Genomic DNA, 54,893 nt, shown 5'->3' with positions numbered 1-54,893 from the left:
GTCGGCGGCCTGTTCTTCCGGCAGCAGCTCGGCGCGCGTTTCCGTGCGGTCGGGGATCTTGTCGTCCATGGCGGGGTGGTACCCGCTGATGCCCGGACTCAGACACTCAGCCAGCCGACGGCGAGCGAGAGAACCAGGCCGGCGACCATCAGCACGAGGACGCCGGTAAGGATCAGCCACAGCACGGGCATGGCCTTCGACGGCATGGGCTGCGGGTGCGAGAGCCCGGAGGTCTGCGCGGAGTCGGGCGGCGTGCTGCCGGGTGGCACGCCACCGCCGGCTTCGAGGTCCGGGGTCCGGTTCGGGTCCGGATCCGGGGGCAGGGCGGTCATGGGTGGTCCTTCCGTCGCGGTCGGGTTGTGCGACGGGTGCCCGGAGGGGAAGCGGACAAACTCGGTGCGGGTCGGCTGGGTGGTCAGGCGGGACGGGACGCTGTGACTCGGCCCGCGCCGAGGCGGCGGGTCGCTCCCGGCCAAGGACTGTCGGGTTGGATGTGCCGAGCGGGCGGCCGACGCGGCGCACTCCCACTCGCCCGCGCCGAGGCGGCGGGTCCCTCCCCCGGCGGACCGCTGCCGGGTTGGACGTGCCGAGCGGGCGGCCGACGCGGCGCACTCCCACTCACGCGCACCGAGGTGGCAGGTCCCTCCCCCGGCGAACCGCTGCCGGGTTGGACGTGCCGAGCGGGCGGCCGGCGCGGCACGCTCCCACTCGCCCGCGCCGAGGCGGCGGGTCCCTCCCCCGGCGGACCGCTGCCGGTCTGGACCGCCCGAGCGATGGGCTGGCGGCTCATCCGACAGTGCGCTCCGGCTCGGCTTGCGCCAGGGACGGCGGGCCGGTCCGGCCGGCTGACGCACGGGCGCGACACCTGCGCAGGCGAGCTGACTCAGCCCGCCTGGGACGGCTGCCGGTCCTGGCCGCGGCTGCCTGAACAGCTCGACTCACCTCGGCAACAAGCACCGCCGCACCTTTGCGGCAACCGAAGTCTCAGTCCTTCGCCCGCCGATTCCCAGCCGCATCACGGCGAAGGCGGTTCGCCTCCTCCGAGATCTCCCCGAGCTGCTCCGCCAACCCGGCGTGATCATCGGCCAGGTGGGGCCGCGCCGCGGCCAACGGCGGCAGCAGCGTCGCCGGGTCGTCGTCGCCCAGTGCCTTTCCCAGGCGGTCCGCGCTCTCCTGGGCCGCCGGGCCGAGGCCGTCCAAGGCGCTCACCCGGCCGGCCAGCTGGCGCAGGATCACCGAGTTGCGGCGCGCCCAGTCGGCGACCGCTCGGTCGCCCGCCCGGCGGTCGCGTTCCGCGTCGACCCGGGCCTCGCCCGTCTTCTCCCCCGTGTTCGACGGCTGCAGCCGCAGGTAACGCCGTTCCGCGGCCTGGCGGCTCGCCACGCCCAGCGCCGGCGCCAGCGCCACCCAGCTGGCGCCCGCCGCGCGGGCCGCGGTGATCAGCTCCGGCTCCCAGCCGGCCAGCTCCTCACGCAGCACGCGCAGGCCGGACAGCGCGGACAGCAGCCGATCCTGGTCCGCCGAGCCGGCGCGGGCGGCCGCGACCGCCTCGTGGACCCGGCGCAGCGCGTCGGCGGGGTCGCTTGCGTCCATTCGTCATCCTCCCGACGACCCACATCTTGTCATCCTTTTGACGACATGCTAGAACGAAAGGGCGTGTTGACGCCAGAGTCGTCGAGCTCCGGAGGTGGATGCCGATGTTGATGCGCAGCGATCCCGACCGGTTCAGCCGGCAGGCGTTCGTTCGGTCCTTCCGCTCCGTCGCCGGTTCCGGCGAACGCCGGGCCTGACCTCCTCACGACGCCGAGGAGAAGCACGTGACCACCCAAAGACTCGTGACGGACGAGCGCGCGCCCGTGACCGCCCTGCTCGAGGAGCTGTTGGAGCGGATCGCCGCCGACGTGCCGGGCGCCGTCGGCGCGGCAGTCTCCGTGCACCACCACGGAAAGCCGCTGCACGTGGCCGCCGCCCACGGGCTCGCTTCCACCTTCGTCGCGGCCCAACTGGAGGGGCTCGGCGGCCCGGTCCCGACCGCCGGCCGCACGGGCGAGCCGGTCGTCACCGCCGACGTCTTCACCGACGAACGCTGGCCGTGGCTCACCCTGTGCGGCCTGATCGAGCGTCACCCTGAGCTGGCAGCGGGCTGGGCGCGCGTCCGCGGCGTCGCGGCGCTGCCCGCCCCCTGGGACGCCGAGGACAGCCTGGTGCTGTCGGTGACGCTCGATCGGCCCGCCACCGAAGAGACCCTGGAAGTATTGCGGCGCAACGAAAGGCTCACGGCGATGGCGCTGGTCGTCGCCGAAGCGGCCCGGCCCGACCGGACCGAGCAGATGCTCGACCTCCTGCAGTCACGGGCCGCACTGGAAGAGGCGAAGGGCATCGTCATCGCGCTGCGCCGCTGCGACCCCGACGAGGCCTGGGAGACGCTGAGACGAGCGAGCCAGCAGTTCAACGTCAAGGTGCGAGAACTCGCCGTGGCGCTGGTGGAACTGCTGGCCGGAGCCCCGGCGCCGCAGCCCGGCGGCGAACGCACGATCCGTCCGAGTCCCGCTGCCCGGGTCGCCGCCGAGCGGGTGGTGCAAGCGTTCGAGGGCGCGCTCGAGCTGACCGGCATGTAGCGCCGAGCCGCGAGCTCACCCCCGGCCGGCTCAGATCGGCTCGATGCGGAACACCGCGATGCGCTCCGCCGCCGCGGCGGCCGCGTCCGGGGTCGCCGCCTCCGCGAGGCCCGTCGTCACCAGCCGCTTTCCCACGCTGGCCGGGCTTTTCGCCACCAGCTCGCGCAGGAGCGGGCGCCGCTCCTCCACCGGGACCTCCGCCAGCCGGGCCGCCGACGTGCGGCGGCCACGGGTGAGCGTCACCTCGGCCGCCGCACGGGCGTTCGCGACCCAGGCCGCCTTCGGGTAGGCCTGGAAGATGTAGCGGTCGCCGTCGATCGGGATGACCGCGATCGGGAACGTGCGCGGCAACCCCGTGCGCCGTCCGGGCACGGTGAGCAGCTGCATCGGGCCGAACGCGACCCCCAGCCGTTGGAGTCCCACGACGATCTTGTTCCCGGCGTTGACCATCCGCCGGTAGTTCTGCGCTGTTGTCATGCCACGACCGTACACGAGATCGTATGAAACTCATATGATCTCTGATTCGTACTCAGTGGCGCTCCGGGCCCGGCTGCGATTCCGGCGGCAGCGGGTCCGGCACCGGCGTGCCGGGGTCGGGGGCCGGCAGGTCCGGATCCGGGCCGGGCAGCGACGGGTCCGGCACGGTGGGACCGGGATCGGGCGGGGTCGCCTCGGGCGGCGCCGGGGGTGCGGTCATACCTGCTGCGGTCGGCATCGGATTTCCCTCCGCCACTGCGCCGTCCGCGACTCGGACGACGATCACTGGTGGCTACCACCGCCGCGCGAAGCGGAAACACCGACCGGCGCCCACGCCCGGCGGCCGAGGAAGGCCAGCATCCGCGTCTGCTCGTCGACGCCGGCGGGCGGGACGAGCTCCGGTCCGAAGAACCCCGGTCGGCGCACGACGTTCGCCCGCGCCCAGTCGAACGCCACCGCGACGAGCTCCGGCGGGAGCCGCACGTCCTGACCGGCCGCCGAGCCGATGTCCCAGCTGTGCGCGACGAGGTCGGTGATCAGCAGCGTGACGATGCCGGCGACCGGGATTTCGCCGAGTCCGGGCAGCGAGACCGGGCGGCGCAGCTCGTCCTCGGTCAGCGTGGCGACCGCCGCGGCCCGCCACGTCTCGACGGGGTTCGTCCCGGCCAGCACGCCGGGGTGCGGCGCTCCCGGCGCGCCCGCGGTCTCGGCGTAGTCCGCGCCGGTCGCCCAGGCCCGCAGCCGGTGCTGACCCCAGACGACGTGCCCGGCGACGTCCCGCACCGACCACTCCGCACACGCCGACGGCGTGTCCCACTGGTCGTCGCGCACCGCCGTCAGCACCGCGTCGAACCCGTCCTGCGCGCGCCGGTACATGTCCATCGTGTCCATTTCGCTCCTTCGCCGAGGTGTCCTGTCCCCCGAGGACGAACGGGCGCGGCCGGACTCGACAGTTGACCCTGACACCGTGTCAGCCGCTATTCCGGACCCATGACGTTCTTCCGCACCGCCACCGAGGTGGCCGCCGACCTCCGCCGGGGCACGCTCTCGTCCCGCGAGCTGACCGAGCAGCTCTTCACCCGCATCGACGCCTCCGAGATCAACGCCGTCGTCGCGACCCGCCGCGAGTTCGCACTCGACGCTGCGTCGAAAGCCGACGCGACGACCGGCGGGCCGCTGCACGGTGTCCCGATGACGATCAAGGACGCCTTCGCCGTCGCCGGAATGGCCACGACCTGGGGTGAGCCGGCGTTCGCCGACACCGTGGCGGAGCAGGACGCCGCGGTCGTGGAACGGCTGCAGGACGCGGGCGCGATCGTCGTCGGCAAGTCGAACGTGCACCACCTGCTCGCCGACTTCGGCCGGACCGAGAACCCGGTCTACGGGCGGACGGTGAACCCGTGGGACCACGCCCGGACGCCGGGCGGGTCGAGTGGTGGCGCGGCGGCCGCGCTCGCGGCCGGACTGTCCTTTTTGGAGTACGGCTCCGACCTGGCCGGGTCGATCCGGATCCCGGCCGCGTACTGCGGTGTCTACGGCCTCAAGCCGACGCCGGGAACCGTGCCACTGCGGGGTTTCCAGCCGCCCGGGCCGCCGGCAGATCCCGTCCGGGAGTTCCCGTCGGCGGTCGGTCCCCTGGCCCGCTCGGCCGCCGACCTGCGGCTCGCGCTGAGCGTCACCGGCGAACCGGGAGCGCCCTCACGCCGGTCGCGGCTCGCGGACTTCCGCGTCGGTGTCGTGCTCGACGACCCGAGCTGCCCAGTGACCGGCGAGGTCGGCCGTGTCCTGTCGGACGCCGTCGACGCGCTCGCCCGGGCGGGTGTGCGGGTAGCTGCAGGCTGGCCGGACGGCGTCGACCCGGTGGTCCAGGCGGAGGCGTTCGGGTTCCAGGTCGAGTGGTTCTTCGCCGCGATGGAAGGCCGCGAACTCGAAGGCACGGACGAGCAGGAGCGGCAGCGGGCGACATTGGGCGCGGCGTGGGCGCGGTACTTCGCCGACGTCGACGTCTTCCTCTGCCCGACCGTGTTCACGACGGCGTTCCCGCATGAGGACCGGCACCGCTACGACGACCAGGTGTTCTGGATCGCGCAGGCGTCGCTGCCCGGGCTGCCGGCGGTGAGCGCGCCGGCCGGGGGCGCGCTGCCGGTGGGGCTGCAGGTGGTCGGGCCGGCGCACGCGGACGACACCGCGATCACGTTCGCGGAGCTCGCCGCGGACGTCCTCGGCGGGTTCGTCCCGCCTGCGGAATGATCGGGCGGTGTTTTCGATCAGCGACTTCGCCCGCCACGGCCGGGTGTCGGTCCGCATGCTGCGCCACTACGACGCGCTCGGGCTGCTGCGGCCGGCCCGCGTCGACGCCGCGACCGGGTACCGCAGCTACACGGCGGGTCAGCTGGCGCGGCTGAACCGGATCGTCGCGCTGAAGGACCTCGGGTTCACCCTCGAGCAGGTGGCGACGCTGCTGGCCGACGACGTCTCGGCGGAACAGGTGCGCGGCATGCTCACGCTGCGGCGCGCGGAGCTGGAAGCCGCCCTGGCGGAAGGCGCGGCGCGGCTCACACAAGTCGAGGCGCGGCTGCGGACGATCGAGGAGGAAGGTCGCGCGCCCGACGTCGTGGTCAAGGAGCTGCCGGCGATGCGGGTGGTGGAGCTGACGGGCGTGGCGGCGGGATTCGCGCCGGAGGCGATCGGCCCGGTGGTGCACCCGTTGTGCGCGGAGCTCGGCCGCCGCCTCCCCGCGGCGGACGTCACCCCGGCCGGGCGGCTGACGTGCTACTACGAGCAGCGCGCGGAGGACGAGGTCGTCGTGCACGCCGCGCTTCCGGCGTCCGTCGGCTCGGGCGACCTCAACGGTCTGGAGGTGGCGGATCTGGCTCCGGTCCGCGCGGCGACGCTGGTCCACCGCGGCGCGATCGACGGCGTCCTGCCGAGCTGGCAGGCGGTGGTCCGGTGGATCGACGACCACGGGTTCACCTCGGCGGGGGCGCAGCGGGAGCTTTACCTGGACTGCCCGGAGGATCCCGCGGGCTGGGTGACGGAGCTGCAGGAGCCGATCGGCTAAGGCCGGTGGGCGTGCTCGACCGGGAGGTCGCGGTCCAGGTGGTCCGCGTGGTGCAGCGCCTGGGCCAGCAGGCCGCGCACATGGTCGTCCGCCGCCGAGTAGTAGACGAAAGTTCCTTCGCGGCGGCCCTTCACCAGGCCCGCCAGCCTGAGCTTCGCCAGGTGCTGGCTGACCGCCGTCGGGGCCGCGCCCGCCAGCTCCGCCAGGCATGCCACCGACGACTCGCCCTGCAGCAGCGCCCACAGCACCTTGATGCGGGTCGGGTCGGCGAGCAGGCGGAACGACTCCGCGGCCAGGTGGACCTGCTCGTCGGTGGGCATGTCGAACTCCGGCAGCGACGCGTGCATGGCGTGAACCTTACTACTTGCGTATCTGCGTGTATGCGCAGATAGACTCGCAGCATGGGACACGGACATCGGCGACATGAACACGGACACAGCCACGACTCCGCAGGCCGCGTCGACCACGCCCTCGAAACCAGCCGGCGCGGCCTGCGCACCCTGGGGTGGTCGTTCGGCGCGCTGCTCGTGACCGCCGTCGCGCAGCTGGTGCTCGTGCTCGTCACCGGGTCGGTCGCGCTGCTCGGCGACACGATCCACAACTTCGCCGACGCGCTGACCGCCGTCCCGCTCGGCATCGCGTTCGTGCTGGGCCGGCGCGCGGCGACGCGTCGCTACACCTACGGCTTCGGCCGCGCGGAGGACCTCGCCGGGGTGGTCGTCGTGCTGTTCGTCGCGGCTTCGGCGGCGCTCGTCGGGTACGAGTCCGTCCTGCGGTTGCTCGATCCCCGGCCGGTCGGCCATCCGTGGGTGGTCGCGGTGGCGGGGGTGATCGGCTTCGCCGGCAACGAGCTCGTCGCGCGGTACCGGATCAAGGTCGGCCGGGAGATCGGCTCGGCCGCGCTGGTCGCGGACGGCGTGCACGCCCGCACGGACGGCTTCACGTCGCTGGCCGTCGTCGCGGGTGCGGCCGGGGTGGCGTTCGGCTTCCCGGCGGCGGACCCGATCGTCGGGCTCGGCATCACGGTCGCGATCGTGTTCGTGCTGCGCGACGCGGCGAAGGAGGTGTTCCGGCGGCTGCTGGACGCCGTCGACCCGGCGTCGGTGGAGCTGGCCGAGCGGACGGCGCTCGACGTCGAGGGCGTGCTCGGCGCGCGGGACCTGCGGATGCGGTGGATCGGGCACCACCTGCGGGCCGAGCTGGCCGTCACGGTCGCCTCGGAGCTGACGGTGCGGGAGGCCCACGCGCTCGCGCACACCGTGGAGCACCGGCTGGTGCACACGATCCCGCGGCTGGCCGCGGTGGTCGTCCACACCGAACCGGCCGTCGGCGCGGAACTCGCGCACTAGCTCCGGCGCAGCCCGAACGCCAGCTTCAGGACGATCAGCAGCACCGTGCCGAGGATCAGCGGCTGCGCGAGGATCAGCTGGACGACCGGCGGCATCACCTTCAGCGTCGTCGCGGGCACGAACAGGCCGCCGATCGCCGTGATGAACGGGAAGCCGGCCAGCATCAGGTTGTCTCGGGACCAGTGCACGCCCGAGAGGACGTCGATCGCGCTGGCGAACAGCACGCCGAACAGCACCGTGCCCGCCGCGGCCAGCACCGGCAGCGGGACCGCCTGCAGCAGCCGGTCGAACGGACCGAGCCCGCCCAGCACCAGCAGGATCACGCCGGTGGCCAGCGTGGCGTACCGCGAGCCGACCTTCGTCACGCGCAACAGGCCGATGTTGTCCGGGTACGCCAAAGTGGACAGTCCGCCGAACACCGCGCCGACCGTGCTGCCGAGGACCTCGCCGAACACACCCTGGGACACGCGGTAGCCGGACAGCTCCTGCCCGCCCCAGCCGGCCACGATGTCGTAGGTGGCGATGCTCTCGGCGATCGCGGGCAGCAGCGTGATGAAGAAGATCAGCACGAGGTCGCCCTGCACGGCGAAGCCGAACGGGAAGATCCGCGGCACCGTGACGCCGAGGTTCTCCCCCACCGCACCGAAGCTCGTCGGTGCGAGCAGCGCGTAGACGACCGTCCCGGCGACCACCGCGACCAGCACCGCGCCGCGGCGGAGCAGGGTTCCCTTGGGCAGCAACGTCAACGCGATGACCAGCGCCGCCGCGACGCCGCCGGCGAGCAGGTTCACCCACGGGAAGCCCGGGCTCGTGGGCGTGCCCAGCCAGTTGGGCAGGGCGGTGCTCGTCAGCTGGGTGGCGAGGATGAGCACGAGCACGCCCGAGATGATCGGGTCGCGCACGAACCGGGCCAGGTAGGTGATCGGGCCGAACCGCTTGAGCGGGATCGTGATGACGCACCAGATCAGCCCGGCGACGACCATCGACCCGAACGCGGCGCCGAGGCCGCCGCGCCCGTGTCCGACGGCCAGGAGCGCGGCCAGCGAGCCCGCGTACGGGCCTTGGATGATCGGCAGCCGCAGCAACAGCACCGACTGCAGGATCACCACCAGCCCGGACGTCATGAACGTGACGCCGTAGAGGTACGCGGTGTCCGCGGCGGACAGCTTGAACGCCGTGCCGATCAGCGCGGGGAAGATCAGCAGGCCCGCCATGCCGAGGATGTTCTGGATCCCGAGCCCGACCGCGCTGCCGACGCGGACCTTGTCGTCGATGCCGACGTCGAAGACGGGCGCCGTGTCGGCCGGCGGGACGGTGATGCGAGTGGTCATGTCGACTCCGGAGCCGCGGCGCGCAGGCGGGCGGCCCAGCGCTCGAGGATCCCGGCGAGCACGACGCGGATGAGCGCGGACGCCTTCATCGCGGGCACCGCGGCCGGAGGCGGCGCGAGGACCGGAGCGGGGACGTCGGGGGCTTCGCCGGCCGGTTCGCCGTGCTCGATGCGGTCGCGCACCCGGGACGCCAGTTCCCCCACCATCCGGCCCGAGACGTCGGCCATGATCCCGCGCCCGAACTGCGCGAGTTTGCCCGAAATCGTCAGCTCGGTCGCGAGCACGACGTTCGCGCCCTCGCCCGACGGCGTCACGCGCATCGTCGCGCGGGCCTTGGCCGTTCCGGAGCCGCGCGTGTCCTTGCCGTCGGCGAGCAGCACGGCGGTCCGCGCGGCCGCGTCGCGCTCGACCACCTTCGCCACGCCCTGGTAGGCCGCGGTCACCGGCCCGACCTTGATCTTCACCTTGCCCTGGTACGCGTCGTCGCCGAGATCCTCGGTCAGCTCCGCGCCCGGGAAGCACGCGGCGACGTTGTGGGCGTCCTGCAGGAACCGGTACACCTCGTCGGGGTCGGCGGCGACCTCGAAGGAGTTCTCGATGAGCATCAGGAGACCTTCTTCTTTTCGGCGACTGAGGCGGCGACTGAGGCGGCGGCGAGCAGAGCGTCGACGACGCGGGCGGGCGTAACCGGCGCGCGCGTCACCCGGGCGCCGAGCGGGCGCAGCGCGTCCTCGACGGCGTTGGCGATCGCGGCCGGCGGCGGGACCGTGCCGCCCTCCCCCGCACCCTTCGCACCGAGCGGGTTGAGCGGACTGGGCGAATGGATGTGGAACAGCTCGACCGGCGGCACCTCGGCCGAGGACACCAGCGCGTAGTCGAGGTAGCTGGTGGCCTGCGGCGTGGCCTCGTCGTCGTAGACGGCCTCTTCGTACATCGCGTTGCCGAGGCCGTGGGCGAACCCGCCGAGCACCTGGCCGTCGACGAGCAGCGGGTTGATCACGGTCCCGCAGTCGTGGCCGATGACGTACTTGAGGATGGTGATCCCGCCGGTCTCCGGGTCGACCTCGACCAGCGCGGCGTGCGCACCGCTGGCGTAGGCCGCCCGCTCCGGCGAGAAGTAGCTCGCCGTCTCCAGGCCGGCCGTGATCCCGCGCGGCAACGTGATGCCGTGCTTGCCGATGTTGGCCACCTGTGCGAGCTGTTGCAGGGAAACGGACTTCTCGCGGTCACCCCCGAGGCAGACGTGGCCGCCGTCGAAGTCCACTTCGGACACGTCGCAGCCGAGAAGCACCGCCGCCGTGTCCAGAAGCCGGGCCCGCATCTGCTTGGCCGCGTCGAACACCGCCGGGCCGCAGGTGGCCGTGATGCGCGAGGCGAACGTGCCCTGGCCGAACGGGATCCGCGCGGTGTCGCCGGTCGTGACGTCGATGTAGGCCATGTCCAGCCCGAGGCCGTCGGCGGCGATCTGGGCGTAGATCGTCTCGTAGCCCTGGCCCTGCCCGGCCGCGGCGAGCGTCACGAGGAGCCGGCCGCGGTTGGTGACGCGGATCTTCGCGCCTTCGTACGGGCCGAGCCCGCAGCCTTCGACGTACACGGCGAGCCCGATGCCGATATATCGTCCTTCTTCGCGCAACCGCGCCTGTTCCTCGCGGGCAGAGGCGTACCCGATCCGCTCGAGCGCGCCTTCCAGCAGCGCCGGGAAGTTCCCGCTGTCGTAGGTGAGCGGGCTGCCGTCGCGGAACATGATGCCGACCTGGTACGGGAACTCGTCGGCCTGGATGAGGTTGCGCCGCCGCACTTCCGCGGGGTCGAGGCCGAGGTGCGCCGCGATCCGGTCCATCATGCGTTCCATCACGAACACCGCCTGCGGCCGCCCCGCGCCCCGCACCGACGAGGTCGGGACCATGTTGGTGTAACAGGCCCGCAGCTCGATGTCGATGTTCGGCACCTTGTACGGGCCGGGCACCGTCGACGTCGTGATCGACGGCACCTGCAGTCCGGCACAGTACGCGCCCTGGTCGTGCTCGATCACGTCCTTGACGGCCAGGAGCCGGCCGTCCTCGTCGAAGCCGACCTCGACCTGGTGCGTCTGCGAGCGTTCCATCATCGCCGAGACGAAGTTCTCCTGCCGGTCCTCGACCCACTTCACCGCGCGGCGCAACCTCTTCGCGACCCACGGGATCACGACCTCTTCGCCGTAGAACTGGGCTTTGGGGCCGAAGCCGCCACCGACGTCCGGCGGGGCGATCACGCGCAGGTCGTCTTCGGCCATCTCGTAGATCATCGACAGCTGCTGGCGCGCGTAGTGCGGCGACTGCGTGGTGTCCCAGATGGTCAGCTGCCCGGTCGCCGGCTCGAAGCGCGCGGCCACGGCCCGCGGTTCCATGGAGTGGCCGCCGCCGCGCATGACGAAGAACTCTTCGCTCAGCGTGTGCGGCGCGGCGCTCAGTGCTTCCGCCGCGTTGCCCGCGCTCTGGGTGAGCAGCACGGCCACATTGGACTCGCCGCCCGTGTGGACGAGGGGTCCGCCGGGGCGCAGCGCGGCGGCCGTGGAGCCGACGGCGGGCAGCACCTCGTAGTCGACGTCGATCAGTTCCAGCGCGTCCTCGGCGATGTACCGCGACTCCGCGACGACGACGGCCAGTGCTTCGCCGACGTAGTGCAGCTCCTCCGGCGGCATCGGCAGCCGCGGGTAGTCGCGCAGCTGCGGGTGCTGCACCTTGGGCGCCAGGGGTTTCTGGATCTCCATCAGGTCCGCGCCCGAGAACACCGCGACGACGCCCGGCAGTGCGAGCGCCTCGGAAGCGTCGAACGCCGTGATCCGCGCGTGCGCGTGCGGCGAGCGCAGGAAGGCGGCCGCGAGGGCGTCGGGCAGGTCGAGGTCGTCGAGGTAGCGGCCCTGGCCGGTGAGCAGCCGCTGGTCCTCCCGGCGCGGAAGCCGGGCGCCGATCATCGCCTCAGGCATCGGACCGTCCCTTCGCGACGTCCAAAACGGACTGGACGAGCCCGCTGTAGCCGGTGCAGCGGCAGATGTTCCCGCTCAGGACCTCGCGCGCCTGGGCCTCGTCGCGGACGGTGTCCTCGCGCAGCGCCGCCGTGACGCTCATCAGGAACCCCGGCGTGCAGAACCCGCACTGCAGGGCGTGGTTGCGTTTGAACGCCTGCTGCAGCGGCGCCAGTTCGCCGTCCGTGGCCAGGCCCTCGACGGTCTCGACCACCGCGCCGTCAGCTTGGACGGCGAGCATCAGGCACGCGCGCGTCGCGGCGCCGTCGACGATCACCGTGCACGCGCCGCAGACGCCGTGCTCGCAGCCGAGGTGTGTGCCGGTGAGCCGCAGCTTTTCGCGCAGGAAGTCGGCCAGGGTCAGCCGCGGGTCGACGGTCTCGTCGAACGGCTCGCCGTTGACCGTGCCCCGGACCCGCCGGGTGGTTTGCTCAAGCATGGGCCTTCTCCGTGATGTCGGCGAGCGCGCGCTTGACCAGCACGCCGGTGAGCCGGGCGCGGTACTCGGCGCTCGCGTGGATGTCGCCGGTCGGGTCGACCTGGGCGCGGGCGGTGGCCTCAGCAGCCGCGCCCAGGTCGGGTCCGAGGGGCTGCCCGATGACGAGCAGTTCGGCGTCGGTGAGCCGCTGCGGGGTCGGCGCCACGCCGGCCGCCGCGATCCGGCACGCCGTGACGACGCCGTCGTCCACTTCGCACACCACGGCGACCCCGGCCAGCGCGAAGTCGCCGCGCCGGGTGGCGAACTCGCGGAACGCGGAGAACTGGTTCGCTCCGGGCCGGTCGACGCTCACCTCCAGCAGCAGTTCGTCCGGCTCGAGTGCGGTGGTGAGGTGGAACAGGAAGAAGTCCGCCGCGGACACGGTCCGGACACCTCGGGCCGAGGCGACGGTGAACTTCGCGTCCAGCGCGGTGAGCACGCTCGGCAGTTCGGCGGCCGGGTCGGCGTGGGCCAGGCTGCCGCAGATGGTGCCGCGGTTGCGGATCTGCGGGTGGGCGACCTGGTGCAGGGCCTCGGTGAGGACCGGCAGCAGCCGCGCGACGTCGGCCGAGCGTTCGAGCTGCCGCTGCCGGACCAGGGCGGGGATCGTGATGGTGGCGTCGCCGAACGTCGTCGTCGCCCACCGCTCGCCGATGCGGTTGATGTCGACGAGGTGCTCGACGTGGGCGAGGCGGAAGTTGAGCATCGGCATCAGGCTCTGGCCGCCGGCCAGGACCTTGGCGTCGTCGCCGAGGTCGCGCAGCAGCTCGAGGGCTTCGTCGAGCTCGCGCGGCGCGTGGTAGGTGAAGCGGGCGGGTTTCATCGGGTCTCCGTGACGCGGCGCAGGTGCTGCCGGACGCGGCCGGCGAGCAACGGGCGTTCGACGAGCGACAGGTGCCGCAGATCGGGCAGGATTTCGAGCTCGGCACCGTCGATGCCCTCGGCGAGCTGCCGGGCCATCGACGGCGGGGTCGCGTAGTCGTGGCGTCCCACCAGCACCAGGGTCGGCGCGGTGACCGATGGCAGCAGCGGCCGGGAATCCATGGCCCCCATGGCGATCGACGCCGCCGCGTGGGCTTCACTGTTGGTGCGCAGGAAGATCTTCACGACGCGGTCGGCTTCTTCCGGGTGCCGGTCGCGGAACTCCGGGGAGAACCAGCGGTCCAGCTGGAAGGTCACCTGCTTCGCCCGCGGCACGGCGACGGCCTTCTGCGCGCGTTCGGCCCAGGTCGTGACGGCGTCTTCGCCGTACCAGGCCGTGGTGTCGGCCAGCACGAGCGAGCGGACGCGCTCGGGGTGGCGGCCGGCGAAGTTCACCGCGACGCTGCCACCCATCGACAGGCCGAGCAGGCTCGCCGCCGGGAGGTCGAGGGCGTCGAGGGTGCGGGCGACGTCGTCGGCGAGGTCTTCGATGCTGAACGGCTTGCCGTCCCACGCGCTGTCGCCGTGGCCGCGCAGGTCGAGGGCGAAGACCTGGAACTCGTCGGAAAGGGCTTCGGCCAGAGGCGTCCACAGTTCGCCGGAGAGCGCGAGCGGGTGCAGGAGGACCAGGGGTTCTCCCGCGCCGCGGCGGCGCACGGCCAAGGGCTTGCTCATGCGGGCCTCCGGAAGAGCGTGTCGGCGTTGGTGTGCAGGATCGCTTCGACGGCCACGGTGTCGAGGCCGCTTTCGCGGACCGTCCGGACCGGCTCGGGGTCGCCGAGCGCGAACGGGTAGTCGCTGCCGAGCAAAAGCTTTCCGGAACCGACGAGCCCGGCCAGGAACGCGATCGACGGGCCGGACAGCCCGACGGTGTCGTAGTGGAAGTCGCCGAGGTACGCGGACGGCTTCTCGCGCGCCAGTTCGCCGGCGAAGGCTTCCTTGGTGCGGTAACCGCCGTCGAGCCGGTGGGCCTGGTAGGGCAGGAACCCGCCGCCGTGCACGAGGACCAGCCGCAGGTCCGGATGGCGGTCGAGGACACCGGCGAGGATCAGCTTGGTGATCGCGACGGTGTTGTCGATCAGCCGGCCGTGGACGTTGCCCATCGTGCCCAGCGAGGTGAGGTCGCCCGACGGCCCGCACGTCGGCGGGTGCAGGACCACCGGGATCCCTTCGGCCGCGGCGAGCGTCCACAGTGGATCGAAGGACGGCTCGTGCGGGGCCGGGCCCGCGGGCGGGTCGGTGTTGAGGATCAGCCCGGCGAACTCGGGCCGTTTCCAGGCTTCGAGGAGGTCTTCGGCGGCCTGGTCGCCGTCGTCGGTGGCCACCGAAGCCAGCGCCACGGTGCCGGCCGCAGATTCGGCCATCGCGTCGTTGACCGTGCGCGCCCAGTCGCGGGCGCGGGCCGGGTTCAGCGGAGCCGACTGGATGTCCAGCCACGGCGACAGGATCTGCCGCGTGACGCCCGCCTGCCGCTGCCAGCCCGCACGCGGCCCGGCTTCGGTCATCCGCGCGCCGATCGGCCGGGTCTCGCCGGTGCCGGGCACCGCCACCACCCAGCCCGCCTCGGTGCGCCGCGCCGAGAACCCCGCGACGGGGGCCTGCTCCAGCGCGGTCAGCAGCGAGGGCGGCACGATGTGCGCGTGCGTGTCGAGGACTTCCGTCCGACTCACCTCCACGATCGGGTTGCTTGCGCCGAACGCTAAGCGGGGTGGTGCCGCCGGGACCAGCGCGCTTTCCTGGCAGCAGGCGTAAGGAGAACTGACAGCCGGGGTCTCGCTTCCGGCGGCCGTTCGTGTTGCCATGAACGTCCACAACGGAAAGGCGGCGGTCGTGACGGAAACCCGGAACGTGGTCGTGGCGATCACCGGCGCCAGCGGAGCGTGCCTGGGCGTGCGCGTCCTGCAACTGTTGCGGGAGCAGCCGGGGATCCGGACGCACCTGGTGCTGTCCAAGGCCGGGATTCTCACCCTGCGCCACGAATGCGACCTCACGGTGGCCGACGTCCGCGCGCTCGCCGACGTCACCTACCGGCCGGGCGAGATCGGGGCGACGATCGCGTCCGGCTCGTTCCCGGTCGCGGCGATGCTCGTCGCGCCGTGCTCGGTCAAGACGCTCTCCGCCATCGCCACCGGCTACACCGACGACCTGGTCAGCCGTGCCGCCGACGTCTGCCTCAAAGAGGGCAGGCCGCTGCTGCTGATGGTCCGCGAAACCCCGCTGCACCTGGGGCACCTGAAGTCGATGGTCGCGGTGACCGAAGCGGGCGCGATCATCGCGCCGCCGGTGCCCGCGTTCTACCCGCGTCCGCGGACCGTCGGTGACCTGGTGGACTACACGGCTCGCCGCGCGCTCGCCCGGGTGGGACTATGGGAGCTGGCGCCGGAACCGTGGGACGGCGAATTGACCAGAGCCGACCCGGCCGACCTGCTGGGGCGGTGACGAAGGGGACCGGGGTGCTCGAGGCGCGGCGGCTGCAGATCTTCTCCGCGGTGGCCGAGCACGGCTCGTTCACCGCGGCGGCCGAGGCGCTGTTCATGACGCACTCCGCCGTCTCGCAGCAGATGGCGCTGCTCGAACGGCAGCTGGGCGTGCCGCTGATGATCCGCGGGCCGCGCGGGATCGAGCTGACCGAGGCGGGCAAGCTGCTGTCGGAACGCAGCACCGGCCTGCTCGGCACGATCGCCCACATCGAGCAGGAGATGTCGGACCTCAAGGCGCAGCACGCGTCGGTGCGGCTCGGCGCGTTTCCGACGGCCGGCGCCGACCTCATCCCCCGCGTCGTGCGCGAGTACCAGCGCCGCTATCCGGAGACGAAGATCGTGCTGCGCTCGGCGCACGCGTCCGACATGACGGCGGCCCTGCGCGACGGTTCGATTCACCTCGGCCTGGTCTGGGACTACGACTTCGACCCGCGCTCGGTACCCGCCGACGTCGAGTGGGTCCACCTGGCCGACGACCCGCTGTGCGTGCTGGTGCCGCTGGACCACCCGGTCGCCGGGGAGTCCGAAGTGGAGTTGCGCGAGCTGGCCGGCGAGACGTGGGTGGTGCGCAGCCACCGGCCGCCGTACGACGAGGCGTTCACGACATTGTGCCGGTTGTCCGGTTTCGAGCCGCGGATCGGCTTCGCGACCGAGGACTACCTGTCGGTGCAGGGCCTGGTGGCGGCGGGGATCGGCATCGGTGCTGCCCCGCGGCTGGCGCTGGTGGCGCAGCGCCCCGACGTCGTCGCGGTGGCGATCGCCCCGGCGGCCCCGCGGCGGCGGATCGCGGCGGTACGCCTGCTGAAGGCGAGTCATCCCCCCGCGGCGCGGCAGATGCTGGAAGTATTGCGGGTGGTGGCGACGACCGACCCGGAGGACCACGCGTGACCGAACCGCCCGACGTCCTGCGTCAGATGCTGCTCGACGGGCGCGCGGACGTCTCCCTGGTCGACCGGATCGTCGAGGACCTGGCCCGCCGCATCATCGACGGCTCCCTCCCCCCGGGCGCGGACGTCAACTCGGTCGACCTGGCCCGGCGGTTTTCCACTTCGCGGACGCCGGTCCGGGAGGCGCTGCTGACGTTGCAGCGCGAGGGTCTGGTGGACATCCCGGCGCGGCGACGGCCGCGGGTCGCGCCGGTGACGTTGGCTCAGGCCCGGGAGCTGTACGAGATCCGGGCATCGCTGCATGCGCTGGTGAGCGAGCTGATCGTGGCCGGGTCCCCTGATTTGTCGGTACTCGCTTCGTGGCAGGCGCACCTGCGGGACGACGCTGCTCGCGGGGACGTCGACGCATACTTTTGGCACAACGTTTCGTTTCGGCAGGCCGAGGCTGAGGTGGCGGGGAACCGGCAGTTGACCCGGTTGCTGGGGTCTCTCGGTTTGCGGACTTTGCAGCTGCGGCACGTGAGTTTGTCGTTGCCGGGACGGTTGGACCGGTCGGTGGCGGACCATGAGCGGCTGCTGGCGGCTTATGCCGATGGGGACGCTGTGCTCGCGGTCGCGCTGACGCGGTCGATCATCATGACGGGGCTGCACTCGATCGAGGCTTCGGGGTGGTCGGGGCTCGAAGCCGCGGAGTGAGTCAGACGCCGCCGGCGCGTTCGATTGCCCGGTACCCCCGCATCACCAACGACCGGCTCACCGCCGCCGCCAATCCCGCGTCTCGATCCGCATACGCGTTCACCAGCCTTTCGTGGTCCGCCACCGAATGCAGCAGCCTCCCCGGCAACGAGAGACTCAAATGCCGGAACCGGTGCATCTGCAGCCCCAGCGAACTCAACCGGCGCTGCAGCTCGCCGTTCTTGGCCAAGCTCACCTCCGCATTGCGGAACCCCACGTTGTGCCAGAAGTACGCGTCGACGTCGCCACAAGAAGCGTCCGCCGAAAGCAGGCCCTGCCAGCGCCGCAACCCGAAGATCTCCGCGTCCGACGCCCGCGCCACCACCAGCTCGCTCACCAGCGCGTAAAGCGAAGCCCGGATCTCGTAGATCTCCCGCACCTGCCTCATGTCCACCGGCGACACGTACGGCCGCCGCCGCGGCGGGATGATCACCAGCGATTCCCGCTCCAGCAGCAGCAACGCCTCCCGCACCGGCGTCCGCGAGGTGCTGAACCGGCGGGCCAGCTCGGCCGAGTTCACCTCGTGGCCCGGCGGCAGCCGCCCTTCGACGATGCCCACCGCGATCTCCTGGAAGATCGTGAACGCCAGCGACGAGCTGCCGTCCACCCCGCGCAGCGCCGTGAAGAGCAGCTCCCGCCGGAGATCGGGCAGGTCCACCGCCGTCACTAGCCGAGGACCTCGGGCCAGCGGCGACTGACCGAAGCCACCAGCGAGGGGCTCGACTCCGCGACCGCCGGGAAGTCGCCCAGCCGCTCGAACGGCCGGCACGCGTCGATGATCGCGCGGCTGGTGAACGGCACCGCGCCGGGCAGCGTCAGCGGGTCGACCCGGCTGCCCCACGTCCGCTTCATCACCTCGATGTCGAGCGACGGGTCGGTCCGCCCGCACATCGCCCAGACGACCTCGCCGAGGTCGCGCGGGTTGACGTCGTGGTCGACGACCACCGTGAACCGGTTCATGTACGCCGCGCTCGGCAGCTGCGAAGTCAAGTACGCCGCTTGACGCGCGTGCCCCGCGTACCGCTGTTCGATCGCGACGATCAGCAGCGACCGCCCGCCGCCCGCCTCGTGCGCCCAGACGCCCCGCAACCCCGGCAAACCCGTCTTGCGCAGCGAGTCGGTGATGATCGCGGACTTCATCACCGTGCGCATGTACGAGTAGTCGTGCGGCGGCTTGCCCGGCGGCGCGCCGAGCAGGATCGGGTCGTCGCGGTAGTACACCTTTTCGACGTCGATGGTGAGGATCGGGTCGCGGGAGCCGGAGTAGTAGCCGGTCCACTCGCCGAACGGGCCTTCCGGGCGCTTGTCGTCCGGCCGCACCCACCCTTCGATCGCGATTTCGGCGTCGTGCGGCAGCGGCAAGCCGGTCGCGAGCCCGGCGATCGTGCGCACCGGGGCACCGGCCATCGCGCCGACGTAGTCGTACTCCGAGACGTCGCCGGGCACCTCGACGCCGGCCGCGACCAGGTACGCCGGGTGGTGGCCCAGCGACGCCGCGATCGGCGCCCGCCCCTCGGCCTCGAACCAGCGGCGCAGGTGCTGGGCGCCGTGCTTGCCCGCCTCGATGTTGACGCTCACCGCGCGGCCGTCGTCCTGCACCTGCATCCGGTACGCGCCGAGGTTGATCCGGCCGGTGTCGTAGTCGCGGGTGACGACCGCGCAGCCGGTGCCGATGTAGCGGCCGCCGTCGCCTTCGTGCCAGCGCGGCACCGGGAACTTCAGCAGGTCGACCTCGTCGTCCACATGGGACAGGAGGGGCCCGTCGGCCACCGTGACCGCGCGGAAGTCGCCGGCGTGCGAGGTCCACTCCCCCGGCTTGACGGCGAGCTTCTCGACGAGGTCCTCGTCGGTGTTGTCCCAGCCGAGCCCGAGGACCGACCCGAGCAGCCGCGGGTTGCTGACCGAACCGGACAGCACGCGCGAACCGGAGGCGTAGTCCTTGATCGAGTCGAACAGCAGGGCCTTGGGGTGCGAACGCCGGTAGTTGACCTGGGAGAGCGCGCCGATCTCGAGCTCCCAATGGGCGCCTTCGACGGTTTGCACCTCCCCGGCCGCCTCGGCTTCGGCGAGCCACTTCCGCAGGTCGGTCATGCCGGAATCCTTCGCGAGGTCTGGCGGAGGTGGCCGATCGCCGCCTCGGCGGTGAGCACGTCCGCGTACTTCTGGTCCAGGTCGAACAGGCTCAGCCAGTGCGAAGCCTCGAAGCGGTCGAAACAGCAGTCGCCGACGACGCCGACGCGGTAGCCGCGGCTGCACGCGTCGACGACGGTCGAGCGCACGCACCCGCTGGTGGCCTCGCCGGCGACCAGCAGGGTGTCGTGACCGCCCATCCGCAGCATCGTGTCCAGCGGGGTGCCGTGGAAGCAGCTGGGGCCGATCTTCTCCAGCACGATGTCGCCGGCCCAAGGCTCCGCTTCGGACACGATCGCGTTGGGATCCACAGTGGACTTCGGTGCGAGTGCCGCGCCCGGCTTGCGGTTCCAGCGGCCGTACCGCGCCGGGGTCGCGTGGAAGTAGATCACCGGCGCCCCGGCGTCGCGGGCCGCGCGCAGCAGCGGGGCGGTGCGGTCGACCGCGGCCCAGCCGTCCGCGCCGCACGCGCTGGGCCAGTCCGCGACCGCGTCGAGGATGTCCCGGCGAGGCAGGCCCAGCGCCGCGTAGTACAGGTCGACGACGAGCACAGCGGGATTGGCCCCCAGACCGAACGGGGCCCGCTTCGCCCACGACGTCGCCGCGAGCACCGCGCGGTCCCGTTCGGTCAGGTACTTCGACCACTCCGCCTCGAACGAGGTCATGACGTCGTCAGGCTGTTGTCGATGTACTTCGCGACGTCCGATGGAGCAGTGGTCTTGGCGTTCTCCGCGGCTTCGTCGAAGGCCTGCTTGATCACCTTCTCGTCCACCACCGGGGTCTTCGCCCAGACGTCGAGAAAGAAGTCGTAGGCGTAGGCGGCAAGCTCGGGGCTCTTCACGCCGCTGTACTTCTGGATGCTCGCGACCGTCTCGTTCTTGTGGCCGCGGATGTACTGCAGCGCCTCGGCTTCCGCCGCGACGAACCGCTTGACGACCTCGCGGTTGTTCTGCAGGTACTTCGACTGCACGGTGTAGGCGCCGAGCGGGAACGGCATGTTCGACAACGCAGCGAGCCGGTGCGCGCCCTTCTCCCGGCTCTCGGTGCCGTTGGGCGGCTGGGTGAGGATCGCCGACACGGCACCGCTGCCGAGCGCGGCCACCTCGGCCGGGACGCCCTTGACGAACACCGCGGTGACGTCCTCGCGCTTGAGGCCGTTCGCCTCCAGCAACGCCGTCAGCCCGAAGTCGCTTTCCGAGCCGGGCGAGGTGATGGCGACCTTCTTGCCCTTGAGCCCGGCGACCGACTGGACCTCCGGGCTCGCCCACATCTCCAGGTTGTAGTGCGGCTCGGACATCGCCACGTACTTGAGGTCGGCGCCCTTCATGATGGCCGCCGCGGTGTCGGGCGCGACGCCGACGCCGATCTGGACGCTGTCGCTGGCCAGCCCGGCGACGAGCTGCGAGCTGTCGTTGAGCCGGCTGAGCTTCACGTTGAGTCCGTGCTTGGTGAAGATGCCGTAGTCCTGCGCGGTGTAGAGGTCGGAGTAGCCCGCGCCGAGCGCGGTGTAGCCGATGGTGACCGGCAAGGCGCCGCTCGCGTCGGCGGTGACCGTGCCGCCGGCCCCGCCCCCGCACGCGGTGAGGCCGAGCATGAGGCTCGCTGCCAGGAGAAGTGTTTTCATTCTGCACCTGCCCAATGGGTGAAACGGCGTTCGACCAGCCGGACGGCCCAGTTCAGCAGCAGGGCGACCACGGCGAGGATGACGATCCCGGCCATCGCCGAGTCCATGTTGAAGTTGGAGGTCTGCGTCTGCACGAAGTAACCGAGGCCCTGGCTGGCCAGGAACAGCTCGGCGACGATCGCGCCGACCAGCGCGCGGCCGACGGCCAGGCGCACGCCCGCGAGGATGTACGGCAGCGTCGCGGGCAACGCGATGGTGTAGAAGAACTTCAGCCGCGGCGTGCAGAACACCGTCGCGACGCGGGTGTAGTCGCTGTCCAGGTTCCGCACGCCCGCGGTGATGTTGATGATCAGCGGCAGGATCGCGGCCCACACGATGACGATCACGCGCGAGGTGTTGTCGATGCCGAACCAGAAGATGATGATCGGCAGGAACATCACGTACGGCACCGAGTAGAGGATGTTGACCATCGGCTCGGTCATGTCGTGCAGGATCTTGCTGCGGCCCAGCACGAGGCCGATCGGGATGCCGAGGACGAACGTGATGCCCAGGCCCCACAGCAGTTCCAGGCCGGTCGCGCCGAGCGCCGGGTAGATTTCGCCGGAGCCGAAGAGCTTCGCCTCGGCCGCGGCGATGCGCAGCGGGTTGCTGCTGAAGGAGACGTCGACGAGACCGAGCGCCGTCGCGAGCTGCCACAGCACCAGGACGATCGCCATCCCGGCCGTGCCGAGCAGCCCGCTACGGTGTCGCCGCGCCCAGCCGGAGCTCGCCGACAGAGCCGTTGGCGGGGTCGGTGCTGGCGTCGTGCGCGGGAGTGACGCTGTTGTCATGGTTCGGCTCCGAAGCTGCGGGTTCGTGGTGGAGGGCCGAGAGGATCTTGTCGCCGTACGCGAGGAACTCGGCGCTACGCCGCCAGGCGGCGTCGCGCGGGCGGGGCACGTCGATGACCACTTCCAGCGCGACGTGCGCGGGGGACGGGGAGAAGACGAGCACGCGGTCGGCGAGCAGCACGGCCTCGTTGACGTCGTGGGTCACGAACATCGCGGTCTTCTTCGTGACGGCGTCCGCCTGCCAGATCCGCAGGAGCTCGTCCTGCAGGTTCTCGCGGGTCTGCGCGTCGAGCGCACCGAAGGGCTCGTCGAGCAGCAGCAACGTCGGATCGGTGGCCAGGGCGCGCGCGAGGTTCACGCGCTGCCGCATCCCGCCCGAAAGCTCGTGCGGGTACTTCTTGGCGACCTTGGCCAGGCCGACGATGTCGAGCAGGTCTTCGGCGCGTTTCCGGGTCTCCGGCGTCAGCCTGCCCTGGACCTGGGGTCCGAAGAGGACATTGTCGAGGACGGTCCGCCACGGGTAGAGCGAGGCGTGCTGGAAGACCAGCGACCGCTCCGGGCCGGGGCCGTTGATGGGGCGGCCGCCCAGCTCGAGGTCCCCGCCGGCGACGGGCACGAGCCCGGCGACGGCCTCGAGGAACGTGGTCTTGCCGCACCCGCTCGGGCCGACGATGACGACGAACTCCTCGTCGTGGATCTGCAGGTTCAGGTCGAGGCACGCGGTCGAGAAGCCGCCGCCGCGCCGGGCCTTGTGCCCGAGCAGCAGATCCCGCGCGTCCAGGCAGATGTTGGGGACGGACATCAGCACGTCCCCGGGGTTTCTGGGTGGTTCACTACCGCTCCTCCTTGCCAATGACTGCACTGCGGACCGCAAGGTGTCGACACTTCGGGAGAGTTTGCGTCCGCGGCTACAGCAAAGTCAAGGATTCGGAATCGAGTAAGACGAGCTTCTGTCGCAAACTGTCGACACTAGCCACTTCGCGACAGTGCACCCCGGCCGAAAAGCCGTGAAGGACTACGAGGTCAGGCGACGGGCTGCTCCACCGGCTCCGGCTTCGGGCTCAGCACGCCCGCGAACACCGCCGCCAGCACGCACAGCACCACCGGCACCGCGAACGTGACGTTCAGCGGCATCCACCGCGTCAACCCGCCGATGAGCGCCGGCCCGGCCAGCAGCCCCACGTAGCCGAGCCCGACCACCCTCGCCATCAACGCACCCGACGCCCGCGTGTCCAGATTGCCCGCCGCGGTGAACAGCTGCGGAACCCCGCCCGACAAGCCCAGGCCGAACAACGCCCAGCCCACCAGCGACAGCGGCACCCACGGGGCCGCCGCGGCGATCGACAGGCCGACCGCCGCCAACGCCGCTCCGTACCGGACGATCGCCGCCGGGCCCGCCCAGGCCGCGACGCGGTCGGTCAGGAAGCGGCCGGTCGTCATCGCCACCGCGAACGCGCCGTACGCCAGCGCCGCCGTCGAGGACGACGTGCCCAGGACCTTCTCCATGTGCAGCGCCGCCCAGTCGTTGGCCACGCCCTCCGACAGCATCAGCGCCAGCGCCAGCAACCCGAGCAGCCAGACCACCCGGCCCGGCGTCCGGCGGCGCGCGACCGGCGCCGACTCGGCGGCGACGGTCGCGGGCACTGAAGCTTCTTCGGACGGCTCCATCAGGAACCGCGCGGACGCCAGGGAAAGCACCACGCACAGCAGGCCGGTGCCGGTGAGCGTGACGCCGGTCGGCACGCCCGCACCGAGCGTCGCCGCGCCGATGACCGCGGCGAACGCACCGCCGATCGACCACATCGCGTGGAACGCGGCCATGATCGGGCGCGGGTAGGCCCGCTCCACCACCACCGCGTGGGAGTTCATCCCGACGTCGATCGCGCCGTTGCCGAACCCGAACAGGATGAGCGAAAGCCCCAGCGTCCACCACGAGTTCGCGAACCCGGGGGCGCACAGGGCGAGGCCGAGCAGCACCCCGGCCGCCGGGACCAGCCGGCGGTGGCCGAGCCGGTCGACGAGCGGCCCGGAGATCTGCATGCCCGCGAACGCCGCGCCGCCGAGCACCAGCAGCAACGCGCCGAGCGTGCTGTGCGAGATGCCGGTCGCGCGCTCGACGTTCGGGATGTGCACGACCCACATGCCCATCCCGAAGCCGTTGAGGCCGAAGAACATGAAGGTCGCGAACCGGGCGGCGCGCGGGCGGGGCGGGGCGGTCGTCATCGGTTCTCCCAGGGGACGGCGACGTGCACGAGCACGCCGAGGCCGGCCAGCGCCGCGCGCTGGTCCTCGGGCGCGCCCGGGTCGGTGATCAGGACGTCCACGCGGTCGGCGGGACAGACGTGGGCGAGCGCGGCGCGGCCCCACTTGGCGCCGTCGGCGAGCACGATCGCCCGGGCCGCGACGTCGAGGGCGGCTCGCTTGACCTCGGCGTCGCCCAGGTCGAACGCGGTGAGGCCGGCGTCGAGGCCGAACGCGCACGGGCTCAGCACCGCGACGTCGAACCGCAGGGCGCGCAACGACGCCACGGTCAGCGGCCCCACCAGGGCCTGCTCCCCCGGCCTCGGCTCGCCACCCGGCAGGAGCAGCCGGACTTCGGGGTCGTCGGCCAGCTCCCGGGCCGCGTGCAGGGAAAGCGGCATCACGGTCACCGCGCGCCCGCGCAGCAGCCGCGCGAGTTCCAGCGCGGTGGTGCCGCTGTCGAGGACGATCGTTTCGCCGTCGCGGATCAGCTCGGCCGCCGCGGTCGCGATGGCCCGCTTCGCCTCGACCGCGGCCGTCGCGCGGGCGGCGAACGGCGGCTCGATCCCGGACGGCGACGCCGGGACGGCTCCGCCGTGCACCCGCCGCAGCACGCCGCGCGAGGCCAGGTGGTCGAGGTCGCGGCGCACCGTCATCTCCGACGCGCCGGTCGCCGACGCCAGGTCCGCGACGGCCACCTGGTCGGCGTCGCGCAGGCGCTCCACGATCATCCGTTGCCGTTCCGCGCTCTTCACGCCGCGATGCTCGCAAGCCGCGGGCATTCGCACAACCGATTTGTTCGTCCGCTCACGTCGCATGTGCGAAACACCGCTGCGGCATGATGGTGCCGTGCACGCCGCCGAGACCACCGCGACCCCGTGACCGGGGGCTACCTGAAGGGCCGGATCCGCCGCGAGGACATCATCACGGCGGCGGCCGCCGCGTACGGCGAGCTCGGCTACCAGGGCTCGTCGCTGCGCGAGATCGCCAAGCGCGTCGGCATTTCGCACGCCGGCCTCCTCTACTACTTCCCGACCAAGGAAGCCCTGCTCGCCGCCGTGCTCGAACGGCGCGACGCCGAGGACTCCGAGCGCGAGCAGCTGACGGTGCCGCCCGGTCTCGAGGTTCTGCGCCACTTCGTCGCGCTCGCCGAGCACAACGTCCGCCACCCCGGGATCGTCGACCTCTACTCCCGGCTCGCCGCCGAGGCCGTCGCCACCGACCACCCGGCGCACGAGTACTTCGTGCGCCACTACCGCGCCGCGCGCGACGGCGTGCACGAGTCGTTCGCGGTCCTGGCCGCCCGCGGAGAGCTGCGGGACGGCGTCGACCCCGGAATGGCGACGCTGACGTTCATCGCGCTGATGGACGGCCTGCAGGTGCAGTGGCTGACCGTCCCCGGCGACGTGGACCTGGTCGGATCGCTGCGCTTCTACTTGCAGAACCTGCTCACCGTCCCGGTCTAGAGGGTCTTCGCGTACGGGTCCCAGCCCGCCGGCAGCGCGGGCGGGACGTCGACGGTGCTCGCGACCTCGACGGTCTGCCCCCGGGTCAGGGACTCGTCGATGGCCAGCATCGCGTCGAGCACGTGGTAGGCCAGCTCGCCGGACGCGCGTTCCGGCACACCGGCGCGGATCGCCCGCGCCAGCTCGAGCGCGCCGGTACCCCGGGAAGCCGCGTGTCCGTTCGGTGTCAGCTCTTCCGGTTCGGCGTGCCCCGGCAGGTGCAACGCTGTCGGGCCGTCGAACCGGTTGGGGTCCGGGAGCACGGCGGTGCCGAGCGTGCCGGTCACCTCGACGAACCCGGTGCGCTTGAGCGCCGAGTCGAAGCTCAGCACGAGCTGCGCGGAGCCGCCCGCCTCGAACTCGACGAGCGCGGTGACCGTCGTCGGCACCGTCACCGGGAACTCCGTGCCGGCGCGCGGCCCGGACCCGATGACGCGTGTGTCGCGCGCCCGCCCGCCGGCCCCGGTGACGCGCCGGATCGGGCCGAGCAGCTGCACCAGCGTCGTCAGGTAGTACGGGCCCATGTCCAGCAGCGGCCCGCCGCCGGCCTGGAAGAGGAACTCCGGCGCCGGGTGCCAGCTCTCCGGCCCCGGCACCTGGAACAGCGCGAGTGCGGTCAGGGGCCGCCCGATCCGGCCCGCGTCGACGGCCTGGCGTGCCGTCTGCAGGCCCGCGCCGAGGACGGTGTCGGGCGCGCTGGCCACGCGCAGGTTCTTCTCCCGTGCGCGATCGAGGAGCTTGCGGCCGGTCTGGCGGTCCAGCGCGAGGGGCTTCTCCGCCCAGACGTGCTTGCCCCCTTCGAGGGCCGCGAGCCCGACGTCGACGTGCGAGGCAGGGATGGTCAGGTTGACGACGAGCTCGACCTCGGCGTCGTCGAGCAGCTCGGCCACCGTGCCCGAACGCGGGACGCCGTACTCGGCGGCGCGGGCCGCGGCGCGCTCGGTGTCGAGGTCGGCGATCCGCAGCACGCGGACGTCCGGGAAGCTCGTCAGGTTTTCGAGGTAGGTGCCGCTGATGACGCCGGCGCCGACGATCCCGACGCCGACCGGCCCGCCGGTCACCGGCCCGCGCCGGTCAGGAAGGCGTGGCTGGCGGCGATGGCCTCGAAGAGATCGCCGTCGTAGGCGTCGAACTCGACCACGCGCAGCGCGTCCGGCGCGGCGGCGAGCACGTCGGCGATGGGCACCCGCCCCTGCCCGGCCGGGACCTGGCCGGTGGCGTCGGTGGCCAGGCCGCCGTCCTTGACGTGGATCGCGCGGACGCGGTCACCGAGCCGGCGCAGCAGGGCGGGCGCGTCCTCGCCGCCCGCGGTGGCCCAGTAGGTGTCGACCTCGAGCGCGACGGCCGGGTCGAGCTTGTCGGCGAACACCTCGAACGCGCTGCGGCCGTCGATCCGGGACTCCAGCTCCCACCAGTGGTTGTGGTAGCCGACCTGGACGCCGTGCTCGGCCGCGACCTTGGCGGCGGCGTTCAGCGCGTCCGCCGTCGCGGCGATGTCGGCCGGGTCCTGCCACTGCTCCGGCTTGACGAGCGGGTCGATCACCAGGCCGATGCCCAGCTCGGCCGCCGCGGCGAAGACGGCCGCCTGGTCGGCGCCGATCAGGCGGGCGTGCGCGGTCGGGGCGCTCAGGCCGTTCGCCGGCAGCCCGGCCCGCAGCGCATCGACGTTTTCGACGACACCATACGGCTCGACATGCGTGAAGCCGATCGCGGCGAGCCGCCGCAGGGTGTCGGCGGGGTCGGCCGCGAAGGCGTCGCGGACCGAGTACAGCTGCACGGAAAGCTCGCTCATCACCGGCTCCTGGAGGTCACGGGGTTCGATGAATTTCTACCACTTGGTCAAAATTGGCACCAGGGATTTCCGGGCCGGTCCACCGGACGGCCGCACCGGCGTGCCGAGGCTCACCGGCGCGGTTGTTTTGGCGAGGGCCGGTTGGGGCAGTAACGCTTTGACGAGGTCGAAGCCGATCCGATCCGGGAGGTGCCGGTAGTGGACAGGGCAGGGGACGAAGTGGACACGGGGGCCGTCGGCCACCCGGCGTCCCGTCGCGACCTGACGGAACTGTCCGAGGCCGCCCGTGACCTCGACCGCCGGATCGAACAGCACCTGGCCCGGTTGCGCCGCGAACGCGCGACGCGCGCCTGGGACGACATCCCTGACCAGCGGCTTCGCCCCAGCGGCTGACCTCGCGTTCACCGCCCGGACCCGGGCTACTACGCTGGGTGGGCCCCACGCCGCGCCGAAGTCCTGCGAGGTCGCCATGTCCGACTCCCCGTCCGCGCTGTCCCCGAGCCAGAAGCCGGTGGGCGTCGACCCCGAGCGGCCGAGCATCGCGCGGATCTACGACGGGTTCCTCGGCGGCAACAACTACTACGAGGTCGACCGCGTGGTGATGGAGAAGATCCGCGCGGCGGTCCCGGAAGCGGTCGACATCGCCCGCGGCAACCGCGGTTTCCACAACCGCGCCCTGCGGATGCTCGCGAACCAGACCAAGATCCGGCAGTTCCTCGACTGCGGGTCCGGGCTGCCGACGGCGGAGAACACGCACCAGATCGTCCAGCGCATCGACAAGGACCACACGGTCGTCTACATCGACAACGACCCCGTGGTCCTCGCGCACGGCCGGGCGCTGCTCGTGGAGAACGACTTCACGCACATGGTCGAAGCGGACATCTTCAAGCCGGAACTGGTGCTCGGCGACGACGAGGTGCGGCAGCACGTCGACTTCTCGGAGCCGGTCGCCCTGCTGCACGTCGGCACGATGCACCACTTCGAGGGCGACGGCGCGGTCGACGTCATGCGGGAGTACATCGACGCGCTCGCCCCGGGCTCGTACGTCGTGCTGTCGCACTTCTTCGACCCCGAGGTGCCGGAGCTGACCGCGATCGCCAAGCGCATCGAGAACATCCTGACCCAGGGGCCCCTCGGCGCCGGCCGGTTCCGCACGCGGGTGGAGATCGAAGCCATGCTGCCGGGCCTGGAGTTCCTCCAGCCGAACGCGACCTCCGGACCGGGCCTTGCGGTGTGCGACGAGTGGTGGCCCGACGGCCCCCGGCTCACGCCCCTGTCGGGTTCGGCGAAGTGCGTGGCCGGGATCGTCGGCGTCAAGCGCTAACGCAACCGCCATGCGTGGTCCGCGGTTCCGCTGTCGCCGAACTGCACCACCTGGGCGCTGTCGGCCGTGGACATCCCCGCCACACCGAGCACCTTGCCCGAGTTGCGGTTGACGATCCGGAACCAGCCGCTGCCGTCGTCGCGCAGGCGCCACAGGTGGTCCGCGGACCCGTTGTCGGTGAACTGCACGATGTTCGAACTGTCCGCTGTGGACATTCCGGCCACGCCGAGCACCTTGCCCGAGTGGACGTTGCGGATGAGGAACCAGCCGTCGGCGGTGGCCTCGAAGGTCCACAGGTGGTCGTCGGTGCCGTTGTCGGCGAACTGCACGACCCGCGCACTGTCCGCCGTGGACATCTGATCCACCCCGAGCACCTTGCCCGAGTTGCGGTTCTCGACCCGCACCCGCCCGTCCGGGACGAGCCGCCACACGTGGTCAGCCGAGCCGCCGTCGCCGAACTGCATTACCTGCGCACTGTCCGCGGTGGACATCTGATCCACGCCGAGGACCTTGCCGGAGTTACGGTTCTTCAGCCGCCACCAGCCGTCGCCGTTGTCCACCAGCTGCCAGAGGTGGTCCGCGGTGCCGTTGTCGGTGAACTGCACGACCTTCGCACTGTCCGCGGTGGACATCTGGTCGACCCCGAGCACCTTGCCCGAGTGGTGGTTGCGAACGCGGTACCAGCCGTCCCCGTTCGCCACGAGGTGCCAGACGTGGTCGTCGGTGCCGTTGTCCGCGAACTGCACCACGCGCGCACTGTCCGCAGTGGACATCTGATCGACACCGAGCACCTTGCCGGAGTTGCGGTTCACGATCCGGAAGCCCGCTCCCCCGCCACCCGGCGACCAGGGGTGGCCGTTCGGGTCGGCCGTCGGGAACGACGTGACGCGCAGGCGGGCCGCGCCCATCGGGATCAACGTGACCGTCTCGACCGCCGCATCACTGCGCGCCGGTGACGCCTGCAGCGGCGTGACGACGTTCTGGTCGTCCGCGGTCCACTCGGCGATCTTCCGCGCCGGTGCGGTGATCTTCACCGGCGCGGTGTCCGGCGTGAACGGGTTGGCGGGCAGCGCACCGCCGGCCGCGGAGAAGGTCAGCGCCGCGTTTGGTGCGAGGCCGTAGTTCCAGGGTGTCGTCGCGTGCACCGCGTACTCCGGGAACTGTGCGTTTCCGCCGATCTGCTGGTAGCTCTCGCCGACCTTCAGCGAGTACGTCAGCGGGCCGTGGTCGACCGACACGGAGTCGTGGTTCGCTGTCCAGGTCCGCGTCGTCGTGCGCTGCGGCAGGGTGAGCGTGACGACGTCGCCGTCCGCCCAAGTCCGGTCGACCTTCACGAAGGACGGCCCCGCCGTCGCCGCGACCGCCGCCCCCGCCACGGTGAGCCGGGGCGCCGCGCACCAGGCCGGGATCCGCAGGTACAGCGGGAAAGCCAGCCGCTTCGGCGTCCGGACGGTGAAGGTGACCTGCTCGGCGAACGGGTAGGTAGTGTCTTCGGTGATGGTCACCGAGGTGCCGTCGCCGACCTTCGCCGTGACGCTGCTCGCGGAGTACATCGCGGCGGCGAGGCCGTTGTCCGGCGTGGCCAGCCACAGCTCTTCGGTGAAGTACGGCCAGCCCATGCCGTAGTTGTGCGGGCAGCAGCGGTACTGGTCGACGCCCGGCAGGTAGGCCTGCATCGCGAAGCCGTTCTGGAACTGGCCTTCGCTCTTGGGCACGTTGTCGAGGTCGACGCTGTTCGCGCTGGTGATGTAGTGGACGGCACGCCCGGCCGGGTCGAGGGCGGCGGGCAGGGAGTTGAAGGCGAGGTCCTCGCAGCGGTCGGCCCAGACCGGGTCGCCGGTCAGCCGGGTGAGCAGCTGGTGGCTGGCCATGAACTCGACGATCCCGCAGGTCTCGAAGCCCTGCCGCGGGTCGCCGAAGCCGGGCCGCGCGTTCTCGTCCCCGGCGAAGCCGCCGCCGGCGAACTGGCCGTAGGCGGCCATGACCGTGTCGTAGTCGGAGTAGGTGGCCTGGGTCAGGCTCGCGTCGCCGGAACGCAGCGCGTACTGCGCGGGTTCGCGGAAGCCCTGGGCGATGTTGACGTTGTGCAGGCTGGGCAGGTTCCGGACCCAGCTGGCGCCATAGGCGTGGATCTTGTCGGCGAGGTCGAGCAGGAAGGCGTCACCGGTGCGGTTGAAGAGCCAGAAGACGCTGTCGAGGCCGTCGCCCCAGCGGACGGACACCCAGCTGGAGTCGAAGGCGCTCTTGCCCTGGGCGTTCATGTAGCGGAGGAAGCGGGTGAGGAACGGGATGACGCGGGTGTCGCCGCTGTACTCCTGCCAGGAGCGCAGGGCTTGCAGCAGCGGGAGGTACGGCCAGAAGTCGGGGCCGTTGTTGAGCGCGGTGCGCAGCGCGGTGGGTCCGAAGAAGCCGTCGGACTGCTGGGTGGCGAGGATGGCGTCGATCCACTTGGCGGCGGTGGCTCGTGCGGTGGCGTCCCGGGTGACGGCGGCGAGGTCGACGTAGCCACGCAGCCAGTAGGGCACTTCTTCCCAGCCGGCGCGCTCGGGGTGGACCCAGCCGCTGGTGACGAAGTCGAGGAAGTGCGAGGTCTCGGCGTAGTGGCCGCAGAGGCCGTCGAGCTGCAGTTTCAGCTGGCCGGCGAGCCAGCCTCGCGCGGTGACGGCCCCGGGAGGGAGCTTGAGGAAGGCGGCGGGCTTCAGCGGGGCGGCGTTCGGGGTGTAGAAGCCGCCGGTCGCGGGGGCGACCTTGCGGAGGGCCGCGGCCGCGTTCGGCGCGGTCGCCCCGGTCAGCAGGGTGGCGGCGGCGACTCCGGCTCCGGTGACGAACTGCCTGCGGCTCAGCGACACGGGGGCCTCCGCTCGTCTTTACAACGTTGTAAATCTGTTTTACCGGGTGGATACAACGTTGTAAATCCGCCGTTCGTCGGAGGCCGGAATCTCGAGGGTCGCGGTCGCGGGCGGGCCGTTGTCTTGAATGAGTCATTCAGGTCTTCGGAGGTCCTGAATGACTCATTCAAGACGTCAGCGGACCGGATCCGCGGCGGGCTACGGCACGTTCGACGAGGCCGGGTCGCCCTCGGACGCCGCCGGGTCGTGGGCCGCCGCGGGATTGCCCGCCGCGGGGTTGTCTGCCGCGGGGTTGCCTGCCGTGACAGGGCCGCTTCCCGCCGAACCGGCCCCGGTCGCGGCGCCCGCCGCCGGGTTGGCAGGCGCCTCCTCCGCACTGTCCTCAGTGGACCCCTCCACCGCCCCGCGCACCCACTTGAGCTTCACCTCGAACTGCCCCTGCAGCCCCGTCCGCGCGATCACCGCGCCGGCCTGGGCGTCCAGCTTGACGCCGAACTTGAGCTCCACCTCGTCCGGGCCCAGGTCGCGAAACTGGGCCAGCGCCGCGCCCGCTGCCGCGCGGACTTCGCTCAGTGCGTGCTCGAACGTCGTCGTCGCCTTGCGGAGTACCCCCGACGGCACCGACGCGCGCTCCAAGCCCGGCTCCACCTCCACCTCGACGACCACCGATCCGCCGTCGGCCAGCGGGAAACGCACGAAGTCCGGCAAGGAGTCCTCCATCGGTCGGAACGGTCAACAAGGCAGGTCCAGCCACTGCTCCCGGCCGATGCCGACGCGCACCGAGTCCAGCTCGGCGAGCAGCGTCGGGAGCCGGTCCGGGTGGGCCAGGTACTCCAGCACCGCCTGGTAGAACGCACTGCTCATCGCCGACGGCATCAGGTCCGACGCGTCGAAGCACAGGTCGGTGCCCTGGGCCAGGGTCGTCGCGATGCGCCGGGTCACGTCGCTGCCGTAGACGCCCTGGCCGACGAGCCGCTGGTGCACCGAGAACGTCGTCCCGCCCGACGGCCAGATCCGCTGGCCCGCCTCACTGGCCAGGTACACCATGAGCCGGCGCGCGCCCGGCGTGTCGTGGAACATCGCCGCGAGGTCGGCCGAGACCTCGGACGGGCCCGCACCCGCGCCCGGGAACGGGAAGAACCGGAAGTCGCGGTCGGGCACGGGCGGCCCCGGGAGCGCGCCGTACCCGCCGATCGCGAACGAGCCCAGGTGCTCCCACACGCACCCCGGCGGCTCGGCGAACATCGCCTTGCCGGCGTCGGCGAACGACGTCAGCAACGCCGCCGTGCTGCCGCCGCGGACCGCGTCCGGCGCCAGGACCAGCTCGCCCCAGCTCTGCCACGCGGCCCGCATCGCCGGGTCCGTCCACGGCAGCGTGCCCGCCGCCCAGTCGCTGTAGACCCGCGGACCGGCACGGTGCAGCAGGATGTCTTCGATCCAGTCGGTGCCCGGGAACCCGGAGTTCGGCGGGGCACCCATGCCGAGGCACCAAGGCCGTTGCCCGCTCGCGGTGAGCTGCCGCGACGTCGTCAGAAGCTGGTCCCACGTCGCCGGTTCCGGCCCGGTGAACGTCTTCGGCGCGTACCAGACGATGCTCTTCAGGTCGGCCTTGACCGCGACCGCGTACATCGCGCCGAGCCCGAGCTGCTGCAGCTTCAGCCACGGCCGGCTGTACGCCTGGGCCGCTTCCGCACCCAGGATGGCGTCGAGAGGCTTCAGTTCGCCCGAACGCGCGTACCCGGCGAGCTCGGCCGGGTTGGACAGCACCGCCACCTCGGGCGGAGTGCCCTGCTGCAGGTCGCCGCGCAGCACCTGGTTCTGCGCGCGGGTGCCCTGGTACCGCGTCGGGATCCCGGTCTCCCGGGTGAAGCCGTCGAGCACGCGCTGGAACGCGGCCTGCTCGTCACCCGTCCACGAACCGAGCACGGTCACGACCTCCGCGCCGGACTCGCCCGAGCAGCCGGGCACCCCGGCCGCCAGCGCGGCGGCCAGCACCACGACGGCGAGGCGTCTCCTCATCGGCTTCTCGCCCCACGGAACCGGTATTCGTCGAGCCGGGGTTGCAGGCCGCCCACGATCAGCACCGCGATTCCCGCGGCCAGCACGGGAATCCCGTAGCCGAGCAGGCCGTTCCAGCCCGGTTCGGTGAGCCCCGGTCCCAGGAGTGCCGACTCGTCGACGTCGGCGGGGGCCGCGGGCGGGACGGTGGGCGGAGCGGGCGTCGCCGCGGCGAACGCGGCCACCGTCTCCCCGCAGGTAGCGGCTCCTCCGGGACCGCAGGAGGCGACCAGCACCTTCGCGAGCGTCCACTGGGCGTGACCGGCGGTCGCCGTCGTCGCCGCGGACCGCGCGTCCACCGTCCGCTCCAGCGCGGCACCGCTGTCCCGGGCGCCGGACTGGACCCCGAGCAGCAGCGCCGTCCCGACGCCCAGCAGCACCGAGCCCGCCGTCGCGGCGAACAGCGCCGAGTTCACCGTCCGCCGGAAGTGGCGGGCGAGGAACCGCTGGGCCCACACCAGCAACACCAGCAGGAGCAGCAGCGGCAACGCCCACAGCAGCGTGATCGCGGGGTCGAGCCAGTCGGTGCCGAGCTGCTGGTCGAGCGCGGCGCGCTGGGCGGCGGCCAAGGCGTCGAGCCGCGCGAGGATGCCGTTTTCCTTCGCGGTCAGCAGATCGGACGCGGACTGCAGCTTGCTCGCGGCGAGCGCGCCGCCGTCGTCCTGCCGGAAGTGGGCGTCGGCCTGCCCGATGAAGCTGTTGTACGCGGGCAGCAGCCCTTCGATGAGCCGCAGGGTCTGGCTGCCCTGCTCGCCGGCCGCGTTGTGCTCGGCGACCTGGGCGAGCTGCTGGCCGGCGCGCGCGATCTCGTCCTCGTACTGCTCGCTGGGCCCGGTCAGGCGCGCTTGGCCGTGCTCGAAAGCGGACACCGCGGCGTCGTGGGCGGCCACGAGCGCCTCCTTGGCCAGCGACACCTCCAGCACGGCGGGCGCGGTCCGCTCGCGCACCTCGGCGATGCTGGCCCGTACCCCGAGGAAGGTCGCCAGCGCCGTCACCAGGACCAGCGCGCTGCCGGCCACCAGCCCCAATCGCAGCCACCACAGGGTCTGGCGCGTGGTGCTCGTCGCGCTCACGAGGGTGCTCCCGCCGGATCCTCGAACAGTTCACCGCACCGCCCGCAGCGTTTCGCCGACGGCCGCGCCTTGTGTCCACAGTGGACGCATTCGCGCGGCGCGCCACCGTCCTCGGGGCGAGCCGGCACGACGACGGGTTCGGCCGTGTAGGTGGAGATGGTCGACCCGAGCACGAGCGAAAACCCGTCGCGCGGGCGGACGCCGTCCCTGATCGCGACGGCACCGTCGTCGCGGACGTCGATCAACCGGCCCAGCCGCTTGAGGATCTCCGCGTTGCCGAGGTCGGTGGCCAGCCGGTACGCAGTGCCCCATTCGCGCGCCGCCTCCGCCCGGTCTTCGCGCTCGAAGGCGTCCCAGCCCGCGCGGACCGCCCGGCCCAGCTCGGCCTGCCCGGTGATGCGGGCGACGTTCTCGTCCGGCACGCTCGACAGCGCCAGGTCGTCGGTCAGGTAGCCGACGACCGGGAGCTGGTCGCTCACCACGGTGTCCGCGCCCTCGAGCAGGGTGACCGTGCCCAGCAGCCGGTCTTCGTGGCGGGTCAGCTCCGCCGCGTCGACGTCGAGGCAGAGGTGGTACTCGCGCTGCTCGTCGCCCCACGCACCGGTGGGCAATTCGAGCGCGCGGCCGCCGGAGTGACACTGCGCGGTGAGATCGACCTCGGTCGGGAAGACCTGCTTGACGAACCGCAGGCGGCTGTACGGCATCGTGGTCAGCCGCAGCCGCAGGTCGGGCACCGTCCGGCCCATCGCCTGCTCGACCAGCCGCCGGAAGTCCCCGGCCAGCTCGGCGTCCTCCAGCACCGCGTCGGCGCTGCCGCGCAGCACGGAGGCGATGCGCTGCAGGTCCCGCGGCTCCCAGTCGTCGCCGATTCCCCTTGCGTCGCAAGCGAACTCGCCTCGACAGCGGTCGAGCGCGGCCTCCAGCGCGCCCATGCGGTCGGACTCGTTCTTGCCGTCGGTGAGCAGCACGGCGTGCCGGATCGCCGTGTGATTGCGGGTGAAGAGCTCCCGGGCCAGGTCCAGCCACTGGCTCATCGCGGTACCGCCGCCGGCGATGAGGCCGGAGACCGCCGCCTTCGCCTCGTGCCGGGTTCGCGCGCCGGCCACGGCCAGCTCCGGGGTCGCCGGGTAGACCAGCCCGGCGTGCGCGGTGCACTCCACCACCCCGAAGAGCACGCCGTCGCGCAGGGAGTCGACGGCGACCCGGCAGGCGTGCCGCGCCGCCTCGATCTTCGTGGGCGGCCAGTCCATCGAGCTGGAACAGTCCACCAGCAGCAGTTCGGCGGTCTGCGGCGGGCCGCCCGCCACCGGCGCCGCGGCGTCGCCCACCCGGACGGTAAGGACGGCGTCCATCCGCTCGTCCGACGGCGCCAGGTACTTGTTCTGGCTCAGCTGCAGGGTGAACGACGGGGTCTCGGGCATCCGATCACCTTCTCGTCTTCGGCCGGACGGAGTTGGCGAGGTCGACGAGCACGCCGTGCTCGTTGCGGTCGCGAGCCCGCTCGGCGAGCCGGCGCAGGGACTGTTCCAGCAGCGTGCGCAGCCCGCGGTCGGTGACGCGCTCGCCGAGCAGGGCACCGCCGTCCCAGCCCGGCTCGGCGCCGTCGCCGAGGGCGTCGAGCGCGGCTTCGCGGACGAGCGTCTCCAGCCGGTCCTGGGACTCGCCGTCGAGGTAGAGCTCGGGCAGCCGCCGCGCCGCGTCGGCGAGGTCCGTCCGGCCCGGCGGCCCGGACGGCAGGCGGGCCGCCCGGATCCGCACCGCGGCGATCCGCGCGGCGTCGTAGTGGCGGGAGATCGGCGGGACGGCGTCGAGCAGGGTGACCGCGGCGTCGCGGCCCCGATCCCGCAGGTAGCCCCGGGCCAGGCCGAAGGCCGCGCTGACCTGGCTGTGGTCGCGGTGCCACACCGACCGGTAGCAGCGCTCGGCCTGCCCGGTGTCCCCGCGCAGTTCCGCGCAGAAGCCGAGCGCGAGCTTCGGCGCGATCTCGCCCGGCCAGGCGCGGTGCACCCGGTCGAACGCGGCCGCGGCCGGCTCGGCGTCGCCGCGGACGAGCGCCAGCAGCCCGTGGTGCCAGGCCGCCCGCCAGTCGCGCGCGGCCTCGGGCCCGAGCAGCTCCTCCGCCGCCGACAAGGCCACGGCCGCGCGGTCGGAGTCGCCCACCGCGATGTGCGCCCGGGTCCGGGCGAACTCGATTTCGACCGAGCGTTCGCCGAAGAACGCGAGCTTGCCCAGCCAGCGGTGCGGCCCGGGCGCGCCCGCGGCGGCGATGAACTCCGCCGCCGGGTCGTCCGGCGCGACCCGCGGGATCGGCAGCCGGCCGGCCCCGTCGGCCGCGCCCGGCAGCCCGGGGTCCAGCGCTCCGCCACGGGCCGCGGCAGCGACCCAGCGGTCGAGGCCGGGCACCGCGCCGAGGCCGTCGTCGAGCAGTTCCGCGGTGTCCTCGAACAGCGCCGACGGCATCGGGCGCGGCCGTTCGTCGCGCAGCGAAAGGATTTCCCGGCGCACGCCGTCGAGCTGCTCGGCCATTTCGGAGGCGGTGGCGAACCGCCGCTCGAACGGCGCGACCGCGCGCTCGAGGACCAGGCGCAGGGAGTCGAGGCCGCCGGCGACCCGGTCCGGGTCGGCGTCCTCGCTCGCGGCGTCCAGCAGCACCTGCAGCGTCCGGCCCACGGTGTGCAGGTCGGACCGGACGGTCAGGCCGTGCCGGGTGAGCTCGTGCGCCGGCACCTGGAACCCTTCGGTCCCGACGCTCGGGTTCGCCGAGTCGTCGATCGCGCGGGCGGCGCCGAGGTCGATGACCTTCACACGCTTGTCACCGTGGATCACGTTCTCCGGCTTCATGTCGCAGTACAGCAGGCCCTCGCCGTGGAGGTAGTCCAGCGCGCCGAGGATCGCCCGGCCGTAGACGATGACGTGCTCGACGCGCGGCGGCGGGCCCTTGACGAGGAGGTCACGCAACGACCGGCCGCCGACGTACTCCATCACCAGGTAGGTGTCGGGCTCGCCGCCGGAGGGCGGGGTGTGCTCGACGAAGTCGCTGATCCGCACGATGTTCGGGTGGTCGAGCCGGATGAGCACGTCCCGCTCGACCCGCGCGAGCGCGCGCAGCATCGCGCTTTCGCTGTTGATCACACCCTTGAGCACGACGTGCTGGCCGCCGAGCGCGGTGTCGGCGGCCAGGTACACCCAGCCGAGCCCGCCGCGGGCGAAGCAGCCGAGGACCTCGTAGCGGTCGCCGACGCGTTCCCCGGGCGAAAGCTTGGGCAGGAAGGAGAACGGCTCGCCGCAGTTCTCGCCCTCGCAGAACCCCTCGGCGAACCCGGGTTCGCCGGCGTAGGCGCGGCCGACGGGTGCTCCGCAGCGGCCGCAGAACCGGTGCTGTTCGGGGTAGTCCGGGTCGGCGAGGACGAGCTTCTCGGGATCCGGGACCTCGACCGCGGGCAGCGAGTGGAAGTCGGTCTCCCCGCTCCAGAGCTCGACACTGCGCCGCGTGCTTTCCGGCGCGGGCGTGCTCAGCGCGACCGACGGCGCCTCGACCGGCACCCGGCGGTGGCCGCACACCTCGCAGAACCCCATCGGCCCGACGGGCTTCCCGTGGCACCACACCGGCTCGGCGGTCATGCGCCCGCCAGCCGGTGGCGGACCGCGCGCACGTACCGCTCGACCAGCTCCGCCGCGGTAACCGGATCACCGGGCACCGCGGCGAGCGCCGCCATCGCCGGGCGGTACAGCCCGGCCAGCTCCTCGTCTTCCATCAGGCCCGCGTCGGTCGCCTTCGCGTTGTAGGCGCGCAGCCGTCCGAGCAACTCGTCGTGCCGGGCCGCGTGCGCGTCGAGGTCGGCGTGCAGCCGGACGAGCTCCCGACGGGCCGCCTCGGCGTCGCGCTCGGTCACCGTCAGCGCGCGCCGGACGCGGCCGGGGTCGATGCGCTCGCCCGCCGAGCGCAGCGCGGCCAGCCGCAGGCGCAGGTCCGCGGCGGGGCCGGGCACCTCGGCCGCGGGGTGCGCGTGCGTGCCGACCTGGGCGGCCCGCTCGCGCGTCCGTTCCTCCTCGTGCTCCACCATCTCGACCAGCAACGCCAGCCGGTCCAGCCGGCGCGCGTTCCGCTCGCTTTCCCAGCGGCGGGCCAGGTGCACGCCGGGCGAGTCCGGCCGGCTGAACTGGACGAGCACGGTGGCTCCCTTGTCCATCAACGGTTTCACCGCGCCGGTCAGGACCTCCTCCGGGGCGCGGGCGGCGTCGACCCCGGCCACCGCCACGGCGACGTCCTCCGGGTTGGTCGCGAGCACCGTGGTGACCTCCTCGGTGCTGATGCCGGCGCTGACGCTCTCGGCCACCTCGCCGGCGGTCTTGCCGGTGGCGTCGACGATCGCGGCGAGCCGCTCGCCCCTGCCTGGGCGGGACCCGCGGCGCTCGCGCCGGACCTGGGTCAGGAAGTCCCGGACCACCGCCGAGTCGCGGTCGCCGATGACGACGACCAGCGGGCCCGACGGCGTCCGCGGCGGCTCGCCCACCCACCGGGCGACCTCCGGGACGTGCCGGACGATCGACTCGACGGGGATCAGGTAAGCGAGCCCGAGCCGTTCGTCGGTGTATTCGGTGACGACCATGCCGAGCACCGCGTCGGTGGCCTTGTCGATCACCCCGGCGCCGCTGAACCCGCGGCGGACCCGTTCCCCGGGCGGCTTCGAGTTCAGCTGGATCCACTCGCTGCCCGCACCGGCCGGGCCGGCCAGCTCGGCGTCGTTGACCCACACGCCGTGCTGGTGCGGCGGCGGGAAACCGTAGGTGTGGACCACCCGGTCGCGGACGGCACCGAGGCGCACCAGCGGCGCGCCCGGCACGCCGGGGAACGCCTCGCTCAGCTCCAGCAGCGCGATGTCCCCGCGGCCGTCGGCCAGCGGCGGTACCCAGCACCCCGGCCGGACGCCCGCGTACGTCTCCGGTGTCCCGGGGAGGCCGACGAAGCGGACCACGAGCCGGCCGGCCGGGCAATCGGGCGAAAGCGCTTCCTCCCCGGCGGCCTGCACCACGTGCGCGCAGGTCAGGATCGTGGATTCGCCCAGCAGCATGCCGGCACCCAGTGCCCGGCCCGACGAGTCCAGCAAGCACACCCGCCACGGTTCCGAGTCCCCCGCGCGCCCAGCGGAACTATCTCCGTCGTGCTCCCTCACCGTGAGCGACCTTACGGCGGCGCACCGACCGTCCGGGCCCCGTTCGCCCGCTTTCCCCGGCAGACCACCCGATCGGCCGCAGGCGCACCGAGCCGCCGTGGGCAACTCACCACCCTGCGCGGTGTCCGGTGGGAAACGGCCCCCTCTGGTTCGGCGATTCAGTCAGGCGATCGTGCGCAACCGGCGCAGCGCGAAGTACACCAGCGCCGCCGTCAGCAGGACGAAGATCCCCGTCTCGATGCCCTGGAACGCCCAGAACCGGTCGCCCGGCTGGTACTGCAGCCAGTTGTACGCGCCGGGACCGGCCTCGCTCGGCCCGCAGCCGCCGGGGCCGCACGGGCCGATCTCGGCGTTGGGCAGCACCATCTCCCCCGCCGCGTTGCGGACGCCCTGGGACAGCACCCAGTCGCCCGACGCCGTGTTCGGCGTCTGGTTGCCGTCCGGGAAGAACGTCAGCGCCCGCGCGGGCAGGTAGCGCGGCCGGGCCAGGACCTCGATCGCGACGCGGATCGCCGCGAAGCCGACCAGCGCGATCCCCATGGCGGGCAGCACCTTGCGCCAGTACGTCCCCGCGAAGACGCCCAGCGCCAAAGCGAACAGCGTGTACGCGATCGGGACGACACCCTGGACGTCGAAGGAGAAGTAGCCCAGCCGCCCGGTGCTCGCGGTGACCAGCGGCTCGAACCACCACGAGACGCCGAGCGCGTACACGACCGCCAGCACCACGGTGATCCCGCCGACGAAGCCGAACTTCACCAGGGCCCAGTGGAGGCGGCTGACGCCTTGGGTCCACACGAGACGGTGGGTGCCCTGCTCGACCTCGCGGGCGACCAGCGGCGCGCCGAAGAACACGCCGACCAGCACCGGCAGGACCACGAACAGCACGGCGACGAACGCCATGCCGCCGAACTGCTGCTCGAACTGGTGGCCGAGGCTGCCGCAGCGGCCGACCTCCTCGGTCTGGGTGATCAACGACGCGCTGCCGAGCGCGGCGCGACAGGCGGGCAGGCCGAGACTGTCGAACTTCGTGTGCATCGCCAGGCCCGTGGGCACCATGATCGCGGCGAGCGCGACCAGGGCGCCGAGCGTGAACAGCGCCTGCTTGCGGTGCTGGCGCCAGGTCAGCCAGATCATGCCGGCACCTCCCAGGCGGTCGCGGCGACGCGGGTCTCGGCTTCGGCCAGGTGGGCCAGCACCAGGTCTTCCAAGGTCACTTCGTGCTCCGTCCACAAAGGATCGATCGGCCCGTCGCCGCGGCGGACGAGCAGCGTCGACTGGCGTTCGGTGTGGCTCGCGCGGACGACCTTCGCCACGCCGGCGATGGACTCGCTGCCGGCCCGTGGGCCGACCAGCGTGCGGTGCGTCTCGAGCAGTTCATCGACCGCGCCGGTCAGCTGGACGCGGGACTGCTGCAGGACGACCAGATAGTCGCAGCTGCGTTCGAGGTCGGCGAGCAGGTGCGAGGACAGCAGGACGGTCGTCTCGCTCTCGGCCACCGCGCCCATCAGCGCCTGCATGAACTCGCGGCGCGCCAACGGGTCCAGGCTCGCGATCGGCTCGTCGAGCAGCAGCAGCCGCGGGCGCTTGGCCAGGGCCAGCGCCAGCGCGACCTGCGCCCGCTGCCCGCCCGACAGCTTGCCCACCCGCTTGTCCGGCGGGATGCCGAGCATGGCGAGCCGTTCGCGGGCCAGCGCGGCGTCCCAGCGGCGGCGGTTCAGCTTGCCGCCCATGGTGACGAGCTCCGCCGCGGTGAAGTCCCGGTACAGCGGGGTGTCCTGCGCGACGAACCCGACTTCGGGGAGCACGGACCGCGGGTCGCGGCCGAACACGCGCACCTCCCCCGCGTCGGGCCGCAGCAGCCCGACGGCCAGGTGCAGCAACGTCGTCTTGCCCGCGCCGTTCGGGCCCACCAGCGCGGCGATCCGCCCGGCGGGCACCTCCAGCGCGCAGTCCTGCAACGCCCAGGTGCGCCCGTAGCGCTTGCCCAGCGCCCGGGCCTGCACGGCCAGCTCCATCTCCGGAACTCCCTACGCAAGGTTGCGGGGCACCGGGGTGCCGCGCAACGTGGTCTCGATCAGGGCGGCGATGTCGTCGGCCGACATCCCCGCGGCTTCGGCGCGCTCCAGCCAGGCCACCAGCTCGTCGCGCAGCTGCCCCTGGCTGCCCAGCGACGGCCCGGCCAGGCTGCCGGTGACGAACGTGCCCACCCCCGGCCGGCCTTCCGCGAGCCCCTCCAGGACCAGCTCGCGGTAGGCCTTGAGCACGGTGTTCGGGTTGATCGCCAGCGCTTCGGCCACGGACCGCACCTTCGGCAGCTGGTCGCCGGGGCGCAGCAGGCCGACCCGCAGCGACTGCTTCACCTGGACGACGAGCTGCATGTACGTGGCGACCCGCGAGCGGCCGTCCAGGACGAACTCGATCACCCGACACCTTCCTATTGTCTTACGACATTAAGACAACACCCGCGAACGCGTCGCTGTCAAGGAGCGCCCGCCGGGCATAGGGTCTCGATCGGGACGCACCCCCGGCACCAGGAGGCAGGCATGTCGTTGTTGGACGGACTGAGCAAGGCGATCACCGAGGGGACGATCGAGATCGTCGACCTCACCGCTCCGCTGAGCGCGAGCACGCCGATCCTGCAGCTGCCGGAGCCGTTCGCCAACACCATCCCGTTCCGGCTGGAGGAGATCAGCCGCTACGACGAGCGCGGCCCGCGCTGGTACTGGAACGACATCCACACCGGTGAGCACACCGGCACCCACCTCGACGCCCCCGTCCACTGGGTGTCCGGAAAGGATGGTCACGACGTCTCGCAGGTGCCGCTGAAGACCCTGGTCGCGCCCGCGATCGTGCTGGACTTCTCGGCGCGCGCTTCGGAGGACTCGGACTTCCTGCTCTCGATCGACGACGTCCGCGCCTGGACGGCCGAGCACGGCCCGCTGCCCGACGGCGGCTGGCTGCTCTACCGCACCGGCTGGGACGCGCGCAGCGACGACCAGGAGCGGTTCCTCAACGCCGACGAGGCCGGGTCGCACGCCCCCGGCGTCTCGCCCGAGTGCGCGCGGTGGCTCGCCGAGGAGACCCCGATCACCGGGCTCGGCGTCGAGACCGTCGGCACCGACGCGGGCCAGGCGCCCGCCCTCGACCCGATGTTCCCGTGCCACGAACTCCTGCTGGGCGCCGGGAAGCACGGCCTGACGCAGCTGCAGAACCTCGCCTCGCTGCCGCCGACCGGGACACTGCTGGTGGTCTCGCCGCTGCCGATCGTCGGCGGGTCCGGCAGCCCGGCCCGCGTGCTGGCTCTGGTGGAGCGGTGAACGTCGCCGAACTCGTCGGCCGCACCTTGGCCGGCCTCGGCGTCGGCGCCGCGTTCGGGGTGGTGGGCAGCGGCAACTTCGAGGTGACGAACGCACTGCGCGCGGGCGGCGTCCGGTTCGTCGCCGCCCGCCACGAAGGCGGCGCGGCGAGCATGGCCGACGCCTACGCCCGGATGAGCGGCGAGGTCTCGGTGCTGTCGCTGCACCAGGGCTGCGGGCTGACCAACGCGATGACCGGCATCACCGAGGCGGCCAAGAGCCGGACGCCGATGCTCGTGCTCACCGCCGACTCGGCCGGCGCGTCGGTGCTGTCGAACTTCCGCGTCGACCAGGACGGGCTGGCCACGGCGGTCGGCGCGGTGCCGGAGCGCGTGCACTCGGCCGCGAGCGCGGTCGCCGACACCGTGCGCGCCTTCCGGACCGCGCGGCAGCAGCGCCGGACGGTCGTGCTGAACCTGCCGCTCGACGTCCAGGCCGAGCCCGCGCCGTCGCAGTCCTCGCTGCCGTCGATCCCCGGGCCCGCGGTGCTCCGGCCGGATGCCGACGCCGTGGCCGCGCTGGCGGACCTCCTCGACGCTGCCGAACGACCGGTGTTCATCGCCGGCCGTGGCGCCCGGGGCAGCCGGGAACCGTTGCGGGAGCTGGCTTCCCGGTGCGGCGCGCTGCTGGCGACGTCGGCCGTCGCGCACGGGCTCTTCCACGGCGAGGAGTTCGCGCTCGGCATCTCGGGCGGGTTCGCGTCACCTCTGGCTGCCGAGCTGATCGTCGGCGCGGATCTCGTCGTCGGCTGGGGCTGCGCGCTGAACATGTGGACCACCCGGCACGGGAAGCTGCTCAGCCCGCACGCGAAGCTCGTCCAGGTCGACGTCGAGCAGAGTGCGCTGGGCGCGCACCGGCCGCTCGACCTCGGGGTCGTCGGCGACGTCGCGTGCACCGCCGTCGACGTCTTGGCTGTGGCGAAGGAGCAGCAGGGCTACCGCACCGAGGAGGTCGCCGCCCGGATCGCGGCCGGCCGCTGGAACGACGTCGAGCACGACGACCTCTCCCGGGGCGGCCGGATCGACCCGCGGACGCTGAGCAAGCTGCTCGACGAACTGCTGCCCGCGGAGCGCATCGTCTCGATCGACTCCGGCAACTTCATGGGTTACCCGAGCGCGTACCTGTCGGTGCCCGACGAGCAGGGGTTCTGCTTCACGCAGGCGTTCCAGAGCATCGGGCTGGGCCTGGGCACGGCGATCGGCGCGGCGCTCGCCCGCCCGGACCGGCTGCCGGTGCTGGGCACCGGCGACGGCGGGTTCCACATGGCACTGTCCGAACTGGACACCGCGGTCCGCCTCGGCCTGCCGCTGGTGGTGATCGTCTACAACGACGCGGCGTACGGCGCGGAGGTCCACCACTTCGGCGACGCCGACATGACCACGGTCCGGTTCCCCGACTCCGACCTCGCCGCGATCGGCCGCGGCTTCGGCTGCGCGGGCGTGACGGTCCGGTCGGCCGAAGACCTCTTCGCGGTGCGCGAGTGGCTCGCGGGTCCGCGCAGCGAGCCGCTGGTCATCGACGCGAAGATCGCCGACGACGGCGGATCGTGGTGGCTCGCGGAGGCGTTCCGGCATTGATCCAGTGCTGACCCGGCGCTGACCCGGCCTTGACAGTGGCCCGGGTGGAGCTGGATGCTGGCCGAGTTGTCCTACTGTCGTAGGACAGCAGGTATACGTCCTGGGGAGCTGTCATGCGCTTGTTCAAAACCGTCCTGGCCGTGCTCGCGGCCGCCACGCTGGTGGCCGCACCCGCCGACGCGGGTCAGCCCCGGCCACCATCCGACGCCGCCGGCGCCCTGCTCGCCGCACTCGACACGCATTCGATCGTCGCGAAGTCCAGCCCGGACGCCGGCACGTTCCTGTTCGACCTGATCCGCGACCCGCGCTTCCCGGGCCGCGTGAACGACATCGCCGTGGAATGCGGAAATTCGCGTCTCCAGCCGATACTGGACGCCTACATCGCCGGCGCCGACGTGCCGGACATCAGCCGCGTCTGGCGGGACACAACCCAGCCGAGCTGCGGCTTCTCGACGTTCTACGAACAGCTTTTCGCCTTGGTGCGACAGGTCAACACGACGCTGCCGCCCGCACGGAAGATCCGCGTGCTGGCGTGCGACCCACCGATCGACTGGAGCCGCATCCACGCGCCGGCGGACATGGAACCGTTCTACGACCGCGACGCGTCGATCGTGTCCGTGGTGAAGACGCAGGTGCTGCAGAAGCACCGCAAGTCGCTGATGTTGTTCGGGCTGGGACACTTGATGCACAACGGCGGCAGCGGAGCGGTCGCCCAGCTGGAGCGCGAGTACCCCGGCGCGGCGTACGTCGTCGCCGACCACTACGGGTTCACCTCGGACAACGCCCGCCTGGAACAGCGCCTGGGCTCATGGCCGTCCTTGACCCCGGTAGCGGGTTCCTGGCTGGGAACGCTCGAGACGACGTACTTCCCGACGAACCGCGACTACCCGCCGGGCACCCAGGGCTACCCGGGAGTGGACGCGTACCTGTACGAGGGTCCCGCCGACCTCCTGCTACGGGAGCCGTTGTCGGCGCGAGCGATCCTCGACACGGACTACCTGAACGAGCTCCGCCGCCGAGCGACGGCCCTCGACACACCGCCGGACGGACTCGAATGGCCGGAGACCTTTTTCGAGCGGGAGCGGTCGTCCGGGGTGCTGATCCACGGCTAGTTCTGGTTGTCGCGCCTGGGTAATCCGTCGGTGGCGGACTCCACTCCACGTCGCCAGATTTCGGCGGCGAGGCCGCAGCTTCGCCGGGCTGGTCGGACGCGCCGCTATGAGGTGCCGAGGCGGGGAGAAATGCGCCGAGACGGCAGGGCCGTGGTCCGGGTGATGAACGCGGCCGTGTGGCGCGGCGGGTATAGCCCCAGAGCCGATGGCTGTCGTCGGAGCGATGGCGGCGTGGTCGAGGGCGTGGGTGTAGGCCCGCAGCCGGTTGGCTGCAGGCCTTTCCCATGTGTGGTTGTTCACGCCGCGAACGGCAGTGGTTGGTGGAGGTTGTTGCGCCTGGGTTTTCGGCGTTTGTCCAGGAACACCGGTGGCAGGAACTCGGGCAACCCGTCGGCCGCTATGCGGACTTGCCAGCCCGAGCGGTGCAACAGCCGATGATGGTGGGCGCACATCAGGACCAGGTTGCCCAGTTCCGTGGGGCCGCCGTCGGCCCAGTGGCGGATGTGGTGTCCCTGACAGTGCCGCGGTGGGCGGTGGCAGCCGGGGAACGCGCAGCCGCGGTCGCGCAGGTACAGCGCGTGGCGCAGCGGTGTGGAGATCAAGCGGCGCTGGTGACCCAGGTCGAGAGGCTCGCTCTTCGTGCCCAGCACCGCGGGGATGAGCTTGCAGTCACAGGCGTGGATCCGGGCTTCGGCCGCGGACATCGTCCCGAGGTCGCCGAGGATGGCCCGGCCGACGCCGGACTTCAAGTCCTCCAACGACACCGCGACCATGACGTGGGCTCGTTCACCGGCCTGCATGGGCAGGTCTGAGGAGTTCAACGCGAGGTCGATCGCGTCGGAGAACGCATCACCGTAACGTTCCTGCGGGGAGCGGAGGTCGGGGCCTTCGTCGGTGGTGCGGCGTTGCGCGAGCGAGTCGAGGAGGGCGCTGGCTCGGGTGCCGGTTTCGTCGTCGAAGCGGCCGTTCAGTTCCCAGATCCCGGTTCTTTTGCGGCGCAACGACAGTTCGCGATTCGGGGTGGCCGGTTCAGCGGAGTCGGGTGCGGCGCCGTCGGGGTCGAGGTGGGCCAGGATGCGTGTCCCGAGGGCGGCGACCTGCTTGTATCCGGCCTCGGAGGCGAAGGTCAGCAGGTGCTGTTCGGCCTTGTCGCGGTGTTCGGGCGGGATTTGGGTCATGACGCCGACGATGGTGTCGATCATCGGGGTGCTCAGCCGACCGTCCAGCGCGGCGGCGCCGGTGGCGAGAGCGACGGCGGGGATCGGGGTGCCGTCGAGGGTGTGGCTGGAGGTGAGGGCTCTGGCTCGTTTGACGACGGTCTCGGCGGCAGCTTTGGGGATGTCGGCGAGGTGCTCGTAAAGCCGTGCGACAGAGCGGTATCCGAAGAGTTCCATGACACCGCGCGACTCGATTTCCGCCAGCAGTGAACCGATCTCGGCCTCGGCAGACCGAGCGACGGTGAGCAGGGTGGAGATGCGGTCGGCCAGGGCCACCGCATCCGCTTTCCACACCGTTTCGCTGTCCACACACCAAGATTACCGGCGGTCGAACGCCTGGTCACCACACGACCGGGTGATCCACTATGAACTCCGGCAGGGGCACCGTTGCGTGGGGAATCGGCGCTCCAGCACCGAGCAGGAAGCAACAACAAGAAGCGCCGATTTCCCACGCCCCGGCGAAGCCGTATCAGTAAAAAGGAATCACCCGACCCGATGCGAAACCCAAACGTTGGGTTCGACGTACACCGCAAAGCCCTCCGAAGCCGAGACGAACACGGGCCCAAGCGCACCAGCAACAAAGACAACGCCATCACGATCGAAAGGCAACCCAGTCCAAAGCCGCCAATCCGAAAGAGGCGCCTGAACCGTCGCCGAGCAAGGGGCAACAGCCTCGACCCGACCACCGGCACGCACATGAGTACGCAGCCATCGGTCAGCAGGCAGACCGTCCGCGCGCGTCTCGGCGACATAGTCCGACATCGGCATCGAAGGAACGGCGGCCTTGTCCGGCGGCCGAACCGGAATCACGAGCGCTCCCAGCCCGGCAGACGCAGCAGCCGAGCGCATCCCCTCCAGCACCGTCCGGGAGTGGCCCCGACCCTGGTGCTCCGGATGCACAGCGATCTCCAGCGCGCAGGCGGTATCGGGAGTCACCTCGTCGAGCGCGTCTTCGGCAGCCCACACTGCCACCTCGTCCCAGCCCCGCGCCGGCAACGACCCGCGCCCGCGGAACGGCACCATGATCCCGCGTGCGACCGGCCGGTCGCACGCGGGATCGAGCATCGCGACGACCAGGTGCGGCCAAAGCCGCGCCACCCGGCGGCCGCGCACCAGCAGGCTCGCGAGGCTGCCGGCCATGAACTTCGCCGAGCCGGGCGGGTACGGGATCGCGTAGGTGGCCGAAGCAAGGTCAGGACGCTCGGCCAGCGTCACGAGCACCTCAGTTCCCCCGCGACCAGGATTCGAGGGCGATCAGCGTCTTCGTGCCGGTCACCTGGTGGTGACGGCGGATCTCGTCGATCGTCTTCTGCAGGTGGGCCATGTCGCGCACCCGCAGCCACACCAGCGCGTCCGGGTCGCCCGCGATCGTGAACACCGCCTGCGCCTCGGGCATCCGCGTGGTCGTGCGCAGGATCTCGGCGACCTTCGTGTTCCCGACGAACCGCAGCTCGGTGAACGCCTCGATCCCCCAGCCCAGCTTCGCGTGGTCGACCTGCACGGTGAACCCGGTGATCACGCCGGTCTCGCGCAGCCGGTCGATCCGGCGCTTGACCGCGGCCGTCGACAGCGTGACGCGGCCGGCGATGTCGGACAGCGTCCGGCGGGCGTCCTCGCGCAGCAGGCCGAGGATCTCGTGGTCGGTCGCGTCGAGCAGCTCTTCGGTCATGCGTCCGAGCGTAAACGGACGCAAAAATCAGGACCACTCAGTCACTGGATACGCTGAACTTTGCGTGTGACACCCTGATCCGGCTCCGGCTGTTGCGTGGCTGTGGTCCGCGTCGCACTGTGCCCGGAAGCACAACCGACGCGAAGGAGGCCCGCGCCGTGGAGACGTTCACGCTGGACGACCGGTACCTGCGAGAGGCCGGGACCGTGCACCTGAGCGGGGTGCAGGCCCTGGTCCGGCTGCTGTTCGACCGCGTCCGCCACGACCGCGCCCGCGGCGGCGACCCCGCCGTGTTCGTCTCGGGCTACGAGGGCTCGCCGCTGGCCGGCTACGACCTCGAGCTCGGCCGCCGCGCGAAGCTGCTGGAGAAGCACGACGTCGTCCACCGGCCGGGCCTCAACGAGGAGCTGGCCGCGACGTCGGTCATGGGCAGCCAGCTCGTCGCGGGCGCCGGCGGGCGGCGCGGCGTCACCGGGTTCTGGTACGGCAAGGCCCCCGGCCTGGACCGCGCCACCGACGCCCTCCGCCACGCCAACCTGGCCGGCACCGACCCGCGCGGCGGCGCCGTCGCCCTGGTCGGCGACGATCCGAACGCGAAGTCCTCGACCGTCCCGTGCGCGTCCGAGCTCGCCCTCGCCGACCTGGCGATCCCGATCCTCTACCCGGCCGACTCCCAGGACGTCCTCGACCTCGGGATGCACGCGGTCGAGCTGTCGCGCGCCGCCGGCGTGTGGACGTCGCTGAAGGTCGTCGCCAACGTCGCCGACGCTTCGGGCACCGCGACGGTGAGTCCAGAATGGACCGCGCCCGAACTCGAGAAGGCCTACCGCCACACGCCGACGTCACGTCTGCTCGGCACGAGCCTCGCCGAACTGGAACGCAGCCTCTTCACCGTCCGGCTGCCGCTCGTGCTCGACTACTTGCGCGCGGCCGGCATCAACCGGATCACCGCGCGCGGACCGGCCGACCGGATCGGCATCGTCTCCGCCGGGAAGTCCTACCTGGACCTCCAGCAGGCGTTCCGCTCCCTCGGGCTCGACGCGGAAGCCCTGGCGAAGCACGGCATCCGCGTCCTCAAGCTCGGCGCGATCCACCCCCTCGAACCCGGGATCGTCCGCGAGTTCGCCGACGGGCTCGACGAGATCATCGTCGTCGAAGAGAAGCGCGCGTTCGTCGAGACCGCCCTCAAGGAGGTCCTCTACGGCGTCCCCGGCGCGCCCGCGATCACCGGCAAGAAGGACCGCGACGGCCGGACGCTGTTCACCGAGCTCGGCGAGCTGGACCCGGACGGCGTCGCGACCGGCCTGGCCCGGCGGCTGCCCGAGGGCATCCCGTCGGTGGACACCTACAAAACGCGCCGCCGCCGTGAGCGCATCTCCGTCCCGCTGCTCGCGCGGACGCCGTACTTCTGCTCGGGCTGCCCGCACAACTCGTCGACGAAGGTCCCCGAGGGCACGCTGGTCGGCGGCGGCATCGGCTGCCACACGATGGCCCTGTTCATGGAGCCCGACCAGGTCGGCACCGTCCTCGGCGTGACGCAGATGGGCGGCGAGGGCACGCAGTGGATCGGCATGGCGCCGTTCGTGGAGGCCGAGCACTTCGTCCAGAACATCGGCGACGGCACGTTCACCCACTCCGGCAGCCTCGCCGTGCGCGCGGCGGTCGCCGCGGGCGTGAACATCACCTACAAGCTGCTCTACAACTCCGCAGTGGCGATGACCGGCGGCCAGGACGCCGTCGGCGGGCTGCCGGTGGAGAAGGTCGCCGAGCTGCTGCTCGTCGAGGGCGCCAAGCGGGTCGTCATCACCAGTGACGCGCCCGCGAAGCTGCGGCGGCGGAAGCTGCCCGCCGGCGTCGACGTCCGCGACCGCACCGAACTTCTGAGCACGCAAGAGGAACTGGCCGCCATCAAGGGCGTCACCGTGCTGATCCACGAGCAGGAGTGCGCGGCGGAGAAGCGGCGGAAACGCCGTCGCGGCAAGCAGACCGCGCCTGCGACCCGAGTGGTGATCAACGAGCGCGTCTGCGAGGGCTGCGGCGACTGCGGCACCAAGTCGAACTGCCTGTCGGTGCAGCCGGTGGCGACCGAGTTCGGCCGCAAGACCGCGATCCACCAGTCGTCGTGCAACGTCGACTACTCGTGCCTGGCCGGGGACTGCCCTTCGTTCGTCACCGTGGTGCCGACCGGGAAGAAGCAGCGCCGGAAGCTCGGTGAGCTGGCCGCGGACGCGGTCCCTGCTCCGGCAACCACGAAGAAGGACTTCACCGTCCGGATCACCGGGATCGGCGGCACCGGCGTGGTCACCGTGACGCAGATCCTCGCCACCGCCGCGGTGCTCGACGGGCGGCACGTCCGCACGCTCGACCAGACCGGGCTGGCGCAGAAGGGCGGCGCGGTCGTCTCCGACCTGAAGGTGACGGCGGAGCCGGTCGAGCAGGCCCCGAAGCTCGCCACCGGCGAGTGCGACCTCTACCTGGCGTGCGACGCGCTGGTCGGGGCGGACGCGGCGAACCTGGGCGTGGCGGATGCCTCCCGCACCACCGCGGTCGTCTCGACCACCGAGGTACCGACCGGCCGGATGGTCGTCGACACGACGGTGGCGTTCCCCGACCCCGGCAGCGTCCTGGCACCACTGGAAGCGGCGGCAAAACGCACGGTCTCCCTCGACGCCCGCGGCCTGGCCGAGGAGCTCTTCGACGACGACCAGTTCGCCAACGTGCTGCAGCTCGGCGCGGCCTTCCAGACCGGCGCGATCGGGCTGCCGGCCGCGGTGATCGAGCGCGCGATCGAGCTGAACGGCACCGCGGTGGCCGCGAACCTGCAGGCCTTCCGCCGCGGCCGCCAGCTGGTGGCGGACCCGGACGCGCTCGTGACACCGCCGGCTCCCGTGCGTCCGGTCGAGCAGCCCGCCGCCCGGAAGCTGGTGCAGGCGGCGCCGGAGTCGGAGCTGGCCCGGCTGCTCGACGTCCGGATCCCGGACCTGGTCGCCTACCAGGACGAGCGGTACGCGCGGGCGTACGCGGAGTTCGTCGAGCAGGTGCGGGTGCTCGAGGACGGGCCGACGGAGATCACCGAGGCGGTCGCGAAGCACCTGTACAAGCTGATGGCCTACAAGGACGAGTACGAGGTCGCGCGGCTGTCGCTGGACCCGGCCTTCACGGCGGATCTCGAGGAGCAGTTCGGCGAGGGCACGAAGTACGCCTTCCGCCTGCACCCGCCGGTCCTGCGGGCGCTCGGCATGAAGCGCAAGATCAGCCTCGGCCCGTGGTTCCGGCCGGCGTTCCGGGTGCTGCACGCGCTGCGCAAGCTGCGCGGCACCCGCCTCGACCCGTTCGGCCGCGCCGAGGTGCGGCGGGTCGAGCGGGAGCTGATCGAGGACTACCGCGGGACGGTGCTGCGGGCCTTCCGCGCCGAAGACGTCGACCGGGCCCGGGTGCTGGCACTGGCGGAGCTGCCGGACCTGGTGCGCGGCTACGAGGACGTCAAGCTGGCCAACGTCGCCCGGTACCGGGAGAAGCAGGCCGAGGTCCTCACGCTCGTAAGTAACTGAGCATCGCCTGGGCTTCGTCGGGGACGCGCAGCTTCGCGCTGACGTCCCCGGCGTGCTGCCGGGCGGCGGCGGTGCCGATGCCGAGCAGCCGGCCGATCGTCGGCACCGAATGGCCTTCGGCCAGCAAAGCGACGACCTCGCATTCGCGCGCGGTGAGCGTCGTGACCGGGTCGCCGGGGCGCCGTCTCGCCAGCTGGACGGCGACGACGTCGCGGTCCAGCACCGTGCCCCCGGCGGCGACGCGCTTCAGGGCGTCGAGGAACTCGTCCGGCTTCCCGACGCGCTCCTTGAGCAGGTACCCGGCGCCTCCCCCACCGGCGGCCAGGAGGTCGCCGGCGTAGCCGTCCTCGACGAACGCCGAAAGCGCGAGGATCGCCAGCCCAGGGGCGAGCCGGCGCGCTTCGAGGGCGGCCCGCAGGCCTTCGTCGGTGAACGTCGGCGGCATCCGGACGTCGACGACGGCCAGGTCGGGGGCCACCGCGTCGACGGCGGCCAGCAGGTCCCCGGGGTGGTCGACGGCGGCGGCGACGTCGAACCCCTCGCTGCGCAGGAGCAGGACCAGCCCCTCCCGCAGCAGGGCGTCTTCTTCCGCGATGACAATGCGCACGACGGCTGCCTCCTCGCCTCCACGTCCTCTCCCTGCCTGGATGCACGGATCGGGCGGCGGAAGCGTTCAGCCGATGCCCGTGGTCCGGAAGCGGGCCCGGTAGTCGCTGGGCGTCACGCCGAGGCCGCGGGCGAAGGCGCGTCGCAGCGTCTCGACGGATCCGAAGCCCGATCGCCGGGCCACGACGTCCAGGGGATCGGTCGTGCGTTCCAGCTGTTGCTGGGCGGATTCCAGCCGCACCTGCTCGACGAACCGCGCGGGGGTGCGGCCGAGCTCCTCGCGGAACAGGCGGGTGAGGTGCCGCGCGCTGACGCCGGCGCGGGCGGCCAGGTCGCCGAGGGTGTGCGGCGCCGCCGGGTCGGCCGCGACGGCGTCGAGCACGGCCCGCAGCACCTCGGTGCGCGGACGGCCCGTCTCCAGCCGGACGCTGAACTGCGACTGCCCGCCGGGCCGCTGCAGGAAGACGACCAGGTGCTTGGCCACCAGCCGGGCCACCTCGGCGCCGAGGTCCTCCTCGACCAGCGCGAGGGCCAGGTCGATGCCGGAGGTGACGCCCGCGGAGGTGATCACCGGGCCGTCCTTGACGAAGATCGCGTCCCCGTCGACGCGCACGCGGGGGAACCGGCGGGCGAGCTGGTCGGTCAGGTCCCAGTGGGTCGTGGCGCGCCTGCCGTCGAGAACGCCGGCCGCGGCCAAGGCGAACGCGCCCGCGCACACCGACGCCGTCCGGTTCGCGCCACCGGCCAGCCGCCGGATCTGCGCGACGAGCTCGGTGTCGGCGATCGTGCGGACCCACTCGGGGCCGCCGGGGACCAGCACGGTCGCCCCGCGCGGGTCGGCCGCCGCGAGGTCGAGGTCGGCGCCCAGGCGCGTCCCGGTGTTGGCGCGGACGTCGGCCCCGCCGGGCGACGCAGTCTTCAGCTCATACCGGCCCCCGTGCTCGTTGGCCTCGGCGAAGACCTCCAGCGGCCCTGAGACGTCCAGTAGCCGGACGCCGTCGTAGAGCACGACGAGAACAAGGCGGCTGCGCACGTCAGCTCTGGCCGGACCAGCCGCTCAGCCGCGAAAGCAGGCGCTCCAGCACCTCCGGGTCCGCGGCCACCGGGTCGCCGGAGACCGGCTCGTCGACGAGGGTCCGGCGGTCCTGCCGGCGCGGCAGGCGCACCTGCTTCGCGTTCATCCCGCCGGGCAGCTCCAGCTCGCACCAGGTCGTGCGGGCCCCGCCGACGCCGGGCGTGACGCCCACGCGCTCGCCGGGCCCGGCGACCTTCGGCTCCGGCAGCCCGGGGACGTCGTCGTCGACCTCGACCACCAGCACGTCGGCGCGCAGCCGCAGCCGCAGCGTCACGAAGGAGGGTGACCGCGGGTCGCCGGCGTCGATCACGGTCTCGACGAGCCGTCTCGCGGTGGCGGTCACCTGCTCCAGCATGGGCATCAGGGACCAGTCGGTGAGAATCAGGCGGACGAACAGTTCCGTGACCGGCAACGCGCTCGGTTGCGCGACCAGCCGGATATCGTCCATCTGGGAGGTGTGCGCGCTCAAACCTGACCTTCCTCGCCCAGGTGCGGACCGTCCGGGTTTCCGCATCTTGCCACCCGGCCTCCGGCGGCACGGTACCGGCTGTGCTCGCGTTGCTACCGTCGGGGCCATGGGCGAAGTGGTCGAAAGCGAGGATCCGCGCGCCGAACGGTTGCCGGACGCGCGGCAGAAGGCCGTCGACGACATCAGCTGCTGACCATCGGGCCGAGCCGCCGCGGACTCCTGACCGAGCGCCCCAACGCCGCCCGGACCGCCGGGGGCGACGGCACGGTGGAGACCAGGTCGATCAGGGAGCCGAGCACCGCCATGTCCAGCTGGTCCGC

At 72.2% G+C, this 54,893-nt stretch carries 54 protein-coding genes (1 of these 54 running past the window's edge); 14 read left to right on the top strand and 40 right to left on the bottom strand.

Annotation, left to right across the window (positions count from 1 at the left end):
* The 3 genes from AB0M59_RS30545 to AB0M59_RS30535 all read right to left on the bottom strand — a co-directional run.
* On the bottom strand, positions 1 to 69 hold the start of the coding sequence (locus tag AB0M59_RS30545) for a hypothetical protein (RefSeq protein WP_364621888.1). Its footprint begins 105 nt before the window's first position; 69 of the gene's 174 nt are visible here — the first part of the coding sequence; it begins with the start codon at positions 67 to 69; its stop codon lies beyond the left edge, outside the window.
* A 29-nt stretch (positions 70 to 98) separates the two neighbouring features.
* Entirely contained in the window at positions 99 to 332 is a 234-nt protein-coding gene (locus AB0M59_RS30540) for a DUF6480 family protein (protein WP_364621885.1), read from the bottom strand.
* A gap of 652 nt (positions 333 to 984) precedes the next feature.
* Positions 985 to 1,593 carry an HSP18 transcriptional regulator gene (locus AB0M59_RS30535; protein ID WP_364621883.1) on the bottom strand — a complete coding sequence of 203 codons (609 nt, stop codon included), beginning with the start codon at positions 1,591 to 1,593 and terminating at the stop codon, positions 985 to 987.
* A gap of 224 nt (positions 1,594 to 1,817) precedes the next feature.
* On the opposite strand from AB0M59_RS30535, the gene AB0M59_RS30530 reads away from it, so the two are divergent.
* Complete coding sequence (locus AB0M59_RS30530; protein ID WP_364621880.1) at positions 1,818 to 2,618, top strand: ANTAR domain-containing protein; 801 nt, start codon at positions 1,818 to 1,820, stop codon at positions 2,616 to 2,618.
* A 30-nt stretch (positions 2,619 to 2,648) separates the two neighbouring features.
* On the opposite strand, the gene AB0M59_RS30525 is transcribed toward AB0M59_RS30530, so the two are convergent.
* From AB0M59_RS30525 to AB0M59_RS30515, 3 genes are read right to left on the bottom strand one after another with little or no spacing between them, the layout of a single operon-like run.
* The gene (locus AB0M59_RS30525; protein ID WP_364621878.1) at positions 2,649 to 3,095 is read right to left on the bottom strand and encodes a nitroreductase family deazaflavin-dependent oxidoreductase; all 447 of its coding nucleotides are present in this window, start codon (positions 3,093 to 3,095) and stop codon (positions 2,649 to 2,651) included.
* Positions 3,096 to 3,147: 52 nt separating this feature from the next.
* A complete protein-coding gene (locus AB0M59_RS30520) occupies positions 3,148 to 3,333 on the bottom strand; it encodes a hypothetical protein (protein ID WP_364621875.1) in 186 nt (61 codons plus the stop codon).
* A gap of 44 nt (positions 3,334 to 3,377) precedes the next feature.
* On the bottom strand, positions 3,378 to 3,986 hold the full coding sequence (locus AB0M59_RS30515; protein ID WP_364621872.1) for a TIGR03086 family metal-binding protein: 609 nt from the start codon (positions 3,984 to 3,986) through the stop codon (positions 3,378 to 3,380).
* A 99-nt stretch (positions 3,987 to 4,085) separates the two neighbouring features.
* On the opposite strand from AB0M59_RS30515, the gene AB0M59_RS30510 reads away from it, so the two are divergent.
* Together AB0M59_RS30510 and AB0M59_RS30505 are read left to right on the top strand one after the other, a co-directional pair.
* Positions 4,086 to 5,345: an amidase family protein gene (locus AB0M59_RS30510; protein ID WP_364621869.1), complete on the top strand. Its 1,260-nt coding sequence runs from the start codon at positions 4,086 to 4,088 to the stop codon at positions 5,343 to 5,345.
* Between the two features lie 7 nt (positions 5,346 to 5,352).
* Positions 5,353 to 6,156, top strand: coding sequence for a MerR family transcriptional regulator (locus tag AB0M59_RS30505; RefSeq protein WP_364621866.1), 804 nt, complete (start codon positions 5,353 to 5,355; stop codon positions 6,154 to 6,156).
* Here AB0M59_RS30505 and AB0M59_RS30500 read toward each other — a convergent pair.
* Positions 6,153 to 6,503 carry a metalloregulator ArsR/SmtB family transcription factor gene (locus AB0M59_RS30500; protein WP_364621863.1) on the bottom strand — a complete coding sequence of 117 codons (351 nt, stop codon included), beginning with the start codon at positions 6,501 to 6,503 and terminating at the stop codon, positions 6,153 to 6,155. The two genes, AB0M59_RS30505 and AB0M59_RS30500, sit on opposite strands and share 4 nt — an antisense overlap.
* A gap of 54 nt (positions 6,504 to 6,557) precedes the next feature.
* On the opposite strand from AB0M59_RS30500, the gene AB0M59_RS30495 reads away from it, so the two are divergent.
* On the top strand, positions 6,558 to 7,505 hold the full coding sequence (locus tag AB0M59_RS30495; protein WP_364621860.1) for a cation diffusion facilitator family transporter: 948 nt from the start codon (positions 6,558 to 6,560) through the stop codon (positions 7,503 to 7,505).
* On the opposite strand, the gene AB0M59_RS30490 is transcribed toward AB0M59_RS30495, so the two are convergent.
* Genes AB0M59_RS30490 through AB0M59_RS30460 form a run of 7 tightly spaced genes read right to left on the bottom strand, consistent with a single transcriptional unit; the run spans position 7,502 to position 14,909 of the window.
* A complete protein-coding gene (locus AB0M59_RS30490) occupies positions 7,502 to 8,836 on the bottom strand; it encodes a solute carrier family 23 protein (RefSeq protein WP_364621857.1) in 1,335 nt (444 codons plus the stop codon). The two genes, AB0M59_RS30495 and AB0M59_RS30490, sit on opposite strands and share 4 nt — an antisense overlap.
* The gene (locus tag AB0M59_RS30485; RefSeq protein ID WP_364621854.1) at positions 8,833 to 9,441 is read right to left on the bottom strand and encodes an SRPBCC family protein; all 609 of its coding nucleotides are present in this window, start codon (positions 9,439 to 9,441) and stop codon (positions 8,833 to 8,835) included. The genes AB0M59_RS30490 and AB0M59_RS30485 overlap by 4 nt, the downstream gene beginning before the upstream one ends.
* Positions 9,441 to 11,801: a xanthine dehydrogenase family protein molybdopterin-binding subunit gene (locus AB0M59_RS30480; protein ID WP_364621852.1), complete on the bottom strand. Its 2,361-nt coding sequence runs from the start codon at positions 11,799 to 11,801 to the stop codon at positions 9,441 to 9,443. Before AB0M59_RS30480 ends, AB0M59_RS30485 begins: the two co-directional genes overlap by 1 nt.
* Positions 11,794 to 12,279: a (2Fe-2S)-binding protein gene (locus AB0M59_RS30475; protein ID WP_364621849.1), complete on the bottom strand. Its 486-nt coding sequence runs from the start codon at positions 12,277 to 12,279 to the stop codon at positions 11,794 to 11,796. Before AB0M59_RS30475 ends, AB0M59_RS30480 begins: the two co-directional genes overlap by 8 nt.
* The gene (locus tag AB0M59_RS30470) at positions 12,272 to 13,141 is read right to left on the bottom strand and encodes a xanthine dehydrogenase family protein subunit M (protein WP_364621847.1); all 870 of its coding nucleotides are present in this window, start codon (positions 13,139 to 13,141) and stop codon (positions 12,272 to 12,274) included. The genes AB0M59_RS30475 and AB0M59_RS30470 overlap by 8 nt, the downstream gene beginning before the upstream one ends.
* The gene (locus AB0M59_RS30465) at positions 13,138 to 13,914 is read right to left on the bottom strand and encodes an alpha/beta fold hydrolase (protein WP_364621844.1); all 777 of its coding nucleotides are present in this window, start codon (positions 13,912 to 13,914) and stop codon (positions 13,138 to 13,140) included. Before AB0M59_RS30465 ends, AB0M59_RS30470 begins: the two co-directional genes overlap by 4 nt.
* Complete coding sequence (locus tag AB0M59_RS30460; RefSeq protein WP_364621841.1) at positions 13,911 to 14,909, bottom strand: amidohydrolase family protein; 999 nt, start codon at positions 14,907 to 14,909, stop codon at positions 13,911 to 13,913. Before AB0M59_RS30460 ends, AB0M59_RS30465 begins: the two co-directional genes overlap by 4 nt.
* A 160-nt stretch (positions 14,910 to 15,069) precedes the next feature.
* Between AB0M59_RS30460 and AB0M59_RS30455 the strand changes: the two genes are divergently transcribed.
* The 3 genes from AB0M59_RS30455 to AB0M59_RS30445 are packed head-to-tail and all read left to right on the top strand — an operon-like array spanning position 15,070 to position 17,302.
* Positions 15,070 to 15,678, top strand: a complete 609-nt coding sequence (locus tag AB0M59_RS30455; RefSeq protein WP_364621838.1) for a UbiX family flavin prenyltransferase — start codon at positions 15,070 to 15,072, stop codon at positions 15,676 to 15,678.
* Complete coding sequence (locus AB0M59_RS30450; protein WP_364621835.1) at positions 15,675 to 16,607, top strand: LysR family transcriptional regulator; 933 nt, start codon at positions 15,675 to 15,677, stop codon at positions 16,605 to 16,607. The genes AB0M59_RS30455 and AB0M59_RS30450 overlap by 4 nt, the downstream gene beginning before the upstream one ends.
* The gene (locus tag AB0M59_RS30445) at positions 16,604 to 17,302 is read left to right on the top strand and encodes a GntR family transcriptional regulator (RefSeq protein ID WP_364621832.1); all 699 of its coding nucleotides are present in this window, start codon (positions 16,604 to 16,606) and stop codon (positions 17,300 to 17,302) included. The genes AB0M59_RS30450 and AB0M59_RS30445 overlap by 4 nt, the downstream gene beginning before the upstream one ends.
* Before the next feature lies 1 nt (position 17,303).
* Here AB0M59_RS30445 and AB0M59_RS30440 read toward each other — a convergent pair whose 3' ends face one another.
* The 8 genes from AB0M59_RS30440 to AB0M59_RS30405 all read right to left on the bottom strand — a co-directional run bounded on the left by AB0M59_RS30440 (position 17,304) and on the right by AB0M59_RS30405 (position 24,897).
* A complete protein-coding gene (locus AB0M59_RS30440; RefSeq protein WP_364621830.1) occupies positions 17,304 to 18,008 on the bottom strand; it encodes a GntR family transcriptional regulator in 705 nt (234 codons plus the stop codon).
* Positions 18,008 to 19,432, bottom strand: a complete 1,425-nt coding sequence (locus tag AB0M59_RS30435) for a UbiD family decarboxylase (RefSeq protein WP_364621827.1) — start codon at positions 19,430 to 19,432, stop codon at positions 18,008 to 18,010. Before AB0M59_RS30435 ends, AB0M59_RS30440 begins: the two co-directional genes overlap by 1 nt.
* Positions 19,429 to 20,136, bottom strand: a complete 708-nt coding sequence (locus AB0M59_RS30430; protein WP_364621824.1) for an isochorismatase family protein — start codon at positions 20,134 to 20,136, stop codon at positions 19,429 to 19,431. The genes AB0M59_RS30435 and AB0M59_RS30430 overlap by 4 nt, the downstream gene beginning before the upstream one ends.
* On the bottom strand, positions 20,133 to 21,095 hold the full coding sequence (locus AB0M59_RS30425; RefSeq protein ID WP_364621821.1) for an ABC transporter substrate-binding protein: 963 nt from the start codon (positions 21,093 to 21,095) through the stop codon (positions 20,133 to 20,135). Before AB0M59_RS30425 ends, AB0M59_RS30430 begins: the two co-directional genes overlap by 4 nt.
* A complete protein-coding gene (locus AB0M59_RS30420; RefSeq protein ID WP_364621818.1) occupies positions 21,092 to 21,811 on the bottom strand; it encodes an ABC transporter permease in 720 nt (239 codons plus the stop codon). Before AB0M59_RS30420 ends, AB0M59_RS30425 begins: the two co-directional genes overlap by 4 nt.
* A 22-nt stretch (positions 21,812 to 21,833) precedes the next feature.
* A complete protein-coding gene (locus AB0M59_RS30415) occupies positions 21,834 to 22,727 on the bottom strand; it encodes an ABC transporter ATP-binding protein (protein WP_364621815.1) in 894 nt (297 codons plus the stop codon).
* 221 nt (positions 22,728 to 22,948) lie between these two features.
* On the bottom strand, positions 22,949 to 24,148 hold the full coding sequence (locus AB0M59_RS30410) for an MFS transporter (RefSeq protein WP_364621812.1): 1,200 nt from the start codon (positions 24,146 to 24,148) through the stop codon (positions 22,949 to 22,951).
* Positions 24,145 to 24,897 carry a DeoR/GlpR family DNA-binding transcription regulator gene (locus AB0M59_RS30405; RefSeq protein ID WP_364622103.1) on the bottom strand — a complete coding sequence of 251 codons (753 nt, stop codon included), beginning with the start codon at positions 24,895 to 24,897 and terminating at the stop codon, positions 24,145 to 24,147. Before AB0M59_RS30405 ends, AB0M59_RS30410 begins: the two co-directional genes overlap by 4 nt.
* 147 nt (positions 24,898 to 25,044) lie before the next feature.
* On the opposite strand from AB0M59_RS30405, the gene AB0M59_RS30400 reads away from it, so the two are divergent.
* Positions 25,045 to 25,632 (top strand): TetR/AcrR family transcriptional regulator, encoded by a 588-nt coding sequence (locus AB0M59_RS30400; RefSeq protein ID WP_364621810.1) that lies wholly within the window; start codon positions 25,045 to 25,047, stop codon positions 25,630 to 25,632.
* Here the strand turns inward: AB0M59_RS30400 and AB0M59_RS30395 are convergent.
* Positions 25,629 to 26,732 carry a Gfo/Idh/MocA family oxidoreductase gene (locus AB0M59_RS30395; protein ID WP_364621807.1) on the bottom strand — a complete coding sequence of 368 codons (1,104 nt, stop codon included), beginning with the start codon at positions 26,730 to 26,732 and terminating at the stop codon, positions 25,629 to 25,631. The two genes, AB0M59_RS30400 and AB0M59_RS30395, sit on opposite strands and share 4 nt — an antisense overlap.
* A complete protein-coding gene (locus AB0M59_RS30390; RefSeq protein WP_364621804.1) occupies positions 26,729 to 27,463 on the bottom strand; it encodes a TIM barrel protein in 735 nt (244 codons plus the stop codon). Before AB0M59_RS30390 ends, AB0M59_RS30395 begins: the two co-directional genes overlap by 4 nt.
* A gap of 198 nt (positions 27,464 to 27,661) precedes the next feature.
* Between AB0M59_RS30390 and AB0M59_RS30385 the strand changes: the two genes are divergently transcribed.
* Entirely contained in the window at positions 27,662 to 27,856 is a 195-nt protein-coding gene (locus AB0M59_RS30385; RefSeq protein WP_364621801.1) for a hypothetical protein, read from the top strand.
* Positions 27,857 to 27,932: 76 nt separating this feature from the next.
* Positions 27,933 to 28,787: an SAM-dependent methyltransferase gene (locus AB0M59_RS30380; protein WP_364621798.1), complete on the top strand. Its 855-nt coding sequence runs from the start codon at positions 27,933 to 27,935 to the stop codon at positions 28,785 to 28,787.
* Here AB0M59_RS30380 and AB0M59_RS30375 read toward each other — a convergent pair.
* The 10 genes from AB0M59_RS30375 to AB0M59_RS30330 form a co-directional block, all read right to left on the bottom strand.
* The gene (locus AB0M59_RS30375; RefSeq protein WP_364621795.1) at positions 28,784 to 31,636 is read right to left on the bottom strand and encodes an RICIN domain-containing protein; all 2,853 of its coding nucleotides are present in this window, start codon (positions 31,634 to 31,636) and stop codon (positions 28,784 to 28,786) included. The two genes, AB0M59_RS30380 and AB0M59_RS30375, sit on opposite strands and share 4 nt — an antisense overlap.
* Before the next feature lie 198 nt (positions 31,637 to 31,834).
* A complete protein-coding gene (locus tag AB0M59_RS30370; protein ID WP_364621793.1) occupies positions 31,835 to 32,356 on the bottom strand; it encodes a CU044_2847 family protein in 522 nt (173 codons plus the stop codon).
* A gap of 12 nt (positions 32,357 to 32,368) precedes the next feature.
* Positions 32,369 to 33,655 (bottom strand): extracellular solute-binding protein, encoded by a 1,287-nt coding sequence (locus AB0M59_RS30365; protein WP_364621790.1) that lies wholly within the window; start codon positions 33,653 to 33,655, stop codon positions 32,369 to 32,371.
* Positions 33,652 to 34,767, bottom strand: coding sequence for a hypothetical protein (locus AB0M59_RS30360; RefSeq protein ID WP_364621787.1), 1,116 nt, complete (start codon positions 34,765 to 34,767; stop codon positions 33,652 to 33,654). The genes AB0M59_RS30365 and AB0M59_RS30360 overlap by 4 nt, the downstream gene beginning before the upstream one ends.
* The gene (locus tag AB0M59_RS30355) at positions 34,764 to 36,188 is read right to left on the bottom strand and encodes a vWA domain-containing protein (protein WP_364621784.1); all 1,425 of its coding nucleotides are present in this window, start codon (positions 36,186 to 36,188) and stop codon (positions 34,764 to 34,766) included. The genes AB0M59_RS30360 and AB0M59_RS30355 overlap by 4 nt, the downstream gene beginning before the upstream one ends.
* Positions 36,189 to 36,192: 4 nt before the next feature.
* A complete protein-coding gene (locus tag AB0M59_RS30350) occupies positions 36,193 to 38,388 on the bottom strand; it encodes a tetratricopeptide repeat protein (RefSeq protein WP_364621781.1) in 2,196 nt (731 codons plus the stop codon).
* Positions 38,385 to 39,839, bottom strand: a complete 1,455-nt coding sequence (locus AB0M59_RS30345; protein WP_364621778.1) for a serine protease — start codon at positions 39,837 to 39,839, stop codon at positions 38,385 to 38,387. The genes AB0M59_RS30350 and AB0M59_RS30345 overlap by 4 nt, the downstream gene beginning before the upstream one ends.
* A 264-nt stretch (positions 39,840 to 40,103) precedes the next feature.
* The gene (locus tag AB0M59_RS30340; protein WP_364621775.1) at positions 40,104 to 41,075 is read right to left on the bottom strand and encodes a transporter; all 972 of its coding nucleotides are present in this window, start codon (positions 41,073 to 41,075) and stop codon (positions 40,104 to 40,106) included.
* Positions 41,072 to 41,956, bottom strand: coding sequence for an ABC transporter ATP-binding protein (locus tag AB0M59_RS30335; RefSeq protein WP_364621772.1), 885 nt, complete (start codon positions 41,954 to 41,956; stop codon positions 41,072 to 41,074). The genes AB0M59_RS30340 and AB0M59_RS30335 overlap by 4 nt, the downstream gene beginning before the upstream one ends.
* A gap of 12 nt (positions 41,957 to 41,968) precedes the next feature.
* Positions 41,969 to 42,364 carry a GntR family transcriptional regulator gene (locus AB0M59_RS30330; protein ID WP_364621769.1) on the bottom strand — a complete coding sequence of 132 codons (396 nt, stop codon included), beginning with the start codon at positions 42,362 to 42,364 and terminating at the stop codon, positions 41,969 to 41,971.
* A 120-nt stretch (positions 42,365 to 42,484) separates the two neighbouring features.
* Here AB0M59_RS30330 and AB0M59_RS30325 point away from each other — a divergent pair, with 120 nt between their 5' ends.
* The 3 genes from AB0M59_RS30325 (at position 42,485) to AB0M59_RS30315 (ending at position 45,986) form a co-directional block, all read left to right on the top strand.
* Entirely contained in the window at positions 42,485 to 43,258 is a 774-nt protein-coding gene (locus AB0M59_RS30325; protein ID WP_364621767.1) for a cyclase family protein, read from the top strand.
* Positions 43,255 to 44,874, top strand: coding sequence for a thiamine pyrophosphate-binding protein (locus AB0M59_RS30320; RefSeq protein WP_364621765.1), 1,620 nt, complete (start codon positions 43,255 to 43,257; stop codon positions 44,872 to 44,874). Before AB0M59_RS30325 ends, AB0M59_RS30320 begins: the two co-directional genes overlap by 4 nt.
* Positions 44,875 to 44,987: 113 nt before the next feature.
* Entirely contained in the window at positions 44,988 to 45,986 is a 999-nt protein-coding gene (locus AB0M59_RS30315; protein ID WP_364621763.1) for a hypothetical protein, read from the top strand.
* A gap of 296 nt (positions 45,987 to 46,282) precedes the next feature.
* Here AB0M59_RS30315 and AB0M59_RS30310 read toward each other — a convergent pair whose 3' ends face one another.
* From AB0M59_RS30310 to AB0M59_RS30300, 3 genes are all read right to left on the bottom strand, one after another.
* The gene (locus AB0M59_RS30310) at positions 46,283 to 47,512 is read right to left on the bottom strand and encodes a DUF222 domain-containing protein (RefSeq protein WP_364621760.1); all 1,230 of its coding nucleotides are present in this window, start codon (positions 47,510 to 47,512) and stop codon (positions 46,283 to 46,285) included.
* A 174-nt stretch (positions 47,513 to 47,686) separates the two neighbouring features.
* Entirely contained in the window at positions 47,687 to 48,424 is a 738-nt protein-coding gene (locus AB0M59_RS30305; protein ID WP_364621758.1) for a hypothetical protein, read from the bottom strand.
* A gap of 1 nt (position 48,425) precedes the next feature.
* Complete coding sequence (locus AB0M59_RS30300; RefSeq protein ID WP_284742675.1) at positions 48,426 to 48,872, bottom strand: Lrp/AsnC family transcriptional regulator; 447 nt, start codon at positions 48,870 to 48,872, stop codon at positions 48,426 to 48,428.
* Between the two features lie 158 nt (positions 48,873 to 49,030).
* Between AB0M59_RS30300 and AB0M59_RS30295 the strand changes: the two genes are divergently transcribed.
* Positions 49,031 to 52,423, top strand: coding sequence for an indolepyruvate ferredoxin oxidoreductase family protein (locus tag AB0M59_RS30295; RefSeq protein ID WP_364621755.1), 3,393 nt, complete (start codon positions 49,031 to 49,033; stop codon positions 52,421 to 52,423).
* Here the strand turns inward: AB0M59_RS30295 and AB0M59_RS30290 are convergent.
* The 3 genes from AB0M59_RS30290 to AB0M59_RS30280 all read right to left on the bottom strand — a co-directional run bounded on the left by AB0M59_RS30290 (position 52,404) and on the right by AB0M59_RS30280 (position 54,573).
* Positions 52,404 to 53,030, bottom strand: coding sequence for a response regulator (locus AB0M59_RS30290; protein ID WP_364621752.1), 627 nt, complete (start codon positions 53,028 to 53,030; stop codon positions 52,404 to 52,406). The genes AB0M59_RS30295 and AB0M59_RS30290 overlap by 20 nt on opposite strands.
* 66 nt (positions 53,031 to 53,096) lie before the next feature.
* A complete protein-coding gene (locus tag AB0M59_RS30285) occupies positions 53,097 to 54,062 on the bottom strand; it encodes a DJ-1/PfpI family protein (RefSeq protein WP_364621749.1) in 966 nt (321 codons plus the stop codon).
* Position 54,063: 1 nt separating this feature from the next.
* On the bottom strand, positions 54,064 to 54,573 hold the full coding sequence (locus tag AB0M59_RS30280) for an ATP-binding protein (protein ID WP_364621746.1): 510 nt from the start codon (positions 54,571 to 54,573) through the stop codon (positions 54,064 to 54,066).
* Positions 54,574 to 54,893 lie beyond the last annotated feature (320 nt).

It is taken from the genome of Amycolatopsis sp. NPDC051371 (assembly GCF_040682155.1).
GTDB lineage: Bacteria > Actinomycetota > Actinomycetes > Mycobacteriales > Pseudonocardiaceae > Amycolatopsis.
Note: the sequence above shows the minus strand (reverse complement) of the source record. Positions and strands in the feature narration are given on the sequence as shown.

Excerpts from the sequence above, each read along its gene's own strand:
- AB0M59_RS30480 (WP_364621852.1), bottom strand. The coding sequence starts at position 11,801 with ATGCCTGAGGCGATGATCGGCGCCCGGCTTCCGCGCCGGGAGGACCAG.
- AB0M59_RS30515 (WP_364621872.1), bottom strand. The coding sequence starts at position 3,986 with ATGGACACGATGGACATGTACCGGCGCGCGCAGGACGGGTTCGACGCG.
- AB0M59_RS30410 (WP_364621812.1), bottom strand. The coding sequence starts at position 24,148 with ATGACGACCGCCCCGCCCCGCCCGCGCGCCGCCCGGTTCGCGACCTTC.
- AB0M59_RS30370 (WP_364621793.1), bottom strand. The coding sequence starts at position 32,356 with ATGGAGGACTCCTTGCCGGACTTCGTGCGTTTCCCGCTGGCCGACGGC.
- AB0M59_RS30495 (WP_364621860.1), top strand. The coding sequence starts at position 6,558 with ATGGGACACGGACATCGGCGACATGAACACGGACACAGCCACGACTCC.
- AB0M59_RS30485 (WP_364621854.1), bottom strand. The coding sequence starts at position 9,441 with ATGCTCATCGAGAACTCCTTCGAGGTCGCCGCCGACCCCGACGAGGTG.
- AB0M59_RS30380 (WP_364621798.1), top strand. The coding sequence starts at position 27,933 with ATGTCCGACTCCCCGTCCGCGCTGTCCCCGAGCCAGAAGCCGGTGGGC.
- AB0M59_RS30425 (WP_364621821.1), bottom strand. The coding sequence starts at position 21,095 with ATGAAAACACTTCTCCTGGCAGCGAGCCTCATGCTCGGCCTCACCGCG.
- AB0M59_RS30430 (WP_364621824.1), bottom strand. The coding sequence starts at position 20,136 with ATGACCTCGTTCGAGGCGGAGTGGTCGAAGTACCTGACCGAACGGGAC.
- AB0M59_RS30510 (WP_364621869.1), top strand. The coding sequence starts at position 4,086 with ATGACGTTCTTCCGCACCGCCACCGAGGTGGCCGCCGACCTCCGCCGG.
- AB0M59_RS30540 (WP_364621885.1), bottom strand. The coding sequence starts at position 332 with ATGACCGCCCTGCCCCCGGATCCGGACCCGAACCGGACCCCGGACCTC.
- AB0M59_RS30405 (WP_364622103.1), bottom strand. The coding sequence starts at position 24,897 with ATGATCGTGGAGCGCCTGCGCGACGCCGACCAGGTGGCCGTCGCGGAC.
- AB0M59_RS30435 (WP_364621827.1), bottom strand. The coding sequence starts at position 19,432 with ATGACCGACCTGCGGAAGTGGCTCGCCGAAGCCGAGGCGGCCGGGGAG.
- AB0M59_RS30325 (WP_364621767.1), top strand. The coding sequence starts at position 42,485 with ATGTCGTTGTTGGACGGACTGAGCAAGGCGATCACCGAGGGGACGATC.
- AB0M59_RS30355 (WP_364621784.1), bottom strand. The coding sequence starts at position 36,188 with ATGCCCGAGACCCCGTCGTTCACCCTGCAGCTGAGCCAGAACAAGTAC.
- AB0M59_RS30465 (WP_364621844.1), bottom strand. The coding sequence starts at position 13,914 with ATGAGCAAGCCCTTGGCCGTGCGCCGCCGCGGCGCGGGAGAACCCCTG.
- AB0M59_RS30525 (WP_364621878.1), bottom strand. The coding sequence starts at position 3,095 with ATGACAACAGCGCAGAACTACCGGCGGATGGTCAACGCCGGGAACAAG.
- AB0M59_RS30365 (WP_364621790.1), bottom strand. The coding sequence starts at position 33,655 with ATGAGGAGACGCCTCGCCGTCGTGGTGCTGGCCGCCGCGCTGGCGGCC.
- AB0M59_RS30345 (WP_364621778.1), bottom strand. The coding sequence starts at position 39,839 with ATGCTGCTGGGCGAATCCACGATCCTGACCTGCGCGCACGTGGTGCAG.
- AB0M59_RS30315 (WP_364621763.1), top strand. The coding sequence starts at position 44,988 with ATGCGCTTGTTCAAAACCGTCCTGGCCGTGCTCGCGGCCGCCACGCTG.
- AB0M59_RS30390 (WP_364621804.1), bottom strand. The coding sequence starts at position 27,463 with ATGAGCGAGCTTTCCGTGCAGCTGTACTCGGTCCGCGACGCCTTCGCG.
- AB0M59_RS30535 (WP_364621883.1), bottom strand. The coding sequence starts at position 1,593 with ATGGACGCAAGCGACCCCGCCGACGCGCTGCGCCGGGTCCACGAGGCG.
- AB0M59_RS30520 (WP_364621875.1), bottom strand. The coding sequence starts at position 3,333 with ATGCCGACCGCAGCAGGTATGACCGCACCCCCGGCGCCGCCCGAGGCG.
- AB0M59_RS30420 (WP_364621818.1), bottom strand. The coding sequence starts at position 21,811 with ATGGCGATCGTCCTGGTGCTGTGGCAGCTCGCGACGGCGCTCGGTCTC.
- AB0M59_RS30500 (WP_364621863.1), bottom strand. The coding sequence starts at position 6,503 with ATGCACGCGTCGCTGCCGGAGTTCGACATGCCCACCGACGAGCAGGTC.
- AB0M59_RS30300 (WP_284742675.1), bottom strand. The coding sequence starts at position 48,872 with ATGACCGAAGAGCTGCTCGACGCGACCGACCACGAGATCCTCGGCCTG.
- AB0M59_RS30340 (WP_364621775.1), bottom strand. The coding sequence starts at position 41,075 with ATGATCTGGCTGACCTGGCGCCAGCACCGCAAGCAGGCGCTGTTCACG.
- AB0M59_RS30470 (WP_364621847.1), bottom strand. The coding sequence starts at position 13,141 with ATGAAACCCGCCCGCTTCACCTACCACGCGCCGCGCGAGCTCGACGAA.
- AB0M59_RS30475 (WP_364621849.1), bottom strand. The coding sequence starts at position 12,279 with ATGCTTGAGCAAACCACCCGGCGGGTCCGGGGCACGGTCAACGGCGAG.
- AB0M59_RS30490 (WP_364621857.1), bottom strand. The coding sequence starts at position 8,836 with ATGACCACTCGCATCACCGTCCCGCCGGCCGACACGGCGCCCGTCTTC.
- AB0M59_RS30335 (WP_364621772.1), bottom strand. The coding sequence starts at position 41,956 with ATGGAGCTGGCCGTGCAGGCCCGGGCGCTGGGCAAGCGCTACGGGCGC.
- AB0M59_RS30350 (WP_364621781.1), bottom strand. The coding sequence starts at position 38,388 with ATGACCGCCGAGCCGGTGTGGTGCCACGGGAAGCCCGTCGGGCCGATG.
- AB0M59_RS30415 (WP_364621815.1), bottom strand. The coding sequence starts at position 22,727 with ATGTCCGTCCCCAACATCTGCCTGGACGCGCGGGATCTGCTGCTCGGG.